This window comes from Synechococcus sp. Tobar12-5m-g (assembly GCF_024345415.1).
Lineage (GTDB): Bacteria > Cyanobacteriota > Cyanobacteriia > PCC-6307 > Cyanobiaceae > Regnicoccus.
In genome coordinates, this window is the sequence record NZ_JAGQBB010000011.1 from 1 (window position 1) to 53,887 (window position 53,887).

Here is a 53,887-nt window from a genome sequence, read left to right on the forward strand (position 1 = left end):
GATCTGTTGGCTCGTCAGTGGTGCCGGCATCACCAGGGCCATGCGCATCGGCCCCAGGGTCAGCAGCCCCGCTCCCAACCGGCCAACGAGCTTGTCGCCAACCGGTCAACCTGATTGTCGCCGGACATCCGTGAAAAGGGTTGGCAGGAGGCGATCGAGGTGCTTGAGTTGGTACAGGCACGGAGTGAACGCCGGGTTCACCTCCTATTGATTGGTGAGGGAAGGGAAGCAGATCGCCTCAAGCGAAATACTAGGGTGAATGGAATTCATTTCCTTGGATTCAGGCCGAACATCCGTGGTTTCTACGCCTGCTCTGATATCGGTATCCTGCCTACTTCTTATCCCGGCGAAAGTCAGCCACTCACTCTGATTGAGTGCCTTTCTGCTGGACGTCCATTCATTGCTTCCGATTTAGGAGAAATTCGCTCCATGCTGTCCGCGACAAGTGGCGAACTGGCCGGTGCTGCCATCCCATTGCAGGATGGAGCCGTTTCTTGTCAGGTGTTTGCCGACACGATAGCTCTTTACCTTGCGCAGCCCGATATTCATGCCCATCACTGTTCTCTAGCCGTAAATGCAGCCAAGAAGTTCAACTCGGATGCGATGGCTGAAGCCTTTGAAACTATTTATCGCAAAGCCCTATCATCTGGTTCAAAAGGTTCTGCTCCGTTGGAGTTATCCAGGGGAGCTTCCCTAACCCTCTAGCTTATTCCAGCTGGACTATTTTCAATTATGCTGCATTCCTGATGATCTCGCAAGTCCGCTCAATCACCGAGGTCTCTTGCCCGGGATAGATCGGCAGGCAGAGCACGCTCCGCGAGGCATTCCATGAACACGGAAACAATCTTCTGGAGTCAGTTCCGTTGAGATAGTGCTGATAGGGCTTGTGCTCTGGAATGAGAGGATAGAAGTATCTGCGAGCATAGATCTTGTCTTTCCTCAGCTCTCTGACAATCCGTTCTCGGGAGATTTCGCCTGCTTTAAAGGCGATTGGAAAGTATCCGAAGCTGCTTCTCTTGACTTCATTCGCCATTAAAAGAGAGATGGACTTCACGTCTTCCAAGCCTGAGAGATACATGTGTGCAATCTTCTTTCGAGCAGCCAGTATCTCTCCGATGTGGGGCAATCCTGCTAAGCCAACTGCAGCGTGCAACTCGCTCATCTTTGCATTAAGCCCATCTTCGATGACCGTGTCTTCACCGGCAAAGCCAAAGTTTCTAGTCAGTCTGCATATCTGGGCAAGTTCAGAGTTATTGGTCAGGATCACCCCACCTTCAAAGGTATTGTATAGCTTCGTGGCATGAAGGCTTATCACTGAAGCATCACCATGGCCAAAGAAGGTTCCACAATGGCAATCAGCCTTGAAGCAGTGGGCGGCATCGTAGATCAGTTTGAGCTGATGCTCCTCTGCAAGGTTTTGCAGTCCTTCGACATCGCATGGAATTCCGTACACGTGTGTGGGCATGATGGCGCGTGTAGCAGAGGTCACCTTCCTCGCGACATCCTCAGGGTCCAGTCCGAACGTGGTCGGATCGATATCGGCGAACACCGGCTTGCATCCCGCAAGCAAGATGGCCTGTGTTGTTGCCACAAAGCTGAATGGGCTGGTGATTACTTCGCCGCTAACTTTCAGCGCCTTGAGGGCTACGGCAAGGCCAAGCGTGGCATTGCAAACCAGTAGCGCGTGTCTGGCGCCGAGTTCATGTTGGAGCTTTTCTTCCAGTTCCTGACATAAGGGCCCATTGTTTGTCAGGATGTGCGACGCCCAAATTCTCGACAGGTAAGGCTCCAGATCCTGTAGGGGGGGGAGAAATGGCTTGGTAACATGAATTTCTTCTTTCATTTCTGGTGCCTGCCCAGGGCGCCTGGGCTCAGCAGATGGGAAGGCTCCGATGAGGAACTTCTTGAATCTTGGCCAGAGATCCCAGTCTTGATCAACACGAGCATGGCGCCTGCTGATAACTTCTCAATGGAGCTCCTGCTGATTGGCAGATCTGGCATGTGCTTCTGAAAATGCGCACACCAATGCAAGGATGAACCTCTTGCGAGGGATTTGAAGTGCTCGGTGTTGCGATTTTCAATTCCAATCCTAGCCTTACCATAGCAGTCTGGTCATCGGTGGCTGATCAAGGGAGCAGTGCTTGAAGGGACCCGCAATTCTTCTTGGACATGGTTTATCCGGGAAATCGTTAGAAAGCCTGGAAACGAATGCTCCTGGCATTGAAAGTTGATCCTTTTCTCATTCTGGTCAGGAGGTGTTAAGGCTAGGCAATTGATACGTCAGCATCAATCCGAGTTAAGCCAAAAAGAGGTAGTGCTGAAGGCGTAATTGTGAGAACCTGGGCGAATGGGATCCAGTCGATTGGGCTGACTTCAAACGTTGTCGGATTAATGACGTTCGAAAGCATCACGGCAAGAACGTAGTCTCCTGGTTGTAGTTGTACGCGAAAACTCCACTTGATCGTTGCTGTTGTTCCAGTGGCTTCAGTCCATTGAAGGCCTTCAAGGAAGGAATCCGTGTAGGCAATGTCCAGTCCTTCTTTGTTTCGGAGCTGAATTGCCATCCCAGTTGCTGTTCCAATGTTGGCCATTTTCAATGACACGGCGACATTCATGGTTTCGCCATGACCCACGCTGGCGCATCTTTGGTTGGTTTCATCACGAATATCAACTCCGAGTATGGCTCCAACGTGGGTTCCGGACCGTCCGACATCGGAATGCACTCCATGAGCTTCTTCTGGCTCGCTGTTGGGGTTCTGTTTTTGCCGACTACTTTCGTCTGAGGCGCCCTCCGTCGCTTCAATCTGCATGAAGTCTCTGAAGTATGCTTCACAGGCTCCTTGAATCGGGCCGAAGTAAGCCTGTCTTCCTTCCTTGAGATACAGACCAGTTGAGCAGAAGGACTTGACTGTATTCATGTCATGACTGACAAACAGAAGCATGGTGCCATCATCAATCAGACTGGCAATCTTTCGGCTGCACTGTTGCTGAAAGATGATGTCTCCGACGGCCAAAGCCTCGTCAATCACGAGAACTGCCGGCTTTACGTGAGCCATTACAGAAAAGGCTAGTCTGACGACCATGCCGCTGGAGTAGGTCTTTACTGGCTGATGCACGAAATCTCCGATGTCCGCAAACGCCAGAATATCGTCCAGTTTTTCCTGTGTTTCCTCATGGGTTAATCCCAAAAGGGATGCGTTCAGAAAAACGTTCTCCAAACCACTAAACTCTGGATTGAAGCCACTACCAAGTTCCAGCAATGCAGCCACACGTCCAATCACATTGACATGGCCTTGTGTGGGTGTGAGTGTGCCACAGATCAATTGGAGCAACGTGCTTTTACCACTGCCGTTCCGGCCGATAATGCCCATCGTTTCTCCTTGCCTGACTACAAAGCTGACATTCTGTAAGGCCCAGAACTCTCTGTAGTATCGCTTTCTTCCTCGGACGAGAGCTTGTTTGAGCCGATCCGTTGGGTTGTTGTAAATGTGGTAGCACTTGCCAAGACCATCTACTTGAATGACCACATCATCGGCCTTTGTCTCAGAAGGCTTTTCCGCTGCGTCCAGCTCCTTCTCGTCGGCACACTCTTGACGCATGGTTTCGACTCTCTTAGATGACGTCAGGGAAAGCACGTCGAGACTTTTCGAACATTCTGAAGGCTGCTTCACAGGCCAGTACGCCGAGGATGCTTCCAGCAATGACATACGGGGCTGAGGGTAACTTACCATCAACCAATACTGCTCGAGTCTGCTCGATAACCAGTGCCAAGGGATTGAGATTCAGAATAGGTCTCCATTTGGCGGGCAAAGCAGTGATTGGGAAAAAGACGGGACTTAGATACATTAACATGCTCAACAGCACTCCAATTAGCTGGCCTATATCACGTAGAAAAACACCCAGGCTTGCGAGGATCCAGCTGATCGCCATCGTACCAAGCAGCAATGGCATCCATGCCAGAGGCAGAAGAATGGCGGTCAAGGGGATGGTTTTTAGGGAAGCGAGCTCGAAGAGTCCCAGAATCACCAGGCTGCAGGCCGCGTGAAAGACCGCATTTGCCAGCGAAACCGGCACCAGGATTGCCAGTGGAAACACCACTTTCTTGACATAGCTAGGATTTGCCAGCACGAGAGTTGGAGCTCTACTGACACATTCTGAAAACAGGTTGAAGACAATCAAACCTGTAAAGATGTTGATGGCGAAGACCAGTGGCCCATCGACATCTTGGCCTGCCCACCGCGCTTTGAATACCTGGGAAAAGACAAACGTATAGACAGCCAGCATCAGCAGCGGTTGAAGAACCGTCCAGCCAACCCCGAGCAGAGAGCCACGGTACCGCCCCTGAACCTCCCGTTCGGTGAGTCGCCACAAGAGCTCTCGGCTTTGCCAGATGGACTGCTGAAATCGGAGCTTCATTTCGAGCCAGCATTTCATTTTCACGTTATCCCATCGTCTGTTCGCACCCCTTCTCAGACCGTGTTCCTAAAACCCATATTGGCCCCCAAAAGGATTGTGGGCCGAGAGGCTCCGGCTGGCCCTTGCTCCCGTGCGATGACCTGACTCCTCGCTTCTACCTGGGATGGCACAGAACGATCCTGAAGAGGCAAACATTTCCGCACCTCACCCTACATCCAGTCATCGCATCGAATGGAGGCTGATCTGGTTGACCTGGATGTCTCTCACGAGGACATGAAGCTGCATTCCCCGAGCGATTGGTTCTGGTGCAGCACCGTGTCACTGGCACCGCCACGCTGTTCACCGACACGGCCCAGTCTTCACTACTGAACCATACCGGGGTTTCTCAATCCCCCGGGGCCAGCTCCTCCAACTGGGTCTGTGATCCGGCCGTCCTCCTCCGTGACGTCGGCCCTCGGGACCGTTCAGCTCTCCGTCGTGGGTCAGGCATTCTTTAGAGCTTGGTCCCGAACACTTTCTCGTTGAAGTCCTTGGCACGCACACCGTCTTTAACCTCGATCTCGAACCAGTTAACCGCATTCAGTGCCATGGTTTGGGGGTCTTGAGAGGAATCCGTTTAAGGTGCGATTCCTGAAGATCCTCCGCTCTGGTGTCTTGGCATACCCCGGGGCTGACTGAAAGTCAATTCACCCTGTTCCTGCCGGGATGGCGCCAACCCAGCCGAGCATTCGGCAGATGTCATGCGCCACGGCCATCAGGCCAGCACGGATTGACCGAAAGCCATTGCAGCGCAAGAGGTTCAGGGCCAGTGTGCGCAGCAGGGCCAGGACCTGAACACCATTGCGTTGGCTGCAGCGGTTTGCATCCTCACCGAGTTGGGTGTCACGGGGCCAGTGCCACTGGTTTTCGATTGCCCACCACTGCCTGACCAGTCGTAGCAATGCTTTTGGGCTGGTGCGCAGGGTGGTGATGTAGACGCAGTCGGCCGGAGGCCATAGTAGTGGTCGTGGTGAAACGCCTTCCGATCTCGCCGGCCGGTGCTCACAAGCTCGATGATCCGCACCACAGGGCATGAGGGTTACGCCAAATCGAACAATGCCCGGCGCGGCATCGAGAAAGTCTTTGGCTGGATCAAACAGTTCGGCGGCCTGCGCCAGTTCCAGCTGCGGGGGCGGGACGCGCCATCGCTGCCGAAGTGGAGCGCTGGGAGCTCCCCAGCCTGTCGGTGATCGAACGGACCCAGCTCACCCCTGAGCTGGGTCCGCAGCTGGCCGCCGCCCGGCGCGTGCTCTTCGTGGATACGGAAGCGGAAGCGGCGGCGGGCCCAGGTGGTTGGCGGCTGGAGCTTCGACTTCGTATCCCGGCGAAACTGCGGATCTCCAACGATGAAGTTGTACAAGTCTTACAAAAACATCGTGCAGCCTTCCGTCTTTCTCTTCATGCGAGCTAGTTGATCTGATTGTGATGATACATCCGATTCATGCCTTGGCTGACTGGGCAGCACCCCTAAGCTCCAGCCCACTCAGAAAGCTCACTCGTGCTTCTAACGTTAAGCGTCTCTGGCGCACGGTAGCGCGGACGGAGCACCCTGTTGTTAGCATTCCATTATTTTCATAGGGTACTCTGTAATCTAAGCCATGCGGTCACTGCAAAGTGGTCAGAAGCCTTTCCAATAGTCCATGAATCCATCCTTAAAACAGAACCAGTCACTTTGGAGTTCCTCGTTCAGGGTTTGAAGGCGTTCTGCAATGCGAGAATCTCTGTTCTTAAGCAAGACCCAGCATTTGCTCTTTGGACAATAGATCGAGCAACGATATTGCCATTGCTCCATCAGGATTCCCATACTCTTGTTTGTGTGGAACGCGGTGTGAACGGGGGGGCGGAGATAGAACCACTCTGGATCTTTCGGCACGGTCTCACAAACAACCGTATGGAGAATAAGACAACCACCATCACCGTCTACCAGATGATTGACCTGGTCGAGATGGTCTCGGCGCAGGACATGCTCGAACATCGCTGAGTTAATAACTGTCTTATAGGAGCTCAAGTCCTCTTTGTGAATGTATCTTGACCTGTCGCCATCGTGCACATACGGATCGAATATCGGCAGGTGCATTTGGAAATACCTCTCCAAGAGTCTACTCAGTGTTCCGTAGCCAGCAGCGTAGTCGATCATGCTCTCCACATCGATAATACCGTTCTTGCTCAACAAACGCAGCATTAATGCCTGCTCTGGATAGGGCGGCTGGTTGCCCTTCCTTTCATTCTTCTGGTCTTCGAAATAGTGATGGCACTCACTATTCAGCATGGCCCATCGAGTCGGATCAAGGTCGGCGTGTGTTTTCGAGATAACGAAGCCACAACTCTTGCACTTGTGGTAATCCACCGTGCCAATATCGCGCATGAACTGGTCAAAAGGATGTTCGGAATAAGTTTTCGAGAAGTAGTATTCGGTTTCTGATCCGCAAATCAAGCAAGGCATTTGAATCCTCCGTTTTGTTGTCACATCCATGCTAACGGTCGCAATCACCTGCCCGCAATGTGTACTGGCGAGAGCTCGTTTCAGGCCAACGGGAGTGCATGGTGGCGGATCAGGTGAATTGCGATGTTAGATGACCTGTAAGAAGTGACAACGCTTTCCTGCTTCTCTAGTTGAGCAACCCCATGATCCGCCAACTTGCGAATCCGCCTGAGCGGATGGATGGTCGGGATCCGCTCCTCGATCGAGACGTAGGAGAACAAGGAGCCGCTGCGCTCCTGCTTGCCTCGCATCAACGAATGGGCAGTTGATCCATTCTCGCAGAGATTGCAGTGTTTTTCAGCGGACTCTTAAGCAGCCCTGCGGTGCTTCTGGGATCGGTAGTCCTGGCCACTACCACCGTGGCGATGGTGGCCAGACAGGTTACGAAAACCCTTGACCCGGCCGACAGCCCTAGACCTGTTGGCATTGCACAACTGGCGCTGTGCGCGGGGAGACAGGCCAAATGGTAGTTGTGGTAGCTGTTGAGGCTGGGCTGGAAGGCTAGACTGAATTAGAAGTCTTTTCCAACCTCAAATAAAACGTTGGCAACCTAGCGCTGATCATCACCCTTAAGCATTGTTGCGGCACATCCATCGGTGGCCTGCAGTCTGACATAATCAGCGGGTTCCATGGCTAGGCACATGGGCCTGCGCATCTACGAAGCACTTAATCCGGCTTGGGCGTGAATTCTTCATCAAATTGAACAAAATCAAATACTTAGCGAGCCAGATGCATCCGAGACAGTAAACAACTGAATATTATGCTCTGGCATACAAGTCGATCCAAACCTAGTGGCATGCATTCTCCTCCACTAACATCAGAAGGCAGACTTTTATAAGAATGAGATCAGCAAGCGAAGCGTACCTTCAGAGACAAACAGTACACAGATCATTTCAGGGATTCCAGCGATGAGCGATCCCGTGGGAGAAGGGCATAGCTCATTTTACTCAGAGAAGCAACTTTCGTCACTTGGATTAAAGTGCTATGGGAGCAATGTCCTCATCAGCAATAAGGCCTGCATCTACAAGCCAGATCAAATAAGCCTAGGAAGCTATGTACGCATTGATGATTTCACGCTGTTAAGCGGAGGAAGCGGGATATCCATTGGAAACTTTGTTCATATCGGTGCCTATTCCGCGCTTTATGGGGGTGGAGGTATTTTGATGGAGGATTTTTCTGGCCTAGCGCCAAGATGCACGGTTTTATCCGAAATGGATGATTTTTTAGGCAAGTCTTTAACCGGACCAACCATCCCACGAAAATACAAGCCATCATACAAAAGTGCAATTATTGTATTTCGCCAGCATTCCGGGCTTGGTGTTAATTCCACAATTCTGCCGGGTGTGGAATTGGGAGAGGGATCAGGCAGTGGCGCTCATACTCTGATAACTAAAGACTGCGAACCTTGGATGATGTACATTGGCAACCCGATTAATCGCGTAATAAGACGAAGCAAGAATATCTTGAAACTAAAGCATCAGTTCCTGGAGGAACTAGGCGAGATCTAGCAGAACTCAATCAACATGAAAGTCGCAGTGGAGGTGATTGCCTCCGGCACGCGTGACGACAAGCCGTTCTCGGCCACCCACGTGTTCCTCTCGAGCCTGCGCGCCACTCCAGAAGCCTTGCTGCAACCGGTGCGAGATCGTTGGAGCATTGAGAGCTGGCACTGGATCCGTGACACCCAGCTCCATGAGGATGCCCACCGCTACCGGGGCAATGGTGCCGGCGCCCTGGCAACCCTCAGGACGGCAGCTCTCAACCTGCTCCGGCTGGCTGGATCTCAGCAGATCCGCGCCGGCCTACAGGCCGTGTCCCGCGACATCAATCAGCTTCTGGGGATGGCCTGGCGACAGCCGAAGCAAAGCCCTTGCTGACACTTTAAATCAGCCCTGGTGCCGGTGGCGGTGAAGAACAACTTCGCCAGCTTTGATCAGCCTATGACCGCCGGATCGTTGACGCTGCTTGGCAACCAGCCGGCCACCGATGCCGATGCGGTGGCCCACCTATGAGCAGCGGGGGCGATCGTGATCGGCAAGACCACGATGGACAAGTTCGCCTCCGGGATCCGCGGGCTTTCGGGAGCGGCGAGCCGGGTCGGCAACGCCTTCGATCCCTGGCTGAGCCCTGGGGGTTCCTCCTCCGGTTCCGCCTTGGCGGTGGCGACTGGTTTCGTACCGCTGGCCCTGGGCAGCGACAACTGCGGCTCCCTGCGCCTACCGGCCGTGTGCAACGGGGTCGTGACGCTCAGGGCCACACTGGATCGCTTTTCCAGCCAGGGCTTGTTGCCGATCGGCTTCCTCAACGGCACCCCTGGCCTGATCGCCCCTGACCTGCCCACCCTGGCCCTAAGGCTGGAGGTGCTCGATCCCCCCTGGCGGGCTGAGCGGGCGGGCGCCCCACAGGATCTGCGTGGTAAGCGTCTTGCGGTGCTGGCCAGGTCCTGTATCAGGATCTGGCCCCCCTCAACGACTCCGCCGCCACGGCCCTGCGGCAGGCCGTTGATCTGCTGCGGGCCGCTGGAGCAGAGGTGATCGAGGGTCGGGTAGGGCAGGGTCACGACACGCGACTGGGCGCGGACTTCGCTAAGGGTTCGGGGCGCCCCATCGATGCCCAGCTGGCGGCCTATCCGGGCAGCTGTCGCAACTGGATCGACATCTGCGGTTCCGGTCGATTGCCCCCGGAGTGGACGCCGGCGAAGTGCCTGACGCTGATGGCCTCCGGCATGGAGGCGCAATGGCGGGTTCGGCAGCGTCTGGCGGCGAACCGCCGGTTGCTGGAGGAGGCCCTCCGCGTCGGCGGTCTGGATGGGATGCTGCTTCTGCCCGATCGCCGCGGCGGCGACCGGCGGGATACATCCCCCGCCATCACCTGCATGGTGAGCAGCACGAGCGGCCTGCATGCCGTGGTTCTGCCGCTGGCCCTCGACGGACGCGGGATGCCCGTGGGACTGGAGATCCTCGGCGCCGCTGGTGGGGATGAGGAGCTGATCGCCATGGCCGGGGTGTTGGAGAATCGGCGGGGCCCGCAGCCGGCACCACGCCCTTCGGCGCAATCCGAGCTGACGATGCCAGCCGAGCCGCCCCTGGATCTGAGCGGCCACAACCGGCTGGTGCCGCTGCTTGGCTGGCAGGTCTGGCGCAGCCGCCGCGGTGAGGCTCTGGAGGATCTCGAGCAGGCCCGCTTCCGCCAGCTCACCCGGGCGTTGCTGCGGCGCCATGGCTCCCCGACGGGTCCGGTGGAGCGGCAGGGTGGCGATGGAAGAAGATCGAGGGCGAAGCCCCCACCCGCTGCTTCCCCATGAACATCGACGGCACCCCCTGGCGCACGATCTGGCTGGAGAAGGGCGGCCGCTCGATCGGCGTGATCGACCAGACCCTGCTGCCGCATCGGTTCGAAACCCGCCCCATCGGCACGCTCGATCAGGCGGCCGAGGCCATTGCCACGATGGTGGTCCGCGGTGCCCCGCTGATCGGTGTGACCGGGGCCTATGGCCTGATGCTGGCCCTGCAGGTGGATCCCAGCGACGCCTCCCTGGCTTCCGCCTTCGAGCAGCTCAACGCCACCCGACCCACGGCGGTGAACTTGCGCTGGGCCCTGGAGCGGGTGCGGGCCAAGGTGACGCCCTTGCCCCCCGAGCAGCGCGCCGAGGCCGCGAAGGCTGAGGCCGCCGCCATCGCCGAGCAGGACGTGGCCATGGGCGAGGCGATCGGTGAGCACGGCCTTGCGCTGCTTCGGCAAATCGCGGCCGCCCGCCCGTCAGAACATCTGGGTCAACCCCTGAACGTGCTCACCCACTGCAACGCCGGCTGGCTGGCCACCGTGGACTGGGGCACCGCGTTGGCGCCGATCTACAAGGCCCATCGCGCCGGGATCCCGATTCATGTGTGGGTGGATGAAACCCGCCCGCGCAACCAGGGGGCCAGCCTCACTGCGTTCGAGCTGGGGCGGGAGGGGGTGTCCCACACCGTGATCGTCGACAACGCCGGCGGCCACCTGATGCAGCACGGCCGGGTCGATGCGGTGATCGTGGGCACTGACCGCACCACCCGAAACGGTGACGTGTGCAACAAGATCGGCACCTACCTCAAGGCCCTCGCCGCCCACGACAACGGCGTGCCCTTCTACGTGGCCCTGCCCGCCTCCACGATCGACTGGACAATCGCCGACGGGCTGGGCCAGATCCCAATCGAGGCCCGCTCCCCAGGCGAAGTGACCACCATCCAGGGGCAGATCGTTGATGGCGCCCGTGCCGGGGAGATCGCCAGCGTGCAGCTCAGCCCGGAGGGAAGTGGGGGCTTCAATCCAGCCTTCGACGTGACCCCGGCTCGGCTGGTCACGGCCCTGATCACCGAGCGGGGGGTGGCCCCGGCCAGCGAAGCGGGGCTGCGGGGCCTCTACCCCGATGGTCTGCCCAGCTGGGGGTGAACGGCGCGTCCTGACGCATTGAACACCGTTCATCGGCGGACCAGAGGATAGGGTCTTGAGCGCAGAAAGAACCCATGCGTTAGTGGTATGTCCATGGCTGGAATCGGTGATCCATGAATCCCAACCATGCCCTCGACAGATTGAAGGCTGGCAATCATCGCTATGCCCATGGTGAGGTGTCCCATCACCATCAATCGATCAGCCGGATGCGGGTGATTTCAGCGGGCCAGCATCCCTTTGCCATCATCCTGGGTTGTGCTGATTCGAGGGTGCCGCCCGAGATCATCTTCGACCAGGGCCTTGGTGACCTGTTCGTGATTCGGGTGGCCGGCAACATTCTTGATGATGCGATTCTGGGCAGCATCGAGTATGCGGTCGAGGAGTTCGGCACCGGACTGGTGCTGGTGCTGGGCCATGAGCGCTGCGGCGCCGTGGCAGCCACCCTCAAGCATGCCGAGATTCCCGGCCACGTCAGCACCTTGCTCAAGGCGATCCAGCCGGCGGTCGATCGCGCCAGGGATCAACCGGGAGATCTGCTCGACAATGCTGTTCGGGCCAACATTCAGCTCGTGGTGGCACAGCTGAAATGCTCCATGCCGGTGGCGAAACTTGTGGAAGCCGAACGGCTCAAGATCGTCGGTGCCCAGTACAACCTCGATTGCGGAACTGTGGTGATGGTGGCGTGATGGCTGAGGTGCCCTGAAGACGTTCTGTTTGTACCAGAACTCTGGGAATATCTCATTCCAGAGAATCGTCCGAGGCCAATCCTCGCAACAGAATCCATTGGCATTGAACAGCTCCTGCCAATCCTCAGGCCATTGACAATTGATTCGTCCCATGCCACTTTGGTGCAGGATTGCTGCTGTGAAAAGAACTAGATCTGCATGCTTGCATAATGATTCCACAAGCACGGAGGCTGAACTGACTGGCAAGTGCTCTGCAACCTCAAGGCAAGCTGCCAGGTCAAACTTCCTTCGGAGATCAAACTTCTTGCTGAGATCAAGGCACCGAAAACGAGATCTATCTGCAAGATACTCACGTGAATCGATATCTATCCATCAACACCGTAGATATCTTTAATGCTATCCAGATTGAACTGATTTAGCCCTGCACCGGTGCCGTAGCCTATGCCTAGAATTGAATGAGCATCGTATGCTTTCAACGTATTCATTCAGAGGGGATTCAGGTAGCCAGCTGAGGCTGCGCCCTTGACAGAGGCCCGGAGTGAGCTGAGATCTCAGGTAGAGACAGCCTGCGATCACGAGCCCTCCCGCCGGCTATCCCCCACGCTGACTTGGAAGCGACACCAGCCAGCGTGGGCTCCCTGCTGCTGGAGCTGGTTGAGCAGAACCAGGAGCAGGCTGCGGGGATCGCTGCCCTTGCCACCCAGGTCGCCAAGCTGGAGGAGCAGAACGACCGCAGCTCCAGGAATTCCTCCTAACCGTAAGGCTTCCGCGTAGGCGCAGCCTTCTCGAAGAGAAGCGGTGGCCACCCTCCACCCACGGACCCGGACAACGCGGATCTGGCAACGGTGGTTTCGGTGGCGGCATAGGCCGATGGCAAGCGCCGTCAGAGGGGCGGGCAGAAGGGGCATCCGGGCCATGGCCGTGATCTGCTGCCATCGGAGCGCTGCGATCAGGGGTTCGACCATGTCCCCGACCACTGCGGCAGCTGCGGATCGAGCCTCACAGGGGGCAGCTGAGGGTGCGGCGCCCTGGCCTCATCAGATCCACTGCTGCGCAGAAGCCTGCGGCTACGACATCCCACCGGTGACGCCGATCGTGGAGGAACACCGCCTGCATCAGCGGATCTGCCCCTGCTGCCAGACGGTTGACCGTGCCGCGCTGCCCGCCGATGTGGAGAGCGGCGGCTACAGCCCTCGCCTCACAGCCCTGGTGGGGACGCTGGGAAGCACCTTTCACCTCAGTCACCTCAAGATCCAGCGCCTACTGCACGAGGCTTTTGGCGTACGGATCAGCACCGGCGGGATCAGCTGCATCCGCCGCCGCCTCAACAGCCTCCTGGAGCAGCCGGTGAAAGAAGCCCACCTCTGGCTGCAGGGGCAGCCCATCCTGCAGGCGGATGAAACGATCTACCCCGTGGGCAATGCGGATGGCAACAACCCCGACGGCCGCGCCGGCTGGGTGTGGGTGCTGCGCAACCCGTTGGTGACGGTGTTTGAGCTGGGTCTCAGCCGCTCCAAAGCGGCCGCCCAGCAGCTGATCGGTGACACTTCCTCGGCATTTTGATCTGTGATCGCTACGGCGCCTACAACGGCCTGCCGCTGCTCCGCCTGCAGAGGCAACTGTTTGACCGCTGGCATGACTGGCTCAACCAGCACATCAGCCGCGCTGAACTGGAGGCCGGATTCATGACCGAAAGCACTCCAGCGATGATGAAACCGCTGCAGGTCTCCACCTCGATGACCCCGCCGGTGAGGGCTCGCACCGTCACCTCTTGGGTCGCGCAAGCGGCCAGGAAGGCCATGTCGTCCCCCTTGCGGCTCATCCGACTCTGATCCACGACCAACACCTCCGTCACCACCCCAGACGCGACGAGGCTCCAGTGTTCATCCCATGCCGGCCGCCGCTTGCCCAGGTAGGCGCGGGCCCTCTCCGCCAGGCCCCGATCGCAAGCCGGCCTGCTCCAGCTGGGCCACCTGGCCCTCGATCGAAACGTCCTGGGCCCGCTTGGTGGTCGAGACCCTGGCGAGCCCTACCCTCATGGAAGACACCACCCCTAGGACAGTGCTCCAGAAAACACACGGCCAGATTCAGATCCACACCGAGAACATCTTCCCGATCATCAAGAAGGCCGTCTATTCCGGCCATGAGGTGTTCCTGCGGGAGCTGGTGAGCAACGGTGTCGATGCGATCAGCAAGCGCCGCATGGCCGCCATGGCGGGGGATTGCAGCGAAGGGGAGGAAGGCAGGATCCAGATCCGCATCAACCGGGAAGCCAGGACCATCACCATCAGTGACAACGGCATCGGCATGACCGCCGATGAGGTGAAGCGCTACATCAACCAGGTGGCCTTCTCCAGCGCCGAGGAATTCCTGGAGAAATACAAACGGGAGGACGACGCCATCATCGGCCACTTCGGCTTGGGCTTTTACTCCAGCTTCATGGTGGCGGCCAGCGTGGAACTGGTCAGCCTCAGTGCCAAGCCCGGCGCCGAGGCGGTGCGCTGGAGCTGTGACGGCTCCCCCAACTTCAGCCTTGAATCAGGCGAAAGGAAGGAAGCCGGAACCGATGTGATCCTGCACCTGCAGGAGGAAGAGATCGAGTACATCGAACCGTCTCGGATTCGCACGCTAATCACCACCTACTGCGACTTCCTGCCAGTGGAAGTGCAGCTGGAGGGGGAAACGGTGAACAAACGCCAGGCCCCCTGGCGCCAGAGCTCTCGCGAACTCGCCGACAAGGACTACATCGATCTTTACCACTACCTCTATCCCTTTCAGGGCGATCCCCTGCTCTGGGTGCATCTCAACACCGACTATCCCTACACCCTTCAGGGCATCCTCTACTTCCCCAGGCTCAGCGGCCGGGGCGACTGGGAAAAAGGTGAAATCCGCCTCTACTGCAACCAGGTGTTCGTGTCCGATTCGATCAAGGAGGTGGTGCCCCGCTACCTGCTGCCCCTGCGCGGCGTGATCGATTCACCGGACATCCCCCTCAACGTGAGCCGCAGCGCGCTCCAGACCGACCGCCGGGTGCGCTCGATCGGTGGCTTCGTGGCCAAGAAGGTGGGCGACCGGCTCAAGCAACTGCAGAAGGATGAGCCGAAGCGGTTCGCCGAAATCTGGGAGGGGATCGCCCCCTTCATCAAGATCGGCGCCATGGAAGATGACAAATTCGCCGAGCAGGTGGCGGATCTGGTGCTGTTCGGCACCACCGCCGAGGCGGCCGACACCGATCCGATCGCGGCCGACGGCAAGACATTCACCACCCTGGCCGGCTACCGCAGCCGATTGGAGGCCAGCAATGACAAGCGCATCCTCTACTGCACCGATGAGGCGGGCCAGGCTGGCGCCCTCGCCCTCTGGCGCGGCCAGGGCGTCGAGGTGCTGCTGGCCGATTCGTTGATCGACGCCCAGTTCATCCCCTGGCTGGAATCCCGCCACAGCGAGCTCACCTTCCGCCGGGTCGATGCCGAACTCGACGACAGCCTCCAGGAGAAGGAGAGCGAACTCACCGATGCCCAGGGGAAAGACAGCTCTGAACAGCTGCGCAGCCTGTTCAAACAGGCCCTCACCAACGACAAGATCACCCTTCAGGTGCAGGCGCTCAAGGGGGAGAACGCCCCAGCCGCCCTGATCCTGCTGCCGGAGCAGATGCGCCGCATCAACGACATGGGCGCCCTGATGGAACAGCGCCTGCCCGGCCTGCCGGACCACCACGTGCTGCTGATCAACCGCCGCCATCCCCTGGTGGAAGGGCTGCTGAAGCTTTCCGCCGGGGCGGTGATCACCGGCGGCGGCGTCTCACCCAGCCGCCAACTGGCCGAGGAGCTCAGCCGTCACATCTACGAGCTGGCCCGTCTGTCGGTCGGCGGGCTCGAGCCCAACCAGCTGGCAGGCTTCCAGCAGCGCAGCTCCGACCTGATGGGACGGCTGATGCAACGGGGTCTCTGAGCTCCAGCCCCCGCAGGGCCAACAAGCTCCACGCCATGGGTGATCGAGCTGTTTGGTAGGGTTTCTTCTGGGCTGTGGCCCTGGATTCATATCGGTTCTGATTTCATGTCCCGGGTCTGCCAACTCACCGGCAAGCGCGCCAACAACGGCATGGCTGTCAGCCACTCCCACGTGCGCACCAAGAAGCTCCAGCAGGTGAACCTGCAGGAGCGGCGCCTTTGGTGGGCAGAGGGCAACCGCTGGGTCAAACTGCGGGTCGCCACCCGCACCCTGCGCACCATCCAGAAAAAGGGCCTCGGTGCCTACGCCCGCGAGCTGGGCATCAACCTCGCCAAGATCTGAGCGTCCAGCGTGGGCCTTGAAGCCCTCGCTCCGTCGCCAGGGGGCCTGAATTGGTGAACCGCCGCCAACTGCTTCACGGGGCTGCTCAAGGAGCCGCAGTTGTCGTCATCGGCCTGCTGGACGTTCCCCGGCAGGCCTTTGCACTGGGCGGCAGTTTGCCAGAGCTCAACCAACCTGCCCCTGATTTCGAGTTGTCGGGGGCGGGATTGGAGGAACTGGGAACCAGCGGGCTGGCCAGCCTGGCTAGCTTCCGGGGCCGCTGGCTGGTTCTGTATTTTTATCCCAAGGATTTCACCGGTGGCTGCACCCTGGAGGCCCGCGGGTTCCAGCGCGATCTCGCCGCCTTCCGCACCCGAGGCGCTGAGGTGGTGGGCGTCAGTGCCGACAGTCCTGACCAGCACGCCTCCTTCTGCGACAGCGAAGGCCTCCGCTTCCCCCTGCTCTCCGATCCCGGCGGACTGGTCAGCCGCCGGTACGGCTCCTGGATCCCACCGTTCTCCCAGCGCCACACCTTTCTGATTGATGCCGATGGGATGGTGCGGGCCCGCTGGGTGGCTGTGCGTCCCCTGGGCCACAGTCAGGAGGTCCTGGGGGAGCTCCAACGGCTGACCGAACCGGTCTGAACAGGGGGCATCAGGATTGGTTCTGGCGGCGCTGGGCAGGCCGATAGTTTGGGCATTGACTTACGCCTCCACCAATGGAACCGAGGCCCATCACCCGCCGCGCCCTTTTCCGTTTGCTGGCAGGCTGCGGTCTGCTGGGAAGTCTCTGGCTTCGGCGGGCAGCCTGGGGCCAGCCGACCGCTCCAGGCAAGACCTCGGGTGATGGTCTCCGCTGGCTCGCAGTTGCCGACACCGGCGGCGGCAATGAGGCCCAGCGGTCTGTGGGCCGAGCCATGACGGCCGTCCATCGCAACCGGCCGGTGGACCTGGTGATCCTGGGGGGCGACAACATCTACCCCAACGGCGACATCAGCCAGGCAAGGGAGAAGTTCACCATCCCCTATAAGGGCCTGCTCGATGCCGGGGTGCCCTTCCACGCCGTGCTGGGCAACCACGACATCCGCACCGCCAATGGCAACCCCCAGGTGGCCTACCCCCCCTTCGGCATGAAGGGGCGCTGGTACACCCTGCGCCGCGGTCCGGTGGAATTCTTCATGCTCGACACCAACGTCAATGCCCAATGGCGTCGGCAAATGCCCTGGCTGATGGAGGCCCTGGCCGCCAGCACGGCACCCTGGAAAGTGGTGGTGGGGCACCACCCGATGCAATCCTCGGGCCACTACGGAAATGATGAGGCGGCCATGAACCGGCTTGCCCCCCTGTTTCGCACCGCCGGGGTTCAGCTGTACATCAACGGGCACGACCACAACTACGAGCGCAGCAAGCCCATCAACGGCACCACGTACCTGGTGGTGGGTGGTGGTGGCGCCTACCTGCGGGATGTCGACCCAGGCCCCAACAGCGCCAGGGCCATCAGCGTGCACAGCTTTGCGGAACTCACCGCCAGCAAGGACAGGCTGGAGATCCAGGCCTGGGACAGCCGCGGCCGCTCGATCGACCGGGCCGTGTTGGGACGTGATGGTCGCGTCGTCGGGGGTTGAGCGCAGGTCAGCGGCGAAGCATCGGCTGCTGATGGGATCGGAAACGATCCTTTAGACACCAGCCAATTGTCTCTGCAAGCTCCCTTGCCGAACCTGGTGCCCGAAGCGATCCTTGCCGTCGTCGTTCCGTTCCTGTTCAAGCTGGTGGGGGCGGTCGCCAACGGGTCCAAACAGATGGCACCAGACGTGGAGGGGCTCGGCGGCAACGGCTTTCCCGGGATCCTGATCCCGCTGGCCCTGCAAAGCCCCGCGCCGAACTGAACCGGCGCTTCCAGGGAGCGGCTCAGGGCAAGGCAGTGGGCGGGCTGACCAGCCCCTGGACCAGCAACGCCCGGTGAACATGGGTGCCCTGTCTTTGGCGTTGGATCGCCGCCGAATCGGTTGGACGATCCAGAAGCCCTAGCCAGCTTTCGCAGAGCCGCTCGGCCACGAGAGGTTCATGGAGATCCACGCACGGGCAGCCGATTCCCTCAGCTGCTGAGCGCACCTTGGGGTCGTAGCTGAGGGCTGCGCAGGGGGCTCCGGAGAGGGCCGCCAGGATCAACCCGTGGAGCCTCATGGCGATCACCAACCCGGCGCCGGCGAACCAAGCCTGGGCGGCTTCGGGGCTGCTGACCTCCACCAGGCTGCTGCGGCTCGCGAGTCTTGCAGGCAACCAGCCACGTCGATCCAGCTCCTCGAGCAGTCCCCGATCCTGGTCGAGGTGAAAGGGAAGCCAATGCACCGGCCGCCCGCCCTGCTCCGCCAGCTGATCGAGGGCGGCGAGCAGCACCAGCCATCGCCCCTGATCGAGCAGGGGGCTCTGGCGCCAGCAAAGGATGATCGGGCCACCGGCCCCCGTCCAGGGCTGGGGCGGCAGTCCCCACACCGGGTCCGTGCCGATCGGGGCGTGAACCCCCCAGCGGGCCGCCAGGGCGGCGGAATCCGGATCGCGCCAGCTGATCCCACTGGCCAGGGGCAGCACCATCCGCACCAGGGCCCAGCTACGCCGGCGCCTCAAGGGACCCAGTCCCTGGCCCCAGAGCAGCACCGGCTTGCCCTGGAGCCGGGCGGCCACGATCAGTGCCACGTAGTAGAGGAGGCTGTTGAAGCTGGTGGCGTCCTGCAGCAGGCTGCCGCCGCCAAGCACCACGGCATCGCAGCCACCAAGAGCCCTCAGCACCGCCCGCAGGTTGCGGCGGGGGCAGGTGGCCACGGCGAAGCAGGCTTCCACCTGGGCCTGGTCGTGGGCAGTGACCACAGGCACCTGGTCTGGCGGCAACTGGCCCAGCAGAACCGCCAGCAGGGCGTCGTCGCCGAGGTTGTGTTCCCCGTAGTAACCGCAGAGCAGCACTTTTTTACACAACACCGGCTGGGCAGCCAAAAAGCCTGAAGAACTCTGCGGCGAAGCATCGCACCACCACCGCGGCCCCGCCCGATGCCTGCCCCTGCATCTGCTGCCGACCCCCTGAACCCTCTGCTGGCTGCTGTGTTCTCGCCTTCCCGCTCGAAGGCCCGCTCCGGCATCCTTCGACCCCGGCCCGCCTGGCTCCCCCATCCCCGCCACCTGCTGCCCAGGTCGCGCGGGGGGCTTGAAGCCTTGGGGACCATGCCTTCTACACCTATCTGTCCCATGATCGGCTGGATTGGATCTATCCCGGCATTGGCACAACTCGTTCCTGGCGTCAACGACCTTGCCACCCTCTACCCAGAGGTGGCGAAGGAAGCTGACGGCTGGGACCCTTCGTCGGTCACTCCTGGCAGCAGCAAAAAGCTGTCCTGGCGATGCGAAAAGGGACACACCTGGCTCGCAAAGGTAAACGATAGAACACCTCCACAAAACAACGGTTGCCCTGTTTGTGGAGGTAGGCAGGTACTTGCAGGGTTCAACGACCTCGACACTCTTTTTCCGGAGGTTGCAGCAGAGGCTGATGGGTGGGACCCAAGAATAGTGACAGAAAAATCGCACAGGAAGCTGCCTTGGCGTTGTGAGAAAGGCCACACTTGGGAAGCGGTAGTGGCTAACAGAACACCACCAAACCCAGCTGGCTGTCCTTTCTGCTCAGGGCTCTACGCAATAAAAGGTATCAATGATCTTGCCACTCTATTCCCTGAAGTCGCATCGGAAGCAGATGGCTGGGACCCTTGTATAGAGTTACCTAAGTCACACAAGAAGCGTCGTTGGCGTTGTGCAAAGAGTCACAACTGGCAAGCAAGGATAAGCAAAAGAACTCCCCCCGTTAGTCAGGGATGCCCAGTATGTTCAGGCCATCAAGTGCTTGTTGGATACAATGACCTTGCCACCCTTTACCCAGAGGTAGCAAAAGAGGCTGTGGGCTGGGACCCAACAACGGTTACGGCTGGGAGTAACAAAAAACTTTCGTGGCGTTGTGAAAAAGGCCACACTTGGAACGCAATGGTAAACATCAGAACTCCTCCCTCAAGTCATGGCTGTCCCTTTTGCTGTGGAAAACAAGTGCTTGTTGGTTATAACGACCTTGCCACCCTTTATCCAATGGTGGCAAAGGATGCCGTGGGCTGGGACCCAACAACTGTTACGGCCGGGAGTAACAAAAAACTTTCGTGGTGTTGTGCAAAAGGCCACACCTGGAACGCCGCTGTTGGAAGCCGAACTCCTCCAAGAAACGGAAGGTGCCCAACTTGCCTTGGCAAACAAGTGCTTGCTGGGTTCAACGACCTCACTTCCCAGTTCCCAGAAATTGCAGCTGAGGCTGACGGATGGGACCCCACAACAGTTACTGTGAAGTCCAATAGAATTTTACCCTGGAACTGCAACCAAGGGCACACTTGGCTTGCATCCGTAGCAAACAGAACGCCCCCAACTAGCAGCGGTTGTCCAGAGTGTGCTGAATACGGCTTCAAACCAGGTTTACCAGCCTGGTTCTACCTCCTTGAGCGACCAGGAGAGCAGCAGCTCGGAGTCACCAACTACAAGGAGGACCGCCTCCGCACCCACGCCAATTTCGGCTGGCAGGAGCTGGAGGTGATTGGACCCTTCCCTGGCGACCAGGTGCTGGCTCTTGAGACGAAGCTGAAGCAGTGGCTCCGCAAGGAGGTGGGTCTGGTGCCAGGCACTCGCGAAAACTGGTTCACCGCACAGCTGGAGGTGAGGTCGTTGGCTGAGCTGAAGGCACGAAGCGGCGTAGTCAATCACCTCTTCTGACCTTCTGTGAGTTATTACCTGGCGCCTCTGGTGCTGCTGCATAGGGAAAAGTGCGTCGCTCGACCGCCTGCGGCTTCCAGCTGAGCGGCGCCCACAACGCCGCGAAGAACATCCTCAACCGAGCGCTCGAAGGTTGAACCGGAGGATCAGCCGATGCCTCCGTTGTTGCAACATGCCGCAAGTTTCGGGGGTTCCTCTCCTTTGGGGCCGCCCTGCCCTGGCCCTGTAGGAGCTGGCCGCCGCCTCCCCTGCTGCCGCCCACCTTGCGGCGGAAGTTCTCGTGAGCCATCATCGGTATGCATGAATAGCCACCAATCAATGGACAACACTGATGTACTTTACAATGGAACGACATACAGAAACTGGCGGATAAAGTCAATCACCAAAACTCCATATGGTTACATGTACGAGACAGCCGGACCTGGTCAAGAATTTTCAGGGATCATGCCAGGACTTCCGCATGAATCTATTGATGAATGCCTTAGAGCTGCAAAGGCAAGCATAGATACTGCCTTAGGGGTTTGACAGCACCGACCGACGGCAGTGACAGCAGCACCGCCGGAGCCCGCCCCTGTTGCCGCAGGGTGGCGGACACCGTCAGCAGTCGGCTGCAACGGGCGGCAGCGCTGGCGCCCTGGACACCAAGGCTGATTTTTCGCTGAATCACCGACAGGCGCAGTGCTCATACTCCTGCGGAGAAGCCAGCGTCTACGGCGGCGTTGTTGCTGAGTTCGATGCCGGGTTGATCCAGCAAAGCAAGACCCAGGTGGCCGCTCTGCCCTGCAGCATCTCCGCCAGCTGCGCACGGTGTGGCCCCATGCTGTTCGTTTCATACTGTCCCGTGTCAACCCCCCGCAGCCGCAGGCCAGCTTCATTGTTGGCGCAGCGGTGGGGGCGCGGGATCCGTACATTACGGATCACCCAGGGCGAAGCCAGCCATGCATGCCCTCTCCCTGCCCACCTGGTGGATCCACATCGCCTCGGTGATCGAGTGGTTGTTGGCGATCGTGGCCGTGGTGAGCTGGGGTGAACGGCGCCAGGAAGGGGAATGGCGCTGGATTGCCATGGCGATGCTGCCGGCCCTGGTGAGCGCCATGGCGGCCTGCACCTGGCATCTGTTCGACAACCCCGAACAGCTCAAGGGCCTGGTGGTGTTGCAGGCGTTCACCACCCTGCTCGGCAATGGGGCCCTGGCCGCCGCCGCCTGGAATCTGCTGCCAGCGGAGACGAGGGCATGAGCGGGATCCTCTCCAGTACGGGCGTCTGGCTGCTGGAACCCCTGGCCTCGATCGATCCCGCTCCCCTGTTCGTGCTCTCCCTGCTGCCCTATCTGGCCTTTCTGCGCTGGGCCGGCGCCAGCAAGCGGATGCCAAAGCTGGCCCTGCGGGGGTTCCAATTCACCCTGGTGTTCGTGGCCGTCACCATCGTCGCCGCGGTGATCGCGCAGCAGCAATTCGGCCGTCAGCTGGCCGATGTGGATGGATTGCACGGCGGTGCCGAGGCGTTCCTCACGGTCGGCAACCTGATGATCCTGCTGGGCTTCCGCCAGGACCCAACCACCACCATGGAACCGCCGGGTGATCCAGGCGCCTGATCCGATGCCCTGCCTCCTGGCGACGCTGCGCAACGGCGCTTTGCTGGCTTTCAGCCTGGTGGCCCTGGGCCTTCCTGGGCAGGCGAACCCGGTCCTGCGGGTCGGAGTCACGGACGGATCCCAGCCCTGCAACTTTCGGGACGGGGGTTCCTGGCGCGGCATTGCGGTGGATCTGTGGAGCCGCATCGCCACCGAAGAGGGCCTTCCCTATGTGATCCAAGCCCAGCCCGACACCGCCACCCTCCTGGAGGCTGTGGAACGCGGTGATCTCGACATCGCCGTTGGCTGCCTGAACGTGTCGCCGGAGCGGTTGCAGCGGTTCCGGTTTACCTTGCCGTTCCAGGAGGAGGGCCAGGCGGTGCTGGTGCGGCGCAGCCGGCTCGACGTGGGCCGCGCCACGGCGCTGGCCCTGCTCAGTCCGGATCTGCTCCGGCTCCTCGGGGGGTTCCTGATGGCAACGGCGGTGGTGACCGTCGCCCTCTGGCGGATCGAGGGCCTTGGCCACCACCCCAGCACCGAGCGCGATGGCCGCAGGCGCTCCTTCGCCAAGATGTTTCAGATTCTGGCGACCGGTCCTGGCACCAACACCGTCGCCGTCACCACCCGCGGGCACGCCCTGGTGCTGGTGAGCTACCTCATCCGCATCGTCTCGGCGTCCTTGCTGGTCAGCTTCGTGACCCTGAACGTGGTGCGGCAACCCCAGTTCGGCGGCCAGGATTCGATCCGTTCCCTCGACGATCTGGCCGGCAAGCGGGTCGGGGCCCGGCGGGGCAGCGTGAGCGAGGAGCTGCTCAGAAGCCTGAACCGAGGGTCCAGCCGGGCAGCGGTCGAGATCCTTCCCCTCCAGACGATCGAGCAGGCTGGCCCCCTGCTGCTCTCGAAGCGGGCCGACGCGGTGTTGGCCGACGATCTCCAGCTGCAGTACCTGAGCCAGCAACTCAGTGGCTCCCGCTTCGACCGGGTCCTGCGAGGAATCCGCCCGGAATCCCAGGCCTTCGCCCTCGGGCCTGCCCTGCCCGAAGCGATCGCCGAGCGGATCGATCGGCGCATCAGTGCGTTCAAGCGCAACGGAGTCGTGGCGGAGCTGCGCAGGAACGAACTGAGCCCACCCTGAGGGCGGCCGCCACTCCGGTGAACAAGTCTTAAGCAGTGGTGGTGGCAGGGGTGTTCCCCCGGAAGATGGGTCGTTGGTTACTGACCCATGATGATCGCTCCGCTCCTGGCTCTGGCCCCCGCCTCGATCACCTGGTCCCCGAAGGTGGCCCTGGTGATGATCGTCTGCAATGTGATTGCCATCGCCATCGGCAAGGCCACGATCAAGTACCCCTCTGAAGGGGCCGCCATGCCCAGCCCCCAGTTCTTCGGTGGTTTCGGCATCGGTGCAGTGCTCGGCACCACCAGCCTCGGCCACATTTTCGGCATCGGCGCGATCCAGGGCCTTGCCTCCCGCGGCGTGCTCTGAAGCCGTTTAGGCCAACCGTGTTGCCCACAGCTTGGGCCGAGGTTTGTCCTCGGCCTTTTTTGCTTGATCAGCCTTCGGGTGGCTTGATCAAACAGCCAGCGGCTGGCGCCTGAGGGCAAGGACGAAGCGCCCGCGGATGCGTTCAGCCATCTGGCTCGGGGTGAGCCCCAGGGCCTGCAGGCTCTGGGATGGGCTGGCATGGTCCACCAGGACATCGGCAATGCCGATCCTGAACACCGGAACCAGCACGTCGCTGTCGTTTAGGGACTCCACCACGGCGGCGCCGAACCCGCCAGCGATGGCTCCTTCTTCCATCGTCACCACCCGGCCGATGCGGCGGGCCAGGGGGACGATCAACGCCTCATCGAGGGGCCGCAGGAAGCGGGCATTCACCACCGCCGCCCTGACCCCGTTCTCCTGGAGCAAGCCGGCGGTGGCCATCGCCGGCGCCACCATGGCTCCGTAGGCCACGATCAACACGTCGTCCCCATCGGCGAGCTGCTCACCCCGTCCGATCTCGAGGGGTTCCCAGCCTTCCTCGGCGAGCGGCACCCCTTCCCCCTCACCCCTGGGGATGCGGATCGCGCAGGGTCCGTTGTGGTGGATCGCGGTGACAAGCATCCGCTGCAACTCAGCCTCGTCCTTGGGGGCCATCACCGTGAAATTCGGCACGGCCCGCAGGTAGCTGATGTCGTACTGGCCCTGGTGGGTGGGGCCATCAGCCCCGACGATGCCGGCCCGGTCGAGCACGAAGGTGACGGCAAGCTTCTGGATGCCCACATCGTGGATGAGCTGGTCGAAGGCTCGCTGCAGGAAGGTGCTGTAAATCGCCACGACGGGTTTGAGGCCGGCGGTGGCCATCCCCGCCGCCATGGTGACAGCGTGCTGCTCGGCGATGCCCACATCGAAGTACTGGCTGGGCAGGGCCTTCTCGAGCAGGTCGAGGCCGGTGCCGGTGGCCATCGCGGCGGTGATCCCCACCACGGTGGGATCCTGCTCGCAAATCTTCACCAGGGTCTGGCCGAACACCTTGCTGTAACTCGGTGGCTTCGGCTTGCTGGAGGGGAAGGCCTTGCCGGTTTTCAGATCGAAGGCCGACTGGGCGTGGTAGCCCACCTGATCGGCCTCGGCATAGGGATAGCCCTTGCCCTTGGTGGTGGCCACGTGAACCAGCACTGGACCCTCGCAGCGGTGGGCCGCCTGGAAGGTGCGCACCATGTCGGCGATGTCGTGGCCATCGACCGGGCCCATGTAGGTGAAGCCCAGCTCCTCGAACACAGCACCCACCTTCGGCACGGACAGCCGTTTCATGCTCCCCTTGAGCGTCTTGAGCTCGGCCGGCAGCTCGCCGTGCAGGAAGGGCAGGTGCTTCACCGCCTCCTCGGCGCTGCCGGAGAGGAACTGCAGCGGCGGACTGAGCCGCATGCGGTTGAGGTACGTGGAGAGGGCCCCAACCGGCGGTGAGATCGACATGTCATTGTCGTTGAGCACCACCAGCAGCCGGGTTTTCGGCAGGTGGCCGGCGTGGTTGATCGCCTCCAGGGCCATGCCGCCGGTGAGGGCTCCATCGCCGATCACTGCCACGCATTTGAAGTCTTCGCCGCGGCGGTCACGGGCCAGGGCCATGCCCAGAGCCGCCGAGATGCTGGTGGAGGCGTGGCCGGCGCCGAAGTGGTCGAAGCGGCTCTCGCTGCGCTTGAGGTAGCCAGCCACCCCGCCCTGCTGGCGCAGGGTGTGGAACTGGTTGTAACGGCCGGTGATCAGCTTGTGGGGATAGGCCTGGTGGCCCACATCCCACACCACCCGGTCCCCATCCAGGTCAAGGGTTTGGTAAAGCGCCAGGGTGAGTTCCACAACCCCCAGGCCCGGGCCGAGGTGGCCACCGCTGGTGGAGACCACCTCCAGATGCTTCTCGCGGATCTGGCGGGCGATGGCTTCAAGCTCGCCGACGCTCAGTCCATGCAATTGGTTGGGATGGCTCAGCTCACTGAGGTGCATGCCCCGCCCCGTTCTTTGTTGTTCAATCTACGGGTTCCGTCCAGGGAAGGGGCCCCATGGCCTTCCCCGCAGGCGCTGTTGCCACACTGGGCCGATGGACGACTATCTGCAGCGCATCCTGCGGGCCCGGGTGTACGACGTGGCGATCGAGTCGCCACTCGAGCCGGCGCCCAACCTCTCCCTCCGGCTGGGGAACACGGTGCTGCTCAAGCGGGAAGACCTGCAGCCGGTGTTCTCGTTCAAGTTGCGGGGTGCCTACAACCGCATGGTCCACCTCTCGCCGGCGGAGCTGGAACGCGGTGTGATCGCCGCCAGCGCCGGCAACCATGCCCAGGGTGTCGCCCTGGCCGCCGCCAAGCTGGGCAGCCGGGCGGTGATCGTGATGCCGCTCACCACCCCGGAGATGAAGGTGCGAGCCGTGGCGGCCCGCGGCGCCGAGGTGGTGCTGCATGGCGACAGCTATGACGAGGCCTACCTGGAGGCCCGGCGGCTCGAGGTCAGCCGCGGCCTCACCTTCATCCACCCCTTCGACGACCCGGATGTGATCGCCGGTCAGGGCACGATCGGGCTGGAGATCCTGCGGCAGGCCTCGCCGCCACCCGACACGATCTATGTGGCCGTTGGTGGGGGTGGGCTGATCGCCGGCATCGCCGCCTACGTCAAGAGCGTCTGGCCTGAGGTGGAGATCATCGGGGTGGAACCGATCGATGCCGACGCCATGACCCGCTCCCTGGCGGCGGGTGAGCGGGTCTGCCTCCAGCAGGTGGGACTGTTCGCCGATGGGGTGGCGGTGCGCCAGGTGGGGGAGCACACCTTCACCCTGGCCCAGCGCCATGTGGATGCCATGGTGACGGTGGGCACCGATGAGATCTGCGCCGCCATCAAGGACGTGTTCGAGGACACCCGCTCGATCCTCGAGCCGGCCGGCGCCCTGGCGGTGGCCGGCATGAAGGCTGACGTGCAAAGGCGTGGCCTGAAGGGACGCACCCTGGTGGCGGTGGCCTGCGGCGCCAACATGAATTTCGAGCGGCTGCGCTTCGTGGCCGAGCGGGCCGAGCTGGGCGAGGAGCGGGAGGCCATGCTGGCGGTGGAGATTCCCGAGCGCACCGGCAGCCTGCGGCGGCTCTGCGAGCAGCTGGGCGCGCGCAGCCTCACCGAGTTCAGCTACCGGATGGCCGATCCGAATCTCGCCCACATCTTTCTGGGGGTGCAGATCAGTGGCCGCAGCGACACCGACACCCTGATCGCCCAGCTCAGGGCCGGGGGGTTTGCCTGCCTCGATCTGAGCGGCAACGAGCTGGCCAAGCTCCATCTCCGCCACATGGTGGGTGGCCGCCTGCCCCAACCGGCGGCGCGGGAGCTGGCGGCAAGCACCGTGGAGCTGCTCTACCGATTCGAATTCCCGGAGCGGCCAGGCGCCTTGATGGCCTTCGTCAGCGCCCTGCATCCGAACTGGACGATCAGCATCTTCCATTACCGCAACCAGGGCTCCGACGTGGGGCGGATCGTTGTGGGGGTGCAGGTTGCGGCGGATGAACGCCAGGCCTGGCAGGACTTCCTCGACGGTCTGGGCTACCGCCACTGGGAGGAGACCGGCAATCCCGCCTATCAGCTGTTCCTCGGTGCGGCCCCCAGCCCGCTGCCCGCCGTGGCCTGAGCAGGAACCGCTGCGGTACCTTGCGGGCAACGCTCCAGGGGTCAAACAACTTGGCCAGCCCAGGCGAATTCCCTGAACCGGCCCCCGGCCCAGGCCAGTCCGGCGTGAGGCTGGCGGGCGAGGTGGTGGCGGGCGAAAGCGTTTCCCTGGCAGCCCGGCTGGAGGCCATCCTGTATCTCAAGGGCCGGCCCCTTGGCCTCGGGGAGCTCGCCGAGATCGCCGCCCGCGACCAGCCGGGCCTGGTCAGCCGCGAAGACGTGGAGCTGGCCCTGATCACCCTGATGGCCGACTACGCCCACCGCGACACCGCCCTGGAAATCCGCCAGGACGGCCAGCGCTACAGCCTGCAGCTGCGCGAGAGCCTCGCCGATCTGGTGCGCAACCTGCTGCCGGTGGAACTCTCCACCGCCACGCTCCGCACCCTGGCCACCATTGCCCTGAAGAAGCGCCTGCTGCAATCGGAACTGGTGGAGCTGCGCGGCTCCGGCGCCTACGACCACATCAAGGAGTTGCTGGCCCAGAACTTCATCGAGCGCCGCCGCCAAAGCGAGGGCCGCTCCTACTGGATCAGCCTCAGCGAAAAATTCCACCGCACCTTCGCCGTCAAGGCGGAGCTGGCAGAGGCGGATCCGGCAGTGGCGGCCAAACCAGGCAACGCAGGGGGCCAGGCTGCATAGAGTCGGGAATCGATTCCTTTTTTTCCGGCGAACACCGTGACAATCCTCAGCTCGATCTTTGCCGTTCTGGCCCAGACCTTGAGCATCTACAGCCTTGTGCTGCTGGTGCGGGTGCTGCTGAGCTGGTTTCCGAATCTGGATTGGAGCAATCCGCTTCTCTCCACCGTCAGCTCGATCACCGATCCCTATCTCAATGCCTTCCGCGGCCTGATCCCGCCCCTGGGTGGCATCGACCTCTCGGCCATCATCGCCTTCCTCGCCCTCAGCCTCGCCCAGGGGCTGCTGGGCAGCCTCAGCAACGCCCTGCCCTCCTCAGGTTTCGGCTACTGAAGCCGTCCCTGATTTCGCGCTGATCACCAGTCAGCGCTGATCGCCGCTGCCCCCGATCATGTTGCGCTCCGCCCGGCTGGCCAGCTTGGCCAGATTGGCGGCGGCGATCTCGTTGAGATCGAATCCGAGCTCGCTGGCCAGCTGGGCCACGTACCAGAGCACATCGCCGAGTTCCAGCTTGAGGCCCTCCAGAACCTCCACATCGAAGACGCCTCCGCGATCGCGCAGCACCTTCTTGACCTTGTCGGCCACTTCACCGGCCTCCCCGCAGAGCCCCAGGGTCGGGTAGATAGGATTGGCGCCCACGAGGGGGTAGCGGGCGGTCAGCCGGGCCTGTCCCTGGTACTGGTTGAGATCCATCGGTTCCGTTATGGCGGCGCCAAAGCAGGATCGGATGGTAGTTTCCGCTCAACCTTCGGCCCCTTCGATGGCCAAACCCGATCTGTCGCGTCGCACCAAGATCGTGGCCACCATCGGTCCTGCCACCGAATCGCCGGAACGGCTGCGCCAGTTGATCATTGCCGGTGCCACCACCTTCCGCCTCAACTTCTCCCACGGCGACCATTCCGAGCACGCCACCCGCATCGCCACCATCCGCCAGGTGGCCCATGAGCTCGGGATTCACGTGGGCATCCTCCAGGATCTGCAGGGCCCCAAGATCCGGCTGGGTCGCTTCATCGGCGGGCCAATCACCCTGGCCAATGGCGACAGCTTCGTGCTCACCTCCCGCGATGTGCCCTGCAACCAGGACATCGCCACCGTCACCTACGACAAGCTGGCCGACGAGGTGCTGGCCGGCAACCGGATCCTTCTTGATGACGGTCGCGTCGAGATGGTCGTCGACCGTGTTGATGGTCCCGAGCAGACCCTGCACTGCACGGTGGTGGTGGGGGGCGTGATCTCCAACAACAAAGGGGTGAACTTCCCCGATGTGCAGCTCTCGATCCGGGCCCTCACCGACAAGGACCGCCAGGATCTGGTCTTCGGACTGCAGCAGGGGGTTGACTGGGTGGCCCTGAGCTTCGTGCGCAACCCCTCCGACATGGAGGAGATCCGCGAATTGATCAGCAGCCATGGCCACACCATCCCGGTGATCGCCAAGATCGAGAAATTCGAGGCGATCGATCAGATTGATGCCATCCTGCCCCTCTGCGACGGCGTGATGGTGGCCCGGGGTGATCTCGGCGTGGAGATGCCCGCCGAAGAGGTTCCCCTGCTGCAGAAGGAGTTGATCCGCAAGGCCAACACCCTCGGCATCCCGATCATCACCGCCACCCAGATGCTCGACAGCATGGCCAGCTGCCCCCGGCCCACCCGGGCCGAGGTGAGCGATGTGGCCAACGCCATTCTCGATGGCACCGACGCGGTGATGCTCTCGAACGAAACCGCCGTTGGCGACTACCCGGTGGAGGCTGTGGCCACCATGGCTCGGATCGCCTGCCGCATTGAGCGCGACTACCCCCGCCGCGCCGTGGACAGCCACATGGCCAGCACCATTCCCAACGCGATCAGCCAGGCGGTGAGCACGATCGCCCGCCAACTCCAGGCCGCGGCGATCCTGCCGCTCACCAAGAGTGGTGCCACCGCCCGGAACGTGAGCAAGTTCAGGCCCTCCACCACGATCCTGGCCATCACCAGCGACGTGAAGGTGGCTCGCCAGCTCCAGATGGTCTGGGGGGTCAATCCCCTGCTGATCGACGACCAGGACTCCACCTCCAGCACCTTCACCCTGGCCATGGGCATTGCCCAGGAGCAGGGGCTGCTCAAGGAGGGGGATCTGGTCGTCCAGACCGCCGGCACCCTCGCCGGGGTGAGCGGCTCCACCGATCTGGTCAAGGTGGGGATCGTCTCGGCGGTGCTGGGGCGTGGTCTGGGAATCGGCAGTGGCTCGGTCAGTGGCAGGGTGCGGGTGGCCAACAACGCCGAGGAGGCCGCCCGGCTGGTGAGCGGCGAGATCCTGGTGGTGCGCGAAACCAGTGCGGCATTTCTTGGCGCGATCCGCAAGGCCAGGGGGGTGATCGCCGAACAGGATGGCAGCGAGAGCCACGCGGCGGTGATCTCCCAGCGGCTGGGCGTTCCGGTGATCGTGGGGGTCAGCAATGCCACCACCGACCTGCGCCACGGGGAATACGTGACCCTGGAGCTCCGGGAGGGGCTGGTGCATCGGGGCGCCCGAAACCACACCCAGTCGAAGCGGCTGGGCACCTTGCTCTGAGCACGGCCGATGGCCTCCAAGCTCCCTCTCGCCGAAACCGTGACCATGGCCCTCAGCACCCTGAGGGCGAACCGCCTGCGCAGCCTGCTGACAATGCTCGGCATCGTGATCGGCAATGCCTCGGTGATCACCCTGGTTGGGGTGGGCCAGGGGGCCCAAAACCTGGCGGAAGGCCAGCTCAACACCCTCGGGGCCAACGTGCTGTTCGTGGTGCCGGGCAACAACGACACCCGACGCCAGGGGATCAATAGCCCGCGCACCCTAGTGCTGAGCGACGCCGAGGCTATCGCCGAGCAGGTGCCCAGCATCCGCCGGGTGGCCCCCCAGATCACCCTCAATGAAGTCGTCCAGGCCGGGGCGAACAGTGCCAATGCCTCCGTTTCGGGCATCACACCGGAATTCCTGCCGGTGCGGCGTTTCGAGATCGCCCAAGGGCGATTCTTCAGCCAGCAGGACCTGGACGCGGCCCGCAACGTGGCCGTGATCGGCCCCGATCTACGCGACAAGCTGATTCCAAACGGCTCGGCGATCGGACAGACCCTGCGGATTCGGGACCAGTCCTTCGAGGTGATCGGCATCACTGCGCCGAAGGGGGCCGCCTTCGGCAGCAACCAGGACGAAGCGGCCTACATCCCGCTGACAACGATGGTGAGCCGGCTGGGCGGACGGACCAGCTTTGGCGTCAGCCTCACCTTCATCAGTGTGGAGGCGCTCGATGAGGCCAGCACCGGCGCCGCCAAGTTCCAGATCACCAACCTGCTGCGCCAGCGCCACCGGATCCTGCGGGACGACGACTTCGCCGTGCGTTCCCAGCAGGACGCCCTCTCGATCGTTGGAACGATCACCGGAGGGCTGACCCTGATGCTTGCCGCCATCGGCGGTGTGTCCCTGCTGGTGGGCGGCATCGGCATCATGAACATCATGCTGGTGTCCGTCAGTGAGCGCACCCAGGAGATCGGCCTGCGCAAGGCGCTCGGGGCCCGCAGTGGCGACGTGTTGCTGCAGTTCCTGGTGGAGTCCCTTGTGCTGGCCAGCCTCGGTGGGGTGATCGGCAGCGCCTTGGGGTTGGGCACGGTTGCTGCGGTGGCCCGCTTCACGCCCCTGCCGGCCGCAATCGAGCTCAGCAGCGTGGCCTTCACCGTGGGGCTCTCGGGCGGAATCGGCCTGTTCTTTGGGGTGTTGCCGGCTCGCCGCGCCGCCCGGCTGGACCCGATCGTGGCCCTGCGCAGCCTCTGAACTCCCAAGAAAACCTTAAATCGCTGGATTTGTGGTGATGGCAACCAACGATCAGCGTCAATGATGGCTTGATGAGAGTTCTCTGATGTGATGTCTCCCGTGGCCAGGCTCCCCTGCGGTTTCCGCAATTCCAGCGACCGCATGGTGATCGTGCGCTGTTGCGGGCCCAAGGAGTTTTATCTGGAGCGGGTGGTTTTCCCGTTCGAACTGCTCAGCTTCGAAGCTCCGTTGGGATCGGAGGTTGAAATCTGGACCCACGGCCTCGGCGGCCCGGAGTTGCTCGAGACCCTCGCCAGCAGCGAGCTGCTGGTGGAGGCGACCGACCGGGAGCCCTGCCTGAGCGGCGAGACGCATGGTTGAGGCCCCAGCGCCCATGGGAGACTGCCACTAGGTTGAGGCCTGCGTGATCAGCCCACGGCTGGTCAAGTCGAGCTTTACAGTTCTTAAACTTTCAGCAGGACCATGAAGCAGCGCTGGCGTCTGATCGCTCTCTGGATCCTGCCGATCGTCGTGGCCCTCTTCCTGGGCTGGCAAGTTCTCGGCAACGGAGCCGCATCTCGCTTCTCACCCCAGCCCGGCGGCACCAGCACCGCCGGGCCCCGCAACACCGCCGTGGCCCGCATGAGCTACGGACGCTTCCTCGACTACGTGGAGGCTGGCCGGGTCACCGCCGTGGACATCTACGACGGGGGCCGCAGCGCCGTGGTCGAAGCGGTCGACCCTGATCTCGACAATCGGGTTCAGCGCCTACGGGTTGACCTGCCGGGGCTGGCCCCCGAGCTGATCAACAACCTCAAGGAACGGGGCATCAGCTTCGACATCCATCCGCCTCGCACAGGCACGCCGGCCCTGGGGATCCTTGGCAACCTGCTGTTTCCGCTTCTGCTGATCGGCTCGTTGATTTTTCTGGCACGCCGCTCCTCCTCAATGCCGGGTGGACCCGGCCAGGCCATGCAGTTCGGCAAGACCAAGGCCCGTTTCGCCATGGAGGCCGAAACCGGCGTCAAGTTCGATGACGTGGCCGGTGTGGAAGAAGCCAAGGAAGACCTCGAAGAAGTGGTCACCTTTTTGAAGCAACCGGAACGGTTCACATCGGTGGGGGCAAAGATTCCCCGGGGCCTGTTGCTGGTCGGCCCGCCGGGAACCGGGAAAACCCTTCTGGCCAAGGCAATTGCCGGAGAAGCGGGCGTTCCGTTCTTCTCCCTGTCCGGCTCCGAGTTCGTCGAGATGTTCGTGGGCGTCGGGGCCTCCCGGGTCCGTGATCTCTTCAAAAGGGCCAAGGAGAACAGCCCCTGCCTGATCTTCATCGACGAAATTGACGCCGTCGGGCGTCAACGGGGTGCCGGCATCGGCGGCGGCAACGATGAACGGGAGCAGACCCTCAACCAGCTGCTCACCGAGATGGATGGTTTTGAGGGAAACACCGGCATCATCATCATCGCTGCCACGAACCGTGCCGATGTGCTCGATTCAGCCCTGTTGCGGCCCGGTCGATTCGATCGCCAGGTCTCGGTCGATCCCCCCGACATCAAGGGACGGCTCTCGATCCTCCACGTGCACGCCCGCAACAAAAAACTGGCCGAGAGTGTGTCACTCGAAGCGATCGCCCGCCGCACCCCTGGGTTCACTGGTGCCGATCTGGCCAACCTGCTCAACGAGGCCGCCATCCTCACCGCCCGACGCCGCAAGGAGGCCACCACCCCCGCCGAAATCGATGATGCCGTCGACCGGGTGATTGCCGGCATGGAGGGCAAGCCCCTCACCGATGGGCGCAGCAAGCGCCTGATCGCGTATCACGAAGTCGGCCATGCCCTGGTCGGCACCCTGGTCAAGCACCACGACCCCGTCCAGAAGGTCACCTTGATACCTCGGGGCCAGGCCCAGGGCCTCACTTGGTTCTCGCCGGATGAGGATCAGATGCTGGTCAGTCGTGTCCAGCTGCGCTCCCGGATCATGGGTGCCCTGGGCGGCCGGGCAGCCGAAGCCGTCGTGTTCGGCCATGCCGAGGTCACCACCGGTGCCGGCGGAGACATCCAGCAGGTGGCCGGCATGGCCCGCCAGATGGTCACCCGGTTCGGCATGAGCGAGCTGGGCCCAGTGTCCCTGGAAGGTGGTAGCCAGGAAGTGTTCCTGGGAAGGGACCTGATGACTCGCAGTGATGTCTCCGAGGCGATCTCGCGCCGCATCGACGAGCAGATCCGCGCCATCGTTGACAATTGTTATCGCGATACCGTGGAGCTTGTGGCCGGAAACCGTGCCTGCATGGACCGGCTCGTGGAGATGCTGATCGAGAGGGAGTCCCTCGATGGCGATGAGTTCCGCCGGGTGGTGGCCGAGTTCACCGAGATCCCGGACAAGGAACGGTTCTCTCCCCTGGTCGAATCTCACTGAACCCTCGACGAGCTGCTTGCAGCAGAGCAACCCTTAACCAAAACCTCTTCCCCTTGACCACTGGCTCCTTTAGATTGATTCCCTAACGCAACGTCGTCTTGAGCAATATCCAGTCCCCGATGGAGTCGTTCAGCCACTACCGGGGCGAAGACTGGTCCCCAGAGCGGGTGGCGTTTCACCAGAATCTCGAGCAGTTCGCCGAGCGGGTCGGCCTGATCGTTGGGCTCCAGGGCAACGGCAAGATCAGCCAGGACAACGCCTACGCCGAGATCCGCCAACTCTGGAATGAACTCAAGGGCAGCAAAAGCCATTTGCTCGATGCCAAACCCTCAGACTGAGAGCCTGCAGCTCAACGAGCGCACGGCTGCTTGAAAGTAAACCTCAATCCACAGGCCGGATCGGACGGCGCTCGATCACCTTGTCAATCAGGCCATAGGTGACGGCTTCGGCCGGAGACATGAAGAAATCACGGTCGGTGTCCTGCTGGATTCGCTCCAGGGGCTGACCGGTGCGTTCGGCGAGCTCGTGGTTGAGCTTGTCCTTGAGGAAGAGGATCTCATCGGCCTGGATGCGGATGTCGCTGGCCTGGCCGCGGGCGCCGCCCAGGGGCTGGTGAATCATGATCCGGGAATGGTGCAGGCTGCTGCGTTTGCCCTTGGCTCCGGCGGTGAGCAGGAAAGCGCCCATGCTGGCCGCCAAGCCCACGCAGACCGTCTGCACATCCGGCTTGATGTGCTGCATCGTGTCGAAGATGCCGAGGCCGTCGTAGACGGAGCCACCGGGTGAATTCACATAAAGAAAAATGTCTTTGTCGGGATCTTCCGCCTCCAGGAAAAGCAGCTGGGCCACCACCCGGTTTGCCGATTCCGAGGTGACGGGTTCGCCCAGGAAGATGATGCGCTCCCGCAGCAGACGGGAGTAGATGTCGAAGGCGCGTTCACCTCGGCCCGAATCCTCAATCACGATCGGGATCATCGGCAAACCATCAGCACTCGGACGATCCTACCGAGATGGGCTCAGGCTCCGGACCCCGGCCCATCCCGGGAATCGAATGAAACGGCCAGGAGGGGACGGCGCTATGGTCCAAGAACCATGAAAAACAAGTGTGGGCGCCAGTCTCACCGTCGCTGACAGCAAGCGCGCCTTCCACCACGCCTTTCCCTATGTGATCGGTCCGCTCTATCGGCGCCTGGTCGATGAGCTGCTGGTTGAGCTCCATCTGCTCAGCCACCAGAAGGGTTTCATCGGCGATCCGCTTTTCGCCGTGGGGCTCACCCAGGTGTTCGACAGTTTTGCCCGGGGCTACCGACCCGAACAGCAGCAGGAGCCCTTGTTCGTCGCCCTTTGTGCGTCCTCTGGCTTCGATGCGGCCAGAATTCGCGGCGAGCGGGATGCGGCGATCCAGAGCGTCGGCAATCACAGTCTGGAAGAGGTCAGGCACTGGCTGGAAGCGCAGGGCGATGGGGCTCCCGAACCGATCGCCAGCGTTCTCGCTGCGGTGAAGCGTGCTGATTTTCACTACTCCCGGCTGTTCGCCGTAGGCCTGCTCAGCCTCTTGCAGAAAGCCCAGGGTGCCGAGAGCCTGGAGCCCCAGGCGCTGCAGCAGGCTGCCCATGAGATCGGTGGCTCGATGGGCCTGCTCAAGGACAGGGTCGACAAGGACCTCAGCCTTTATGGCAGCAACCTCGAGAAGATGGCCCAGGCTGTCGAGCTGATGGAGGAAACCGTGGCCGCCGAACGGCGACGGCGCCAACGGCAGAAGGAGGAGGCCGAGGCCCGCAGTGAAGTCAATGCGGCGATGCCGGCATCCTCCGACCCGGCGTCCTCCCAACCTGCAGCCAGCGGCGAGGCCACCCCCGCCTCATCGGCGCCCACCACCAGCAGCTGAGGGCGGTCCCAGCTGCAACGACCCCCAGAGCCAAGACTGGGGAGCGGGCTCCAGCCCTTTCGCGCCTGCAGAGACACTCACCATCTCCAGCTGCCTGGCTCGGCGCACGACCGCCGGCAGGCCCGGGGGCAACAGGGCAGCGGCTGCCAGGGCGTCTGGGCGTGCCCTGAGCTGCAGGGACACCCCTGCTGGGGGACGGGCTGTGGAGGAGGCACCAGCGGCAGGGGGTGGCACAGGGCCGAGAAAGAACACCAGCTCGGCGGGCACCCCGGCCATGGGTTGCATCCAGCGCCACCCACCCACAACCGTGCCGTCGTCGCGCTGCCAGATGCTGGGCGGCGGAAGTGGGGAGCGGATCGATGGGGTGAACGGCGCCACGCTCTGCCGGATCAGGCCCTGCGCTTCAAGGGCCTTCTGCAGCGACGGCAGCCAGGCCTCCCAGGCCAGGCGTTGCTTGCCGACCACCAGCTGGAGTTCCAGGGAGGCCTGGAACGGTCCCGTGAGCAGCGGACGCAGGCGCAACTGGAAGGGGATGGTGGCCAGGCGATCGGCCAGGGCCGGTGTGAGTCCGTAGCGCTCCGCAAGGGGCTGGCGAATCAGCTGGCGGGTGAAGAGAGCCTGAAACAGCCGATCAAGCCGTTCCCCCTGCACATCGAGCAGCAGGGAGGGAGGCAAGGGGCGCCGTGATGCGGCGACGGGCCGCGACGGAGCGGAAGCCAGGCCGGAGGCCAAGGGCGGACCAACCCGGTCTTCACTGGCACTCGACTCCCCCTGCCAGAGCAGGTCGGGCCCATCGCTGCTGAGCTCCAGGCAGCCCTGTTGATAAGGCTGCAGCAGAGCCGAGAGGGCGCCGGCCAACTGGGAGAGGGCCGTCTTGCCCCAGGCGACCGACTGACCCCCTCGCAATCGCTCGACGCAACGCGCCTGCAGTCCCTGGGGTGTTCGGAGATTGCGGCGGAGGTCGTCCTTGAGCAGCTGGCGGGAGAGCGGATCGGGGGCGATCACCACCAGGTCATCGAGGCGCAGGCCGTTTGGTGGCAAGGGACCGGATGACCCAACACCAAAGGCCCTGGCCGGCAGCGCAAGAAAGGCTTCGGCGCCATCGTCATGGCGGCCCCAGAACTGCCACCAGTAGCTGCGCTGCCGCACCCAGAGCTGACCGGCCAAGTCTGGGCCGAGCCGCTGCTGCCAAAGCGTGGGGGGGGCGCGGCGCGGATCGGCGGCAAAACTCTGGATCAGGGCCGAGGCGGTCAACAACCGCTCCAGGCCAGCGGCGTTGGAGCGGGGGAAGCGGCGCAGCTGCAGGGCTGGCACCAGGATCAGCAGCGTCACCAGCGCACTGGTGACGGGCAGCACCGCCTGCCACGGAAGACCCTGCCGCCATTTCCACTTCCACCCAGGCAAGGAGAGGCTCATCGAGACTGCGATGTCACGGCAGGGAGCCCGGGGCCGGTGCTGCCCAGCCGAAACGAAGGTTCAGCGGCGCTTGATCGCGGCGCGGTCACGGCGACGGCGGTCACGCCATTCGATCGCCGAGAGGTAAACGACGCCTCCACTGACGAACACGAGCAGAGCGGAGGCCACCACAGCAAGGACTGAAGTGCCGCTGGTCAGGGTCTCTGACATGCGAACAGGATGGGGCGGCTGGATCAGAAATTGATGCTGCCGTCGCCGTTGCGGCCCCAGACGACCATGGCGATCGAGAAGCTGAACAGGGCCGCAAGGGAAGCCCAACCCAGGGTGATCAACATGCGGAGCCAGTTCAGCGTTCCCCATGAGCTTACCTAGGCTTGGAACGGCCCGACATCACCATGGCAACAGCCACCCCCACCCGCAGCAGCCCCGCAAGCGAAGCGGTGCGCCTGCGGCAGACCTACCCCCACTTCAAGGTGGTGGTGCTCGATGATGATGTGAACACCTTTCAGCACGTGGTCGAGTCCCTGGTGAAGGTGTTGCCGGGCATGGGTTCCGAACGGGCCTGGGAACTGGCCCATCAGATCGATGGGTCGGGCGCAGCCGTGGTGTGGTCTGGCCCCCAGGAACAGGCCGAGCTCTACCACCAGCAACTCGGCGGAGCCGGGCTCACCATGGCCCCCCTGGAGCGGGCCTGACCGGACTTGACTAGATTGGGTACAATTGGAGCAGAGGTATGGGCCGGGTGGTGATCACCCACAGCACCTACCTCGAGGGGTTGATCCCGGTGCTCAGGGCCCTCGCCACCCGGGAAGGAATCAATACGATCACGCCTGCGGTGATCTGCCGGGTGAAGGGGCGCAGCCCCCAACTCAGGTTGAAGATTTCCACGCCGATCACCGGAGGCTTCAAGGTGATGGCTCGCCGGGGCAGCTCCGCCCAGGAGGTGTTCGTGATCACCCGCTGGGAGAGGGAACATCTGCAGCGGGAACTGGACGGACTGGTGGGCTGATCAAGTAGCCGCGCTGAACAACATCCACGCCATTTCGTAAGAATGGGGGTGGGGAATGGGATCGAAAGGGGTGAACCGCCATGCCGTCTTGCCCCAGGTTTCGACCTGGATAAACCAGAGGAGAGATCAAAGCGGGGCTTCGTTTCCGGCAACGAGGCCGGTTTACGTCACCGTCGCGACAGACCTCCCACGTCGAAGAGGGAGTCAGATCAGAAAACTGTGAAAGGCAGTCACCAACACAGCAGTTCCCATTCACCTTAAGCCCTATTCCGGGGGAAGCGGCCAGAGCCGGCGTACCTCCCGCAGGCGCGAGCGGGCTTCGTCGAGCCGCCGCTGGGGGTCGGCCTCGGCCAGGGCGAGGGTGAGATGGCCCAGCTTGCGGCCGGGCAATGATTCCGCCTTGCCATACCAGTGCAACGTTGCACCCGGCAGGGCCCCGAGGGCTCGTCGCTGCTCCTCGTAGCCGTGGTCGGAGCTTCCATGGCCGAGCAGATTGACCATCAGGGCACCGGGCAGCTTCAGACCCGTCTCGCCGAGGGGCTGACCGCAGACGATCCTCACCTGCTGGGCGAACTGGCTGGTGTGAGCCGCCTCGATCGTGTAGTGGCCGGAGTTGTGGGTGCGGGGGGCAAGCTCATTGATCTGCAGCCCGGCGGGCCCGTAGAAAAACTCGATCGACAGCACGCCGGTGTAGTCGAGGGCGGTGAGCAGGGAGGCCGCCACGTTGCGGGCCCGGGCTTCCACCGCCTGGCTGACGGCGGCGGGGGCGAGCACCCAGTCGCAGATCCGGTGATGCTGGTGGGTCTGGACCAGGGGATAGCAGGCCACGGAGCCGTTGCTGTCGCGGCAGGCCACCAGGGCCAGCTCCTGCTCGAAAGTCACCAGCTCCTCTAGCAGCCAGCCGGCCGGATCCCCCCGGGCGATCAAGTCGATCAGCTCGTCCTGGTTGCGGATCACCAGGGTGCCTCTGCCGTCGTAGCCGCCGGTGGAGGCCTTGGCCATGAGCGGAAAGCTGAAGCCATCGGGCAGGCGGGGAGCCACAGCGGCGGATCCTGCTGCCCTGGAGGCTCGACTGGACAGCGAAGGAACCAGCAGCTCGTGGAGAGAAAGCCAGCGGGGCGAAGGCAGGTGGAGCCGCTCCAGCAATTCCCGCTGGGCGCGCTTCGAGACCAGGGGCCTCAGGGCGTCCAGTTTCGGCACGAACCGCACCCCTTCCGCCTCCAGGACCTTGAGGGCGTCAAGCTTCAGCCACTCGTTCTCGAAACTGATCGCATCGGTGCGCTGGGCGAGAACAGCGGTGGCGGCGAGGTCGTCGAGGGGAGCCTGCACCACGCTGGTGGCCAACCGGGTGGCCGGATCGTCCGCCAGGGGTGTCTGCACATGCAGCTCCACGTTGGACTGCCGGGCCGCCTCGGCCAGCATCAGGGCCAGCTGCCCGCCACCCACAATGCCGATCCTGCAGCCCATGACCCCCGTTCCACACCCCACGCCACCCGGAACGGTTGGCAATCGGAAAGTTTGGCATCCGCTCCGCCCCCCATCCCGCCACGGCGAGACCGTTCAGCTGAGGCCCCGCTCGCCGGCCGCCAGGAAGCGCACCAGGCTGAACAGCAGCACGATCAGGAACAGGGCCAGCCCCACCGTGCAGGCATAGCTGATGTCCAGCTCGGAGAAGGCCTGGTCATAGACGTAGTAGACGAGGGTTCGGGTGGACTCGGCCGGCCCGCCCTGGGTCATCAGGAACACCTCCTCGAACACCTTGGTGGCGGCGATCGCCGAAATCACCGCCACCAAGGTGAGGTAGGGGCGCAGCAGGGGAAGGGTGATGTCGAGGTGGCGGCGCCAGCCCTCGCTGCCATCGAGGGCCGCCGCCTCATAGAGCTCCGGAGCGATGCCCTGCAAGCCGGCCAGGAAGATCACCATGTAGTAGCCGAGGCCCTTCCAGAGGGTTACCAGCATCACGGCAGGCAAGGCCAGCAGCGGGCTGGTGAGAAAGCCGATCGGCAGGAAATCGGTACCCAGAAGGGTGGCCAACCAGCCGTTGATCAGGCCGTTCTCCGCATAGAGCCAGCGGAAGGCGATCGCCGCCACCACGATCGACACCAGCACCGGGGTGTAGAAAGCGGCGCGGAACCAGTGGATGCCGGGCAGGTTGCGGTTGACCAGCACGGCCAGGGTGAGGGAGCCCAGCACGATCGGGGGCACCACCCCCACCAGATACAGAACGGTGGTGCCCAGCACCTGGAAGAACATCGGGTCGGCCAGCAGCCGGCGGATGTTGGCCAACCCCACGAACCGCAAGGGCTCGCCCATGTCGAGGCCGGTTTCGGTGAAGCTGATCCCCAGGGCCATCAGGGCAGGCAGCAACACCGACAGGGCCAGCAACAGCAACGCCGGGGCAAGGAAGCCCCAGGCGCTGGCGTTGGCGCGTCGGGACTGTGCGATGGCGCCGCGGGCCTGTGGCGTCGGCTGGATCGGTGAGCTGGAAGCTGTAACCATGGGCCCATTGTGGCCGGCCCCATCCCCGGTTTCACACCCTGACCCGCCCCTGGACCGTGGCATCATCTGCGCTTAGCTCCGATCCGCTCGACCTGCTGCGTCAGGTGTTCGGCTACCCCAGCTTCCGCGGGCCCCAGGAGGCGATCGTGCGCCATGTGGTGGCAGGCGGCTCGGCCCTGGTGCTGATGCCGACCGGGGGCGGGAAATCACTCTGCTATCAGATCCCGGCCCTGTGCCGCTCCGGCACCGCCGTAGTGATCTCACCACTGATCGCCCTGATGCAGGACCAGGTGGAGGCCCTGCGCCAGGCCGGTGTCCAGGCCGCGGCGCTGCATTCCGGCCTGGAGGCGGCGGCGGCCAGTGCCACCTGGCGGCAGCTGCAGGCGGGAGGCCTCGATCTGCTCTACGTATCGCCGGAGCGGCTGATCGGTGGCCAGCTCCTCGACCAGCTGCCGGAGAGCGCCATCGCCCTGTTCGCCATCGACGAGGCCCACTGCGTCTCGCAGTGGGGCCACGACTTCAGGCCGGAGTATCTGCAGTTGGCGGTGCTGGCCGAGCGGTTCCCCTCCGTGCCGCGGCTGGCGCTGACCGCCACCGCCGACCCCCGCACCCGCGATGAAATCGTGGCGCGGCTGCGGCTCGAGCGGGGCCGGGTGTTCACTGCCAGCTTCGATCGACCCAACATCCGCTACCTGCTGCGGGCCAAGGACGACGCCCGCTCCCAGCTGCTGGCTTTCCTCGAGCCCCGCCGGGGGGAGGCGGGGATCGTCTACGCCCGCTCCCGGGCCCGGGTGGATCAGTTCGCCACGGCGCTGCGGGCGGCCGGCCACGATGCCTTGGGCTATCACGCCGGACTGGAGAGCGGACAACGCTCCACCGCCCTGGATCGGTTCCGGCGCGACAGCGGCGTGATCATGGTGGCCACCATTGCCTTCGGGATGGGCATCGACAAGCCCGATGTGCGCTTCGTGGCCCACGTAGACCTGCCCAAGAGCCTGGAGGCCTACTACCAGGAAACCGGCCGGGCCGGCCGAGACGGGCTGCCGGCGGTGGCCTGGATGGTGCATGGCCCAGGTGATGTCCCCCAGCTGCGCCGCTTCATCGATGACTCCAGTGCCGGACTCGACCAGAAACGGATCGAGCACGGCAAGCTCGAAGCCCTGCTTCGCTTCACCGAGTGCGGCGGCTGCCGCCGCCAGCTGTTGCTGGCCCACTTCGGAGAAGCGTTGCTGGAGCCCTGCGGCAACTGCGACCGCTGCCTTGAGCCCCAGCAGCTGGTGGACATGACCGTGCCGGCCCAGAAGGCGCTCTCGGCGGTGCACCGCACCGGCCATCGCTTTGGGGCCGTCCACCTGGTGGATGTGCTGCTGGGGGCCAACACGGAGAAGATCCGCGCCCTCGGGCACCAGGAGCTGAGCGTCTACGGCATCGGCGGCGAGCTCGATCAGGAGCAGTGGCGGGCCCTGTTCCGCCAGCTCAGCGGCCTGGGGCTGCTCGAGCCGGTGCCCGAGGGCCGCGGCGGGCTGCGGTGGGGCCCGGAAGCCGAAGTGCGAGCCGTGCTGCGGGGCGAGCGGGCCCTGGAGCTGCCGCTGCCGCCCCCGCGCCAGGAGCGGCGGCGCTCCGGAGCCCGCAGTGCCCAGGCCAGCCCAGCCGGCCTGGTTGCCGCCACGGCCGAATGGGGAGCGGCCGATCCCGTGTTGGTGGCAGCCCTCAAGGCCTGGCGCACCGAGCAGGCCCGCCAACAGGCGGTGCCGCCCTATGTGGTGTTCCACGACCGCACCCTGCTGGAGCTGGCCGCCCGCCGCCCCCGCTCCCTGGCGGAACTCTCGGGTGTGGGCGGAATCGGCGCCGCCAAGCTGGAGCGCTACGGCGAGGACCTGCTGGTGTTGCTGCAGGGCCCCGCCGGGTGATCGCGGCGGGCAGCGGCAGGGGTGTGAGCGCCTTTTTCGGCATCCCCGCCACCGCACCTACATCTGCGTTGCGGTTGTGGCGGCCAGGCTGTGGGGCTGGAACGGCAGCAGCGCTGGCTGAACCAACGGCAGAAACAGCTCGCCCTGGATCACTGCGGTGTCCGTGGCCACCAGACGCTTGGGGGGACGGGGCGGCGGGGCGGGCCAGGCCAGATCGGCAGCCCGGAACACCGCATAGGGAGAGGAAACAGGCATGATCCCATTGCCTAGGGTACGCCTGTACTAGCGCTGTTTCTGTTGGCTGTCAATGGCTGGCCTCGCCAGGCTGGGCCGTGTCCTTGAGCGCCAGGGCAGCCGCCTTAGCCTCAGGACACCGCTGCCCCACCCCATGACCGCTGCGTCCACCGCGATTCGCACCATCCGGGTGGAACTGAAATCCAATCCCTATGCGATCGTGATCGGTGCGGGCAGCCTGGCGCAGCTTGGCGAGCAGATCCAAGCCCAGACGATAAAGGTGGGCACCAAGGTTCTGGTGGTGACCAACCCGGTGGTCAACGCGCACTACGGCGCCACCGCCCTCGCCAGCCTGCAGGCGGCGGGCTTCGAGGCCAGCCTGCTGGTGATCGAAGCGGGCGAAGACCAGAAGACCCCCGCCAGTGTGGCGCTGATCCATGACGCCGCCTATGCGCGCCGGCTCGAGCGGGGCTCCCTGATCGTGGCCCTCGGCGGCGGTGTGGTGGGTGACATGGCCGGCTATGCCGCGGCCACCTGGTTGCGGGGTATCGCGGTGGTGCAGGTGCCCACCACCCTGCTGGCGATGGTGGATGCGGCGATCGGCGGCAAGACCGGTGTCAACCATCCCGGTGGCAAGAATTTGATCGGGGCGTTCCACCAGCCAAGCCTGGTGCTGATCGATCCCGCCACCCTCGCCACCCTGCCGGAGCGCGAGTTCCGGGCCGGCATGGCCGAGGTGATCAAGTACGGCGTGATCGGTGATGCGGAGCTGTTCGCTGACCTGGAGGCCGCCGCCGACCTCTCCAGCCTGGAGGCGGTGGGGCCGGCACTGCTGCCACGCCTGCTGGAGCGCTCTGCCGCCGCCAAGGCCAGGGTGGTGGCCGCCGATGAACGGGAAGGGGGCCTGCGGGCGATCCTCAACTACGGCCACACCCTCGGCCACGGCATCGAAACGCTCAGCGGCTACGGAACCTTCCTGCACGGCGAGGCGGTGGCGATGGGCATGCTGGCCGCCGGCGAGCTGGCCGTGGCGCTGGGCCTCTGGACCGCCGGGGAGCAGGCCCGGCAGCGGACCGTGGTCGCCAAAGCAGGACTCCCGCTCCAGCTGCCCCGCCTCGATCCAGAAGCGATGCTGCGCGCCCTGCAGAGCGACAAGAAGGTGAAAGATGGCCAGGTGCGCTTCGTGCTGCCCACCGCCATCGGGCGGGTGGTCATCCGCGACGACATCGGTGAGGAGCTGATCCGGGGGGTCCTGCCTGGTCCATGATCGGAGAGGATCGGCATGTCACGATGACGATGCCTTCGGGCAGGGGCTCTGGGTGGTGGTTCACCCAGAGCCTTTCCATCGAGCAACGGCTGATGCCCCAGGTCCTCCCGATCCGACGCGGCCAGCTGGTCGCGCCCCGGCTACTCACCAAGGCCTCGGCGGAGGCGGAGTCCGATGCGCCCCGGGAGCGGGAACCCTCTGGATTCGGTGCCAGGCCCCCGGCAGCCAAAGGAACCGGCAAGGGCCGCAAGCGCCGGGGAACCGGCCTTGCAGCGGCGGACCGCTCACCCCTGGGCAAGAGTCCAGATCTCGATGCCCTCAGGGCACGCCAGCAGCTGGGGCTGGCCCTGGCAGGGCGGTTGAGCCCCGCCGATGTGACCCGGGCCTGGAAACGGGCGGCGGCCGAACACCATCCCGACCGTGGTGGCCAGCACGGCACGATGCAGACGATCAATGTCGCCCGCGATGCGCTGCTTGGCCGGGGGGTAAGCTGAGCCGAGGCGGCTGGGTTCACACCCTGAGAACAAAGCCACCTCGGTGGTGAAAATCGGCGACGGGGGCGGGATGGGCCAGGGCCCAGTGGCTCAGGGCGCCCGCCCGCTCCTCGATCACAGCGGCAACCGCTACCTCCAGGGGTTGCCCAGCTGGGTTGATCAGTCCCAGATCCAGGCCGACAGTCAGCTCGATGGAGGTGGCGTTGCGCTTCGAGCTGAAGGCCAGGGAATCGCAAGCCGGCTCTGGTTCGAGATCTTGCCGGTAGTCGGTGAGACGATAAACATTCCAATCACCCGTGGGTGAAAGGTTGATCTCCCAGTAAGCAGGAGAGCCCGCCAGGGCGATGAAGGCCTCGAAGCAGGTGCTCTGCCAGAGATCATCGAGGCGGCGTGGTTGTTCGGCGGGGGCGGGCAGCACCAACGCCTCGATCGGGCCCTGAAGCTGATAGCAGATCTCCAGAGATCCTGTTCGTCGCCACACCTGGGTATCGAGGTTGAAGGCCCGCAGCCGATGTTCTGCCTCGAACGGCATCAGGGCGAGGCTGGAGCTTCTCATCGCATCGCCTCGATGATCGATCGGATCTCCGCTTCCTGGACCTCGATGCTTTCAGTGAGCTTGAACTGCACCAGGGCCCGATCGAGGTTGTGGCGTGGATGCTGGATCTTGAAGTAGTGGCTTCCGGCGAGATAATCGGTGAGGAAGCGCAGGCCAAGCTCGAAGGGAATCAGCCGGATGGCGGCGAAGAGATAGGCATAGTCGTGGCTGGTCAGGAAGCTGCTGGCCACGGCGCCGTATCCCTGCAGCACCGCTTCGCACAGCAGTGGATCGAACCGAACGGCCGGCCAGTCCGTGGTTTCTTCCCCCAGCCTGTTGCAACAGGAGCGCAGACAATCGCCAATATCGTAGTGAACAAGGCCCGGCTTAACCGTGTCGAGGTCCACCAGGGCGATGGCCTGGCCCGTGCTGGCATCGATCATCACGTTGTTGATCTTTGGATCGCCGTGAATCGGGCGGAGTGGCAGGATTCCCGCCGACTTGGCGTCCTCCAGCACCGACACGAACCCTTCGCGGGCACGCACGAAGGAGAGGCAATCCTCCAGCTCAGGACACGCATTCAGCCCAGGATTCAGTGGCATCTCAGGGTTCGCCAAAACCTGATGAAAGAGGCTCAGATAGGTGGGAGTGATGTGGAAGCCCACCAGAGTGTCGGCCAGGGCACCCACCGGCAGGTCACTGATCAAGGCGTGAAACATTCCAAGGCCGTGGCCCACTTCCCTGGCATGGGCGAGGCTCGACACCGTTTCGAAGCAGTGGGCACCTTCCAGGAAGCTGAGCAGCCGCCAGAAGCAGCCTTCGTCCTCCACCCAGTGCAGGCCTCCGCTGCGAGCCGGCACGACCCGTGGCACCTCCCAGCGGCGGTCGGCCAGGAAGGGACAACCATTGCGCAGCTGCAGCGCCACATGCTCACTGAAAAGCAGCAGGTTGCCCATGACCAGCTCGGGCTGGGGAAACACCCGAGTGTTGAGCCGCTGCAGCACATAGGCCGGCGCACCTTGGGCCTGCAGCGTGACGCGGTAGGTGTCGTTGACATTGCCGTTGCCCAAGGGTTCGATCGAGGCCACGGCCCCCCCGAGATCGAACTGGCCGGCGATCCGCTCGAGATCGTCCGGGAATTGCCATGGCTGCTGGGTTGTCAAGGTGGTGATCGGAAGGGGTGAAGCGGAGCTGGTTCCATCCTCCGCTCAGTCGTCGGCGGGGATCAACACCCGGGTGTGCAGGCTGTCGGTGCCGAGGTTGTTGGTGATCACCCAGACCTGCAGATCCCTGGCGACGAGATAAACACTGCGCAGCCGTCCCTGCTGCAGGTAAGCGGCCCGCACGTTGGCCCGGGCATCGCGGGCATCCACCTCGCCCCAGTCGCCCCTGCGGTGGCGGGCCACCAGCCGCTGAAGCGTTTCGGCGTCTACCCACTCCCGAACGCCGGGATCCACATCCACAGGGCCGATCACCAGACGCGCTGCCATCAAGCCAGCGTAAGGTCATCCCCGTACAGGACTCGATCCATTGCTCCGATGGGGCAGAAAACCGGACAAACCAGGGGCCGCAAGGGATTGGTCCTGGCGGGAGGGAGCGGCACCCGCCTCGCCCCGCTCACCACAGCCGTCAGCAAACAGCTGATGCCGGTGTACGACAAACCGATGATCTACTACCCGCTCTGCACCTTGATGCTGGCCGGGATTCGCGAGGTTCTGATCATCACCACTCCGGTGGATCGCGGGGCCTTCGAGCGATTGCTGGGAGACGGGCGCTCCTGGGGCATGGAGATCCAGTACGCCATTCAGCCCAGCCCGGATGGATTGGCGCAGTCCTTCCTGATCGGCGAAACGTTCTTGAACCAGGCTCCAGCTGCCCTGGTCCTGGGAGATAATCTTTTCCATGGCCATGATCTGGCTCTGCAACTGCAGGCCACCAGCGCCATCGAGAGGGGCGCCACCGTCTTCGCTTACAGCGTGAGCGATCCCCAGCGCTATGGGGTGGTGGAATTCACCCAGGACGGCAGGGTGTTGAGCCTCCAGGAAAAGCCAGCCAAGCCGAAATCCCGCTATGCGGTCACAGGGCTTTACTTCTATGACAACACCGTCGTGGAGCGGGCCAGGCAGGTGACCCCGTCCCCACGGGGCGAACTGGAAATCACCGACCTCAACCAACAGTTTCTCGATGAAGGGCTGCTTCGGGTGGAGCTAATGGGGCGCGGCATGGCCTGGCTGGACACCGGAACTCCGGATTCACTCCATGACGCCGCCAGTTACATCCGCACCCTGGAGCATCGTCAGGGACTGAAGGTGGGCTGCCCGGAGGAAGTGGCCTGGCGGCAGGGCTGGATTGGGGAGGACCAGCTGGAACGCCTGGCCCAGCCCCTCAAGAAAAGCGGCTATGGCCACTACCTGCTTCGCTTGCTGGCGGAGAAATCAGCTGGATTGATCGAACAATCCGCCCCAGTAGGGACAGCCTGATGAACGTTGAATCGTTCGCGATCGATGGGCCACTGCTGCTTACCCCGACGGTGCATCGTGATCAGCGCGGCTCCTTCTTTGAAAGCTGGAATGCCCGGACCTTTGCGGCCGCCCTAGGCGTCGGCGAAGCAGAGGCTCCGCTGTTTCTCCAGGACAACCAATCCCTCTCCCGCTGTGGCGTTCTGCGTGGGCTGCACTATCAACTTCCCCCGGTGCCTCAGGGTAAATTGGTGCGCTGCGTGGTGGGTGTGGTCTTCGATGTCGCCGTCGATATCCGACGCTCTTCGCCCACCTTCGGTCAATCCGTAGGGGTGCACCTGAGCGCCGCCAAGCACCGGATGCTGTGGGTGCCACCGGGCTTCGCCCACGGCTTCCTCGCCCTCAGCGATGGTGCCGAGGTCCTCTACAAGGTCACTGGCCTGTGGAGCCAGCGCTGCGAGCGCGCGATCCTGTGGAATGATCCAACCCTGGCGATTGCCTGGCCCCTGGAGGAGTCGGGTCTAGCGATGCCCTTGCTGGCCGCGAAGGATGCGGCCGCCTCCCCCTTCGCCGCAGCGGAGGTGTTCCCATGAAGGTTTTGGTCACCGGCAAGGATGGCCAGCTCGGCCAGGCCCTGCAGGCAGCGGCCCCCAAGGGCTGGGAGCTGCTCTTCACAGGGCGTGATCAGCTCGACCTTGCCGATCCGCAAGCTTGCCGGCGCCTGGTGGCTGCCCACGGTCCGGATTGGGTGATCAATGCCGGCGCCTTCACCGCGGTGGACAGAGCCGAGAGCGAACCTGAACGGGCCCACGCCGTCAACGAAGGTGCCCCCAGGGCCTTCGCCCAGGCCCTGGCTGAAACCGGCGGGCGCCTGCTCCAGCTCAGCACCGATTACGTCTTCAATGGCGCCCAGAGCCATCCCTATCAGCCCGAACAGACGATGGAGCCCTTGGGTGTGTATGGCCGAAGCAAAGCGGCGGCAGAAGGGGCGGTGATCGCTCTGCTGGGTCAGGATCGCGCCACGATCCTGCGCACGGGCTGGGTGTATGGGCCGGTCGGGAAGAATTTCTGCAGGACGATGCTGAACCTGCACCACCAGAAAGCAGCCAGGGGCCAGGTGCTGGGTGTCGTCGCTGACCAGGTGGGATGTCCGACGAGCACCCTCGGCCTGGCGGCCGCCTGCTGGGCGCTGGTTCGCAGGGGGATCGGTGGGTGCCATCACTGGAGTGACGCCGGTGCCGCCAGCTGGTACGACTTCGCCGTCGCGATCGGATCGCTGGGCACAGCGGCCGGCCTGCTGGAGAAAGCGGCTGACGTGAGACCACTCACCACCGCCGACTACCCCACGCCAGCGAAGCGACCGTTTTATTCGCTGCTGGACTGCACGGCCACCCGAGCGGCCCTCCAGTTGCCGCCCCTGCATTGGGGTGATGCCCTGGCCGATGTGCTGGCCCAGATCACGGCCCGGACCACCCCAGCACTTCACTCCTTCCGATGAGCCTCCCGCCCGCAGGATCGATCGACCTGCCGCACCTTCTGGCCGATCGCAGGCGGATCCTGGTCACCGGTGGCGCCGGTTTCATCGGCGGCGCGGTGGTGCGCCGACTCCTGCGCGACAGCAACGCCACTGTGTTCAACCTCGACAAGCTGGGCTACGCCAGCGACCTGACCAGCATCGAAGCGACGCTGGCAGAGCTGGGCCAGGCCGGATCAGACCGCCATCAACTGCTCCAGATCGACCTCGCCGAAGCCTCCGCCGTCGAGGACGCGCTCCGCCTGGCCGATCCCGATCTGGTCCTGCACTTGGCGGCGGAGAGCCATGTGGATCGCTCGATCGAGGGTCCGGGCGCTTTCATCGCCAGCAACATCAACGGCACTTTTCACCTGCTTCAGGCCGTGCGATCCCATTGGGAAGGCCTCCCCGGAGGACGGAAGGATCGGTTCCGCCTCCATCACATCAGCACCGATGAGGTGTTCGGTTCGCTCGGAGCGGAGGGGGCGTTCTCCGAGACCACCCCCTATGATCCCCGCTCGCCCTACTCCGCCAGCAAGGCCGCCAGTGATCACCTGGTGAAGGCCTGGCACCACACCTACGGCCTGCCGGTGGTGCTCACCAACTGCAGCAACAACTACGGGCCTTGGCAATTCCCAGAAAAACTGATTCCCGTGGTGATCCTCAAGGCGGCCGCCGGGGAGCCGATCCCCCTCTATGGCGATGGCGCCAACGTGCGTGACTGGCTCTACGTGGACGACCATGTTGAGGCCCTGTTGCTGGCCGCCACCGGCGGCCGACTGGGGGAGAGCTACGGCATCGGCGGCCATGGGGAACGCACCAACTACCAGGTGGTGAAGTCAATCTGCGCCCTGTTGGATGAGCTCCGGCCCGGCGGATCTCCCCACGCCCGCCTGATCACACCGGTGAGCGACCGGCCCGGCCATGACCGCCGCTACGCCATCGACCCCAGCAAGATCCAGCGGGAGCTGGGTTGGCAGCCGCTCCATCCGTTCCGGGACGGACTAAATGCAACGGTGCGGTGGACCCTTGCCCACATGGACTGGATCCTGCAGATCAAGGGCAGGGAAGGTATGCCCGGAACCTGAGCACACCGAGCTTCCGGCTGCGGAAAGCATCAGCCGGTGATTCCGGGCTGAAGTGTTCAAGCATCGCCTTACCATCAGCCGGCCGTTCCCTTGGCTGGCCTCGCCCCGGCGTTCTCCACCGATGATCCCCGAACCTTCCACAGCCCATCGGACCAGGCCTGGCCTGATTGCCCCCCATGGGGGCGTTCTGGTGGACCTCCAAGTCCCCGTCAGCCAGCACGAAACCGTCAAAGCCGGCGTCACACGGGCCGTGGAGTGCTCCGATCGCAATGCCTGCGATGTGGAGCTGCTCACGGTGGGGGGCTTCTCACCGCTGCGCGGTTTCATGCACGAAGCCGATTACCACGCCGTGGTGGAGGGGAACCGCACCAGCTCAGGCCTGTTGTTCGGACTGCCGATCGTGATGGACACCGACGACGCGAGCATCGCCGTCGGGGAGAGGGTGCTGCTGACCTACAGGGGCCAGGACCTAGCGGTGCTCACGGTGGAGAGCCGCTGGGAACCCGACAAGGTGCGGGAGGCGGCCGGCTGCTACGGCACCACGTCGATCGAGCATCCCGCCGTGCGGATGATCTGCTCGGAGCGGGGCCGTTTCTACCTCGGTGGCGCCCTACAGGGCCTGGAGTTGCCCAGCCGCGAGTTCCCCTGCAAAACTCCCGCCCTGGTCCGGGCCGACCTGCCGGACGATCAGGACGTGGTGGCCTTCCAATGCCGCAACCCGATTCACCGGGCCCACTACGAACTGTTCACCCGCGCCCTCCACGCCACCAACGTGAGCGAAGCAGCCGTAGTGCTGGTGCATCCCACCTGCGGGCCCACCCAGGAGGACGACATCGCCGGCACGGTTCGCTTCCAGACCTATGAGCGCCTGGCCGCCGAGGTGGCCAACCCGCGCATCCGCTGGGCCTACCTGCCTTACGCCATGCACATGGCGGGGCCCCGGGAGGCCCTGCAACACATGCTCATCCGCAAGAACTACGGCTGCACCCATTTCATCATCGGCCGCGACATGGCCGGCTGCAAATCGTCGCTGAGTGGTGACGACTTCTACGGGCCCTATGCGGCCCAGGATTTCGCCCGTGACCACGCCACCGAGCTGGGCATGGAAACGGTGCCCTCGCTCAACCTCGTCTACACCGAGGAGGAGGGGTACGTCACCGCTGAGCACGCCGAAGCCCGCGGCCTGCACATCCGCAAACTCAGCGGCACCCAGTTTCGCAAGATGCTGCGCGGCGGCGAGGACATCCCGGAATGGTTCGCCTTCCGCAGCGTAGTGGAGGTCTTGCGTGATGCCGGCTGATCTACTTCCCTCTGCCATCGTCCTGCCTTCCGGTATCAACCAGGAGGCACTTCTGATGGTCGTTCGTCAGCTGGCCTGGGAAGCGGCGGCGATCCTGCGGGCCTATGCCCGCGGCGACCAGCCTCCCTTCGGCTACCCGGCGGTGCTCTCCGTCGATGACGACCCCAAAGGCCCCGTCTCTGCCGCTGATCTGGCCGTCAACGATCACCTTTTGGCGGGCCTTGGCAACGCCTTTCCCACCGCCCCCTGGACCCTGTTGAGCGAGGAAACCGCCAGTCAGTGGGCCCAGGGGGAGCCGATCGACGCCGAATGGCTCTGGATTCTCGATCCGCTGGATGGCACCAAGGACTTTCTTCAGGGCACCGGCGAATACGCGGTTCATCTGGCCCTGATCCACCGCCAGCGGCCGGTGCTCGGTGCGGTGCTGCTGCCTGAGCTCGACCAGCTCTGGTTCGGACTGGTCGCAGCCTCCCAGGCCTGGTGCGAATCCCCTTCAGGGGATCTCCAGCCGGTGCGCTTCAGTCTTCGTCAGGACCTGCCCGAGCTGATCCCGGTCACCAGTCGCAGCCATCGGGACGAGCGCCTCGAACAGCTGACGGGCTCCCTGGGGGTGGCCCAGGGCCTTGCCAGGGGCAGCGTCGGCGGCAAGATCGGCGCCATCCTGCGGGGCGAAACCGATCTCTACATTTCGCTCTCGGGCCGCACCGCCCCGAAGGACTGGGACATGGCCGCCCCGGAGGCCGTTCTGCTGGCGGCGGGTGGAGCCTTCAGCCATGCCGATGGCCGCCCCTTGCTCTACAACACAGGCGACTCCCGTCAGGCCGGCTGCCTGATCGCCAGCCATGGCAAGGCACACCAGGCCCTCTGCCAGGCAGCTGCGGCCGCGATGGCACGCATCGATCCTTCCTTTCCCCTCTGATGACCGCCAACCCAACCGCCAACCCGTCTGCAGGCGCCACCAACATCGTCTGGCATCAGGCGTCGGTCACCCGTGCCGACCGGGCCCAGCAGCGGGGCCACCGCAGCGCCATCCTCTGGCTGACGGGCCTGTCCGGCAGCGGCAAGAGCACCCTGGCCAACGCCCTCAACGCCGAACTGTTTCGCCGCGGCCTGGCCACCTATGTGCTGGATGGCGACAACGTGCGCCACGGCCTCTGCCAGGACCTGGGTTTCTCCGATGCCGACCGGGAAGAGAACATCCGCCGCATCGGCGAAGTGGCCAAACTGTTTCTCGATGCCGGGGTGATCGTGATCACGGCGTTCGTGTCCCCGTTCCGCGCCGACCGCCGCAGGGCCCGCGCCCTGGTGGAGACGGATGATTTCATCGAAATCCATTGCGCCGCCGATCTGGATGTCTGCGAGCGCCGCGACCCCAAGGGGCTCTATGCCAAGGCCCGCGCCGGCCAGATCAAGGACTTCACCGGCATCTCCAGCCCCTACGAAGCCCCGGAAGCCGCCGAACTCGAAGTTCCTACGGGCAGGCAGAGCCTGGAGGAATCCGTGGCCCAGGTGATCACCTATTTGGAGGAGCACACGGTGGTCACCGCTGGCTCGACCCGTTCAGCTGGAGGCTGAGGTGTAGAAGCGCAGCGCAAAACCCCAGAA

63 protein-coding genes, 1 other RNA gene and 1 pseudogene (1 of these 65 cut by a window edge) are annotated in these 53,887 nt (G+C 63.4%); 43 read left to right on the plus strand and 22 right to left on the minus strand.

What is annotated here, in order from left to right:
- Positions 1–114: 114 nt before the first annotated feature.
- The gene (locus KBY66_RS08235) at positions 115–705 is read left to right on the plus strand and encodes a glycosyltransferase family 4 protein (protein WP_255088826.1); all 591 of its coding nucleotides are present in this window, start codon (positions 115–117) and stop codon (positions 703–705) included.
- 25 nt (positions 706–730) lie between these two features.
- Here KBY66_RS08235 and KBY66_RS08240 read toward each other — a convergent pair whose 3' ends face one another.
- The 4 genes from KBY66_RS08240 to KBY66_RS08255 form a co-directional block, all read right to left on the minus strand.
- Positions 731–1,843: a DegT/DnrJ/EryC1/StrS family aminotransferase gene (locus KBY66_RS08240; RefSeq protein WP_255088827.1), complete on the minus strand. Its 1,113-nt coding sequence runs from the start codon at positions 1,841–1,843 to the stop codon at positions 731–733.
- Between the two features lie 421 nt (positions 1,844–2,264).
- Entirely contained in the window at positions 2,265–3,635 is a 1,371-nt protein-coding gene (locus KBY66_RS08245) for an ABC transporter ATP-binding protein (RefSeq protein ID WP_255088828.1), read from the minus strand.
- Positions 3,613–4,416, minus strand: coding sequence for an ABC transporter permease (locus tag KBY66_RS08250; RefSeq protein ID WP_255088829.1), 804 nt, complete (start codon positions 4,414–4,416; stop codon positions 3,613–3,615). The genes KBY66_RS08245 and KBY66_RS08250 overlap by 23 nt, the downstream gene beginning before the upstream one ends.
- A 686-nt stretch (positions 4,417–5,102) precedes the next feature.
- A complete protein-coding gene (locus KBY66_RS08255) occupies positions 5,103–5,489 on the minus strand; it encodes a transposase (RefSeq protein WP_255088830.1) in 387 nt (128 codons plus the stop codon).
- On the opposite strand from KBY66_RS08255, the pseudogene KBY66_RS08260 reads away from it, so the two are divergent.
- Positions 5,475–5,603 (plus strand): annotated as a pseudogene (locus KBY66_RS08260) (IS5/IS1182 family transposase); the annotation flags it as partial. The gene KBY66_RS08255 and the pseudogene KBY66_RS08260 sit on opposite strands and share 15 nt — an antisense overlap.
- 470 nt (positions 5,604–6,073) lie before the next feature.
- Here the strand turns inward: KBY66_RS08260 and KBY66_RS08265 are convergent.
- Positions 6,074–6,928 (minus strand): class I SAM-dependent methyltransferase, encoded by an 855-nt coding sequence (locus KBY66_RS08265; RefSeq protein ID WP_255088831.1) that lies wholly within the window; start codon positions 6,926–6,928, stop codon positions 6,074–6,076.
- Between the two features lie 50 nt (positions 6,929–6,978).
- A complete protein-coding gene (locus tag KBY66_RS08270) occupies positions 6,979–7,188 on the minus strand; it encodes a hypothetical protein (RefSeq protein ID WP_255088942.1) in 210 nt (69 codons plus the stop codon).
- A 657-nt stretch (positions 7,189–7,845) separates the two neighbouring features.
- On the opposite strand from KBY66_RS08270, the gene KBY66_RS08275 reads away from it, so the two are divergent.
- The 10 genes from KBY66_RS08275 to KBY66_RS08320 all read left to right on the plus strand — a co-directional run bounded on the left by KBY66_RS08275 (position 7,846) and on the right by KBY66_RS08320 (position 13,883).
- A complete protein-coding gene (locus KBY66_RS08275) occupies positions 7,846–8,445 on the plus strand; it encodes an acyltransferase (protein ID WP_255088832.1) in 600 nt (199 codons plus the stop codon).
- 15 nt (positions 8,446–8,460) lie between these two features.
- Positions 8,461–8,814 (plus strand): hypothetical protein, encoded by a 354-nt coding sequence (locus KBY66_RS15870; protein WP_399225114.1) that lies wholly within the window; start codon positions 8,461–8,463, stop codon positions 8,812–8,814.
- 24 nt (positions 8,815–8,838) lie between these two features.
- Positions 8,839–8,949, plus strand: coding sequence for an amidase (locus tag KBY66_RS08285; RefSeq protein ID WP_255088833.1), 111 nt, complete (start codon positions 8,839–8,841; stop codon positions 8,947–8,949).
- Between the two features lie 12 nt (positions 8,950–8,961).
- Positions 8,962–9,471, plus strand: coding sequence for an amidase family protein (locus KBY66_RS08290; RefSeq protein ID WP_315855496.1), 510 nt, complete (start codon positions 8,962–8,964; stop codon positions 9,469–9,471).
- On the plus strand, positions 9,468–10,241 hold the full coding sequence (locus KBY66_RS08295; protein ID WP_255088835.1) for a hypothetical protein: 774 nt from the start codon (positions 9,468–9,470) through the stop codon (positions 10,239–10,241). Before KBY66_RS08290 ends, KBY66_RS08295 begins: the two co-directional genes overlap by 4 nt.
- Positions 10,238–11,365, plus strand: coding sequence for an S-methyl-5-thioribose-1-phosphate isomerase (gene mtnA, locus KBY66_RS08300; protein ID WP_255088836.1), 1,128 nt, complete (start codon positions 10,238–10,240; stop codon positions 11,363–11,365). The genes KBY66_RS08295 and mtnA overlap by 4 nt, the downstream gene beginning before the upstream one ends.
- A 140-nt stretch (positions 11,366–11,505) precedes the next feature.
- Positions 11,506–12,051: a carbonic anhydrase gene (locus tag KBY66_RS08305; protein ID WP_255088837.1), complete on the plus strand. Its 546-nt coding sequence runs from the start codon at positions 11,506–11,508 to the stop codon at positions 12,049–12,051.
- 608 nt (positions 12,052–12,659) lie between these two features.
- Positions 12,660–12,806: a hypothetical protein gene (locus tag KBY66_RS08310; RefSeq protein ID WP_255088838.1), complete on the plus strand. Its 147-nt coding sequence runs from the start codon at positions 12,660–12,662 to the stop codon at positions 12,804–12,806.
- 208 nt (positions 12,807–13,014) lie between these two features.
- Entirely contained in the window at positions 13,015–13,614 is a 600-nt protein-coding gene (locus tag KBY66_RS08315; protein WP_255088839.1) for a transposase, read from the plus strand.
- The gene (locus tag KBY66_RS08320) at positions 13,611–13,883 is read left to right on the plus strand and encodes a hypothetical protein (RefSeq protein ID WP_255088840.1); all 273 of its coding nucleotides are present in this window, start codon (positions 13,611–13,613) and stop codon (positions 13,881–13,883) included. Before KBY66_RS08315 ends, KBY66_RS08320 begins: the two co-directional genes overlap by 4 nt.
- Before the next feature lie 51 nt (positions 13,884–13,934).
- On the opposite strand, the gene KBY66_RS08325 is transcribed toward KBY66_RS08320, so the two are convergent.
- Positions 13,935–14,090, minus strand: coding sequence for a recombinase family protein (locus KBY66_RS08325; protein WP_255088841.1), 156 nt, complete (start codon positions 14,088–14,090; stop codon positions 13,935–13,937).
- Between KBY66_RS08325 and htpG the strand changes: the two genes are divergently transcribed.
- The 5 genes from htpG to KBY66_RS08350 all read left to right on the plus strand — a co-directional run bounded on the left by htpG (position 14,089) and on the right by KBY66_RS08350 (position 18,208).
- The gene (gene htpG / locus KBY66_RS08330; RefSeq protein ID WP_255088842.1) at positions 14,089–16,002 is read left to right on the plus strand and encodes a molecular chaperone HtpG; all 1,914 of its coding nucleotides are present in this window, start codon (positions 14,089–14,091) and stop codon (positions 16,000–16,002) included. The genes KBY66_RS08325 and htpG overlap by 2 nt on opposite strands.
- 105 nt (positions 16,003–16,107) lie before the next feature.
- Entirely contained in the window at positions 16,108–16,344 is a 237-nt protein-coding gene (gene rpmB, locus KBY66_RS08335; protein ID WP_094510493.1) for a 50S ribosomal protein L28, read from the plus strand.
- 53 nt (positions 16,345–16,397) lie between these two features.
- Positions 16,398–16,967 (plus strand): peroxiredoxin, encoded by a 570-nt coding sequence (locus KBY66_RS08340; protein WP_255088843.1) that lies wholly within the window; start codon positions 16,398–16,400, stop codon positions 16,965–16,967.
- Positions 16,968–17,041: 74 nt separating this feature from the next.
- Positions 17,042–17,947, plus strand: a complete 906-nt coding sequence (locus tag KBY66_RS08345; protein WP_255088844.1) for a metallophosphoesterase — start codon at positions 17,042–17,044, stop codon at positions 17,945–17,947.
- 84 nt (positions 17,948–18,031) lie between these two features.
- Complete coding sequence (locus tag KBY66_RS08350; RefSeq protein ID WP_255088845.1) at positions 18,032–18,208, plus strand: hypothetical protein; 177 nt, start codon at positions 18,032–18,034, stop codon at positions 18,206–18,208.
- Between the two features lie 22 nt (positions 18,209–18,230).
- Here KBY66_RS08350 and csaB read toward each other — a convergent pair whose 3' ends face one another.
- Positions 18,231–19,310 carry a polysaccharide pyruvyl transferase CsaB gene (gene csaB / locus KBY66_RS08355; protein ID WP_255088846.1) on the minus strand — a complete coding sequence of 360 codons (1,080 nt, stop codon included), beginning with the start codon at positions 19,308–19,310 and terminating at the stop codon, positions 18,231–18,233.
- A 249-nt stretch (positions 19,311–19,559) separates the two neighbouring features.
- On the opposite strand from csaB, the gene KBY66_RS08360 reads away from it, so the two are divergent.
- The 5 genes from KBY66_RS08360 (at position 19,560) to psaK (ending at position 24,166) form a co-directional block, all read left to right on the plus strand.
- Positions 19,560–21,110, plus strand: coding sequence for a zinc-ribbon domain-containing protein (locus KBY66_RS08360; RefSeq protein WP_255088847.1), 1,551 nt, complete (start codon positions 19,560–19,562; stop codon positions 21,108–21,110).
- A 938-nt stretch (positions 21,111–22,048) separates the two neighbouring features.
- Entirely contained in the window at positions 22,049–22,348 is a 300-nt protein-coding gene (locus tag KBY66_RS08365; RefSeq protein WP_255088848.1) for a DUF2499 domain-containing protein, read from the plus strand.
- A complete protein-coding gene (locus KBY66_RS08370) occupies positions 22,345–22,704 on the plus strand; it encodes a DUF3593 domain-containing protein (RefSeq protein WP_255088849.1) in 360 nt (119 codons plus the stop codon). The genes KBY66_RS08365 and KBY66_RS08370 overlap by 4 nt, the downstream gene beginning before the upstream one ends.
- Positions 22,705–22,708: 4 nt before the next feature.
- Positions 22,709–23,818 carry a substrate-binding periplasmic protein gene (locus KBY66_RS08375; protein ID WP_255088850.1) on the plus strand — a complete coding sequence of 370 codons (1,110 nt, stop codon included), beginning with the start codon at positions 22,709–22,711 and terminating at the stop codon, positions 23,816–23,818.
- A 90-nt stretch (positions 23,819–23,908) separates the two neighbouring features.
- Positions 23,909–24,166 carry a photosystem I reaction center subunit PsaK gene (psaK, locus tag KBY66_RS08380; protein WP_255088851.1) on the plus strand — a complete coding sequence of 86 codons (258 nt, stop codon included), beginning with the start codon at positions 23,909–23,911 and terminating at the stop codon, positions 24,164–24,166.
- An 87-nt stretch (positions 24,167–24,253) separates the two neighbouring features.
- On the opposite strand, the gene dxs is transcribed toward psaK, so the two are convergent.
- The gene (gene dxs, locus KBY66_RS08385; protein ID WP_255088852.1) at positions 24,254–26,164 is read right to left on the minus strand and encodes a 1-deoxy-D-xylulose-5-phosphate synthase; all 1,911 of its coding nucleotides are present in this window, start codon (positions 26,162–26,164) and stop codon (positions 24,254–24,256) included.
- 94 nt (positions 26,165–26,258) lie between these two features.
- On the opposite strand from dxs, the gene ilvA reads away from it, so the two are divergent.
- The 3 genes from ilvA to KBY66_RS08400 all read left to right on the plus strand — a co-directional run bounded on the left by ilvA (position 26,259) and on the right by KBY66_RS08400 (position 28,828).
- Positions 26,259–27,821: a threonine ammonia-lyase, biosynthetic gene (gene ilvA / locus KBY66_RS08390; protein WP_255088853.1), complete on the plus strand. Its 1,563-nt coding sequence runs from the start codon at positions 26,259–26,261 to the stop codon at positions 27,819–27,821.
- A gap of 125 nt (positions 27,822–27,946) precedes the next feature.
- The gene (gene scpB, locus KBY66_RS08395; RefSeq protein WP_399225119.1) at positions 27,947–28,498 is read left to right on the plus strand and encodes an SMC-Scp complex subunit ScpB; all 552 of its coding nucleotides are present in this window, start codon (positions 27,947–27,949) and stop codon (positions 28,496–28,498) included.
- 36 nt (positions 28,499–28,534) lie between these two features.
- Positions 28,535–28,828: a YggT family protein gene (locus tag KBY66_RS08400; protein WP_255088854.1), complete on the plus strand. Its 294-nt coding sequence runs from the start codon at positions 28,535–28,537 to the stop codon at positions 28,826–28,828.
- A 30-nt stretch (positions 28,829–28,858) separates the two neighbouring features.
- Here the strand turns inward: KBY66_RS08400 and KBY66_RS08405 are convergent, their stop codons facing one another.
- Positions 28,859–29,188 carry a nucleoside triphosphate pyrophosphohydrolase family protein gene (locus tag KBY66_RS08405; RefSeq protein WP_255088855.1) on the minus strand — a complete coding sequence of 110 codons (330 nt, stop codon included), beginning with the start codon at positions 29,186–29,188 and terminating at the stop codon, positions 28,859–28,861.
- Between the two features lie 67 nt (positions 29,189–29,255).
- Here KBY66_RS08405 and pyk point away from each other — a divergent pair, with 67 nt between their 5' ends.
- From pyk to KBY66_RS08430, 5 genes are all read left to right on the plus strand, one after another.
- Positions 29,256–31,043, plus strand: a complete 1,788-nt coding sequence (pyk, locus tag KBY66_RS08410) for a pyruvate kinase (RefSeq protein WP_255088856.1) — start codon at positions 29,256–29,258, stop codon at positions 31,041–31,043.
- A 9-nt stretch (positions 31,044–31,052) separates the two neighbouring features.
- The gene (locus KBY66_RS08415; RefSeq protein ID WP_255088857.1) at positions 31,053–32,279 is read left to right on the plus strand and encodes an ABC transporter permease; all 1,227 of its coding nucleotides are present in this window, start codon (positions 31,053–31,055) and stop codon (positions 32,277–32,279) included.
- A 99-nt stretch (positions 32,280–32,378) separates the two neighbouring features.
- Positions 32,379–32,639 (plus strand): DUF1830 domain-containing protein, encoded by a 261-nt coding sequence (locus KBY66_RS08420; RefSeq protein ID WP_399225103.1) that lies wholly within the window; start codon positions 32,379–32,381, stop codon positions 32,637–32,639.
- Positions 32,640–32,741: 102 nt separating this feature from the next.
- Positions 32,742–34,670 (plus strand): ATP-dependent zinc metalloprotease FtsH, encoded by a 1,929-nt coding sequence (gene ftsH / locus KBY66_RS08425; protein WP_255088859.1) that lies wholly within the window; start codon positions 32,742–32,744, stop codon positions 34,668–34,670.
- A 119-nt stretch (positions 34,671–34,789) separates the two neighbouring features.
- Complete coding sequence (locus KBY66_RS08430) at positions 34,790–35,008, plus strand: hypothetical protein (protein ID WP_255088936.1); 219 nt, start codon at positions 34,790–34,792, stop codon at positions 35,006–35,008.
- Between the two features lie 43 nt (positions 35,009–35,051).
- Here the strand turns inward: KBY66_RS08430 and clpP are convergent, their stop codons facing one another.
- Complete coding sequence (gene clpP, locus KBY66_RS08435) at positions 35,052–35,645, minus strand: ATP-dependent Clp endopeptidase proteolytic subunit ClpP (RefSeq protein WP_255088860.1); 594 nt, start codon at positions 35,643–35,645, stop codon at positions 35,052–35,054.
- Between the two features lie 130 nt (positions 35,646–35,775).
- On the opposite strand from clpP, the gene psb29 reads away from it, so the two are divergent.
- Positions 35,776–36,558, plus strand: coding sequence for a photosystem II biogenesis protein Psp29 (gene psb29 / locus KBY66_RS08440; RefSeq protein WP_255088861.1), 783 nt, complete (start codon positions 35,776–35,778; stop codon positions 36,556–36,558).
- On the opposite strand, the gene KBY66_RS08445 is transcribed toward psb29, so the two are convergent.
- Genes KBY66_RS08445 through petN form a run of 3 tightly spaced genes read right to left on the minus strand, consistent with a single transcriptional unit; the run spans position 36,532 to position 38,309 of the window.
- Complete coding sequence (locus KBY66_RS08445; protein ID WP_255088862.1) at positions 36,532–37,974, minus strand: hypothetical protein; 1,443 nt, start codon at positions 37,972–37,974, stop codon at positions 36,532–36,534. The genes psb29 and KBY66_RS08445 overlap by 27 nt on opposite strands.
- A 60-nt stretch (positions 37,975–38,034) precedes the next feature.
- Entirely contained in the window at positions 38,035–38,184 is a 150-nt protein-coding gene (locus KBY66_RS08450) for a hypothetical protein (RefSeq protein WP_255088863.1), read from the minus strand.
- 23 nt (positions 38,185–38,207) lie between these two features.
- Positions 38,208–38,309 (minus strand): cytochrome b6-f complex subunit PetN, encoded by a 102-nt coding sequence (petN, locus tag KBY66_RS08455; RefSeq protein ID WP_071801536.1) that lies wholly within the window; start codon positions 38,307–38,309, stop codon positions 38,208–38,210.
- Between the two features lie 60 nt (positions 38,310–38,369).
- On the opposite strand from petN, the gene clpS reads away from it, so the two are divergent.
- Positions 38,370–38,669 (plus strand): ATP-dependent Clp protease adapter ClpS, encoded by a 300-nt coding sequence (clpS, locus tag KBY66_RS08460; RefSeq protein WP_255088937.1) that lies wholly within the window; start codon positions 38,370–38,372, stop codon positions 38,667–38,669.
- A gap of 38 nt (positions 38,670–38,707) precedes the next feature.
- Positions 38,708–38,983, plus strand: coding sequence for a DUF2103 domain-containing protein (locus KBY66_RS08465; protein WP_255088864.1), 276 nt, complete (start codon positions 38,708–38,710; stop codon positions 38,981–38,983).
- 68 nt (positions 38,984–39,051) lie between these two features.
- Here the strand turns inward: KBY66_RS08465 and ssrS are convergent.
- From ssrS to KBY66_RS08480, 3 genes are all read right to left on the minus strand, one after another.
- Positions 39,052–39,234: non-coding RNA, 6S RNA (gene ssrS, locus KBY66_RS08470), on the minus strand.
- Between the two features lie 13 nt (positions 39,235–39,247).
- Complete coding sequence (locus tag KBY66_RS08475) at positions 39,248–40,450, minus strand: 5-(carboxyamino)imidazole ribonucleotide synthase (protein ID WP_255088865.1); 1,203 nt, start codon at positions 40,448–40,450, stop codon at positions 39,248–39,250.
- 93 nt (positions 40,451–40,543) lie between these two features.
- Positions 40,544–41,482: a carbohydrate ABC transporter permease gene (locus KBY66_RS08480; RefSeq protein WP_255088866.1), complete on the minus strand. Its 939-nt coding sequence runs from the start codon at positions 41,480–41,482 to the stop codon at positions 40,544–40,546.
- Positions 41,483–41,538: 56 nt separating this feature from the next.
- On the opposite strand from KBY66_RS08480, the gene recQ reads away from it, so the two are divergent.
- Positions 41,539–43,392, plus strand: coding sequence for a DNA helicase RecQ (gene recQ, locus KBY66_RS08485; protein WP_255088867.1), 1,854 nt, complete (start codon positions 41,539–41,541; stop codon positions 43,390–43,392).
- Between the two features lie 57 nt (positions 43,393–43,449).
- On the opposite strand, the gene KBY66_RS08490 is transcribed toward recQ, so the two are convergent.
- A complete protein-coding gene (locus KBY66_RS08490) occupies positions 43,450–43,647 on the minus strand; it encodes a hypothetical protein (RefSeq protein ID WP_255088868.1) in 198 nt (65 codons plus the stop codon).
- A gap of 133 nt (positions 43,648–43,780) precedes the next feature.
- Here KBY66_RS08490 and aroB point away from each other — a divergent pair, with 133 nt between their 5' ends.
- Together aroB and KBY66_RS08500 are read left to right on the plus strand one after the other, a co-directional pair.
- A complete protein-coding gene (aroB, locus tag KBY66_RS08495; protein WP_255088869.1) occupies positions 43,781–44,893 on the plus strand; it encodes a 3-dehydroquinate synthase in 1,113 nt (370 codons plus the stop codon).
- Between the two features lie 92 nt (positions 44,894–44,985).
- Positions 44,986–45,387 (plus strand): molecular chaperone DnaJ, encoded by a 402-nt coding sequence (locus KBY66_RS08500; protein ID WP_255088870.1) that lies wholly within the window; start codon positions 44,986–44,988, stop codon positions 45,385–45,387.
- Between the two features lie 16 nt (positions 45,388–45,403).
- Here KBY66_RS08500 and KBY66_RS08505 read toward each other — a convergent pair whose 3' ends face one another.
- From KBY66_RS08505 to KBY66_RS08515, 3 genes are read right to left on the minus strand one after another with little or no spacing between them, the layout of a single operon-like run.
- Positions 45,404–45,943, minus strand: coding sequence for a DOMON-like domain-containing protein (locus KBY66_RS08505; protein WP_255088871.1), 540 nt, complete (start codon positions 45,941–45,943; stop codon positions 45,404–45,406).
- Complete coding sequence (locus KBY66_RS08510; RefSeq protein ID WP_255088872.1) at positions 45,940–47,085, minus strand: phosphotransferase enzyme family protein; 1,146 nt, start codon at positions 47,083–47,085, stop codon at positions 45,940–45,942. The genes KBY66_RS08505 and KBY66_RS08510 overlap by 4 nt, the downstream gene beginning before the upstream one ends.
- A gap of 45 nt (positions 47,086–47,130) precedes the next feature.
- Positions 47,131–47,412 carry a hypothetical protein gene (locus KBY66_RS08515; protein WP_255088873.1) on the minus strand — a complete coding sequence of 94 codons (282 nt, stop codon included), beginning with the start codon at positions 47,410–47,412 and terminating at the stop codon, positions 47,131–47,133.
- A 48-nt stretch (positions 47,413–47,460) separates the two neighbouring features.
- Here KBY66_RS08515 and rfbA point away from each other — a divergent pair, with 48 nt between their 5' ends.
- The 7 genes from rfbA (at position 47,461) to cysC (ending at position 53,857) form a co-directional block, all read left to right on the plus strand.
- On the plus strand, positions 47,461–48,402 hold the full coding sequence (rfbA, locus tag KBY66_RS08520) for a glucose-1-phosphate thymidylyltransferase RfbA (protein ID WP_255088874.1): 942 nt from the start codon (positions 47,461–47,463) through the stop codon (positions 48,400–48,402).
- Positions 48,402–48,974 carry a dTDP-4-dehydrorhamnose 3,5-epimerase gene (rfbC, locus tag KBY66_RS08525; RefSeq protein ID WP_255088875.1) on the plus strand — a complete coding sequence of 191 codons (573 nt, stop codon included), beginning with the start codon at positions 48,402–48,404 and terminating at the stop codon, positions 48,972–48,974. Before rfbA ends, rfbC begins: the two co-directional genes overlap by 1 nt.
- A complete protein-coding gene (rfbD, locus tag KBY66_RS08530; protein ID WP_255088876.1) occupies positions 48,971–49,879 on the plus strand; it encodes a dTDP-4-dehydrorhamnose reductase in 909 nt (302 codons plus the stop codon). Before rfbC ends, rfbD begins: the two co-directional genes overlap by 4 nt.
- Positions 49,876–50,982, plus strand: coding sequence for a dTDP-glucose 4,6-dehydratase (gene rfbB / locus KBY66_RS08535; protein WP_255088877.1), 1,107 nt, complete (start codon positions 49,876–49,878; stop codon positions 50,980–50,982). Before rfbD ends, rfbB begins: the two co-directional genes overlap by 4 nt.
- A 121-nt stretch (positions 50,983–51,103) precedes the next feature.
- The gene (gene sat / locus KBY66_RS08540; protein ID WP_255088878.1) at positions 51,104–52,282 is read left to right on the plus strand and encodes a sulfate adenylyltransferase; all 1,179 of its coding nucleotides are present in this window, start codon (positions 51,104–51,106) and stop codon (positions 52,280–52,282) included.
- A gap of 55 nt (positions 52,283–52,337) precedes the next feature.
- Entirely contained in the window at positions 52,338–53,201 is an 864-nt protein-coding gene (locus KBY66_RS08545) for a 3'(2'),5'-bisphosphate nucleotidase CysQ (protein ID WP_255088879.1), read from the plus strand.
- Positions 53,201–53,857 carry an adenylyl-sulfate kinase gene (cysC, locus tag KBY66_RS08550; protein ID WP_255088880.1) on the plus strand — a complete coding sequence of 219 codons (657 nt, stop codon included), beginning with the start codon at positions 53,201–53,203 and terminating at the stop codon, positions 53,855–53,857. The genes KBY66_RS08545 and cysC overlap by 1 nt, the downstream gene beginning before the upstream one ends.
- On the opposite strand, the gene KBY66_RS08555 is transcribed toward cysC, so the two are convergent.
- On the minus strand, positions 53,843–53,887 hold the end of the coding sequence (locus tag KBY66_RS08555) for an ABC transporter permease (protein ID WP_255088938.1). 744 nt of this gene lie beyond the right edge of the window; 45 of the gene's 789 nt are visible here — the last part of the coding sequence; the start codon falls outside the window, past its right edge — the gene reads right to left on this strand; its stop codon occupies positions 53,843–53,845. The two genes, cysC and KBY66_RS08555, sit on opposite strands and share 15 nt — an antisense overlap.

Coding starts and splice junctions, on each gene's coding strand:
- KBY66_RS08240 (WP_255088827.1), bottom strand. CDS start 1,843: ATGAAAGAAGAAATTCATGTTACCAAGCCATTTCTCCCCCCCCTACAG.
- KBY66_RS08250 (WP_255088829.1), bottom strand. CDS start 4,416: ATGAAGCTCCGATTTCAGCAGTCCATCTGGCAAAGCCGAGAGCTCTTG.
- KBY66_RS08255 (WP_255088830.1), bottom strand. CDS start 5,489: ATGCCCTGTGGTGCGGATCATCGAGCTTGTGAGCACCGGCCGGCGAGA.
- KBY66_RS08265 (WP_255088831.1), bottom strand. CDS start 6,928: ATGGATGTGACAACAAAACGGAGGATTCAAATGCCTTGCTTGATTTGC.
- KBY66_RS08270 (WP_255088942.1), bottom strand. CDS start 7,188: ATGCGAGGCAAGCAGGAGCGCAGCGGCTCCTTGTTCTCCTACGTCTCG.
- KBY66_RS08275 (WP_255088832.1), top strand. CDS start 7,846: ATGAGCGATCCCGTGGGAGAAGGGCATAGCTCATTTTACTCAGAGAAG.
- KBY66_RS15870 (WP_399225114.1), top strand. CDS start 8,461: ATGAAAGTCGCAGTGGAGGTGATTGCCTCCGGCACGCGTGACGACAAG.
- mtnA (WP_255088836.1), top strand. CDS start 10,238: ATGAACATCGACGGCACCCCCTGGCGCACGATCTGGCTGGAGAAGGGC.
- KBY66_RS08315 (WP_255088839.1), top strand. CDS start 13,015: ATGTCCCCGACCACTGCGGCAGCTGCGGATCGAGCCTCACAGGGGGCA.
- htpG (WP_255088842.1), top strand. CDS start 14,089: ATGGAAGACACCACCCCTAGGACAGTGCTCCAGAAAACACACGGCCAG.
- KBY66_RS08325 (WP_255088841.1), bottom strand. CDS start 14,090: ATGAGGGTAGGGCTCGCCAGGGTCTCGACCACCAAGCGGGCCCAGGAC.
- rpmB (WP_094510493.1), top strand. CDS start 16,108: ATGTCCCGGGTCTGCCAACTCACCGGCAAGCGCGCCAACAACGGCATG.
- KBY66_RS08345 (WP_255088844.1), top strand. CDS start 17,042: ATGGAACCGAGGCCCATCACCCGCCGCGCCCTTTTCCGTTTGCTGGCA.
- KBY66_RS08360 (WP_255088847.1), top strand. CDS start 19,560: ATGATCGGCTGGATTGGATCTATCCCGGCATTGGCACAACTCGTTCCT.
- KBY66_RS08365 (WP_255088848.1), top strand. CDS start 22,049: ATGCATGCCCTCTCCCTGCCCACCTGGTGGATCCACATCGCCTCGGTG.
- KBY66_RS08370 (WP_255088849.1), top strand. CDS start 22,345: ATGAGCGGGATCCTCTCCAGTACGGGCGTCTGGCTGCTGGAACCCCTG.
- KBY66_RS08375 (WP_255088850.1), top strand. CDS start 22,709: ATGCCCTGCCTCCTGGCGACGCTGCGCAACGGCGCTTTGCTGGCTTTC.
- psaK (WP_255088851.1), top strand. CDS start 23,909: ATGATCGCTCCGCTCCTGGCTCTGGCCCCCGCCTCGATCACCTGGTCC.
- dxs (WP_255088852.1), bottom strand. CDS start 26,164: ATGCACCTCAGTGAGCTGAGCCATCCCAACCAATTGCATGGACTGAGC.
- ilvA (WP_255088853.1), top strand. CDS start 26,259: ATGGACGACTATCTGCAGCGCATCCTGCGGGCCCGGGTGTACGACGTG.
- KBY66_RS08405 (WP_255088855.1), bottom strand. CDS start 29,188: ATGGATCTCAACCAGTACCAGGGACAGGCCCGGCTGACCGCCCGCTAC.
- pyk (WP_255088856.1), top strand. CDS start 29,256: ATGGCCAAACCCGATCTGTCGCGTCGCACCAAGATCGTGGCCACCATC.
- KBY66_RS08415 (WP_255088857.1), top strand. CDS start 31,053: ATGGCCTCCAAGCTCCCTCTCGCCGAAACCGTGACCATGGCCCTCAGC.
- ftsH (WP_255088859.1), top strand. CDS start 32,742: ATGAAGCAGCGCTGGCGTCTGATCGCTCTCTGGATCCTGCCGATCGTC.
- KBY66_RS08430 (WP_255088936.1), top strand. CDS start 34,790: ATGGAGTCGTTCAGCCACTACCGGGGCGAAGACTGGTCCCCAGAGCGG.
- clpP (WP_255088860.1), bottom strand. CDS start 35,645: ATGATCCCGATCGTGATTGAGGATTCGGGCCGAGGTGAACGCGCCTTC.
- KBY66_RS08445 (WP_255088862.1), bottom strand. CDS start 37,974: ATGAGCCTCTCCTTGCCTGGGTGGAAGTGGAAATGGCGGCAGGGTCTT.
- KBY66_RS08450 (WP_255088863.1), bottom strand. CDS start 38,184: ATGTCAGAGACCCTGACCAGCGGCACTTCAGTCCTTGCTGTGGTGGCC.
- petN (WP_071801536.1), bottom strand. CDS start 38,309: ATGTTGATCACCCTGGGTTGGGCTTCCCTTGCGGCCCTGTTCAGCTTC.
- clpS (WP_255088937.1), top strand. CDS start 38,370: ATGGCAACAGCCACCCCCACCCGCAGCAGCCCCGCAAGCGAAGCGGTG.
- KBY66_RS08465 (WP_255088864.1), top strand. CDS start 38,708: ATGGGCCGGGTGGTGATCACCCACAGCACCTACCTCGAGGGGTTGATC.
- KBY66_RS08475 (WP_255088865.1), bottom strand. CDS start 40,450: ATGGGCTGCAGGATCGGCATTGTGGGTGGCGGGCAGCTGGCCCTGATG.
- KBY66_RS08480 (WP_255088866.1), bottom strand. CDS start 41,482: ATGGTTACAGCTTCCAGCTCACCGATCCAGCCGACGCCACAGGCCCGC.
- KBY66_RS08490 (WP_255088868.1), bottom strand. CDS start 43,647: ATGCCTGTTTCCTCTCCCTATGCGGTGTTCCGGGCTGCCGATCTGGCC.
- aroB (WP_255088869.1), top strand. CDS start 43,781: ATGACCGCTGCGTCCACCGCGATTCGCACCATCCGGGTGGAACTGAAA.
- KBY66_RS08500 (WP_255088870.1), top strand. CDS start 44,986: ATGCCCCAGGTCCTCCCGATCCGACGCGGCCAGCTGGTCGCGCCCCGG.
- KBY66_RS08505 (WP_255088871.1), bottom strand. CDS start 45,943: ATGAGAAGCTCCAGCCTCGCCCTGATGCCGTTCGAGGCAGAACATCGG.
- KBY66_RS08515 (WP_255088873.1), bottom strand. CDS start 47,412: ATGGCAGCGCGTCTGGTGATCGGCCCTGTGGATGTGGATCCCGGCGTT.
- rfbA (WP_255088874.1), top strand. CDS start 47,461: ATGGGGCAGAAAACCGGACAAACCAGGGGCCGCAAGGGATTGGTCCTG.
- rfbC (WP_255088875.1), top strand. CDS start 48,402: ATGAACGTTGAATCGTTCGCGATCGATGGGCCACTGCTGCTTACCCCG.
- rfbD (WP_255088876.1), top strand. CDS start 48,971: ATGAAGGTTTTGGTCACCGGCAAGGATGGCCAGCTCGGCCAGGCCCTG.
- rfbB (WP_255088877.1), top strand. CDS start 49,876: ATGAGCCTCCCGCCCGCAGGATCGATCGACCTGCCGCACCTTCTGGCC.
- sat (WP_255088878.1), top strand. CDS start 51,104: ATGATCCCCGAACCTTCCACAGCCCATCGGACCAGGCCTGGCCTGATT.
- KBY66_RS08545 (WP_255088879.1), top strand. CDS start 52,338: ATGGTCGTTCGTCAGCTGGCCTGGGAAGCGGCGGCGATCCTGCGGGCC.
- cysC (WP_255088880.1), top strand. CDS start 53,201: ATGACCGCCAACCCAACCGCCAACCCGTCTGCAGGCGCCACCAACATC.